Source organism: Streptomyces marinisediminis (assembly GCF_026262575.1).
In the GTDB taxonomy this organism is placed as follows: domain Bacteria; phylum Actinomycetota; class Actinomycetes; order Streptomycetales; family Streptomycetaceae; genus Streptomyces; species Streptomyces marinisediminis.
Genome location: NZ_JAPKFL010000001.1, coordinates 343,075 through 384,877, shown reverse-complemented (window position 1 = coordinate 384,877; position 41,803 = coordinate 343,075). Strand labels below are relative to the sequence as shown.

Below are 41,803 nucleotides of genomic sequence, written 5' to 3'. Positions count from 1 at the left end.
CTCTTTCCGGCCGGTTTCCCGTCCGGAATTCCTCTCGTGGGAGTCGGAATCCCTGTGCCTTTCGGCGCGACCCGACGGTATCAGAAGATCTCCGCCTGCGGTCCACCCACCGGGTGGGCCGCAGGCGCACTGTCCCGCTCGCGTTCCCATCGGGGTGGAGACGTAAACGTACTGGAGCGGGGCGCCCGGACGCAAATCCCGGTGCCCCGCTCCCGTACGGCGGCTGACGGCGGCTCAGACCTCCACGACCACCGGCAGGATCATCGGACGCCGGCGGTAGGTGTCGGACACCCACTTGCCCACCGTGCGCCGCACCAGTTGCTGGAGCTGGTGCACCTCGGCGACGCCGTCCTGGGCCGCCTTGCCCAGTGCCTCGTCGAGCCGCGGGGTGAGCGCGGTGAAGTTCGCGTCGTCGATGCCGGAGCCTCGGGCCTGGATGTGCGGCCCGCCCACGATCTTCCCGGTGGTGCTGTCCACCACGAGGAAGACCGAGATGATGCCCTCGTCACCGAGGATGCGCCGGTCCTTCAGCGCGGTCTCCGTCACGTCGCCGACGGAGAGGCCGTCCACGTAGACGTACCCGGCCTTCACCTTGCCGACGATGTTGGCCTTGCCCTTCACCAGATCGACCACCACGCCGTCCTCGGCGATCACGACCCGGTCCCGGGGTACGCCGGTCTGGGCGCCCAGCTCGGCGTTGGCCCGCAGGTGCCGCCACTCGCCGTGCACGGGCATCAGGTTGCGCGGCTGGCAGATGTTGTAGAAGTACAGCAGCTCCCCGGCCGAGGCGTGGCCGGAGACGTGCACCTTGGCGTTGCCCTTGTGCACGACGTTGGCGCCCCAGCGGGTGAGGCCGTTGATCACCCGGTAGACGGCGTTCTCGTTCCCCGGGATCAGCGAGGAGGCGAGGATCACCGTGTCGCCCTGGACGATGCGGATCTGGTGGTCGCGGTTGGCCATGCGGGACAGGGCCGCCATCGGCTCGCCCTGCGACCCGGTGCACACCAGCACCACCTTCTCGTCCGGCAGGTCGTCCAGCGCCTTGACGTCCACGACCAGCCCCGCCGGCACCTTCAGGTAGCCCAGGTCCCGGGCGATGCCCATGTTGCGGACCATGGAGCGGCCCACGAAGGCCACCCGGCGCCCGTGCTCGTGCGCGGTGTCGAGGATCTGCTGGATGCGGTGGACGTGGCTGGCGAAGCTCGCCACGATGATCCGCCGCCGGGCGCGCGCGAAGACCTGCTGCAGCACCTGCGTGATGTCCCGCTCCGGCGGGACGAAGCCGGGGACCTCGGCGTTGGTGGAGTCCGACAGCAGCAGGTCGATGCCCTCCTCGCCGAGCCGGGCGAAGGCCCGCAGGTCGGTGAGGCGCCCGTCGAGCGGGAGCTGGTCCATCTTGAAGTCGCCGGTGTGCACCGTCAGCCCCGCCGGGGTGCGGATGGCCACGGCCAGGGCGTCCGGGATGGAGTGGTTGACGGCGACGAACTCGCAGTCGAAGGGGCCGATGCGTTCGCGCTCGCCCTCGCGCACCTCCAGGGTGTAGGGGCGGATGCGGTGCTCCTGGAGCTTGGCCTCGATCAGCGCGAGGGTCAGCTTGGAGCCGATCAGCGGAATGTCGGGCTTCTCGCGCAGCAGGTAGGGGACGCCGCCGATGTGGTCCTCGTGCCCGTGGGTGAGCACGATGCCGTCGATGTCGTCGAGCCGGTCCCGCACGGAGGTGAAGTCCGGCAGGATCAGGTCGATGCCGGGCTGCTCCTCCTCGGGGAAGAGCACGCCGCAGTCGACGATCAGCAGGCGACCGCCGTACTCGAAGACGGTCATGTTGCGGCCGATCTCGCCCAGGCCGCCGAGCGGGGTGACGCGCAGGCCGCCCTTGGGAAGCTTCGGCGGGGGGCCGAGCTCGGGGTGTGGGTGGCTCAAGAAACTCTCCTCACCACGCGCGCCACGCACCCGGCGGGGCACGTGGCGCGCGCGTTGGTCGTGCAGGTTCAGTTGTGCCGGTATGCGGTTGTGCAGTCGGTGCCTAAAGCTGTACCCCGCCGGCGGCGAGATCGCGCCTGAGCTGTTCGATCTCCTCGTCCGTCAGCTCCACCAGCGGCAGCCGCAGCGGGCCGCCGGGCAGTCCCTGGCGGGCCAGGGCGGCCTTGGTGGTGATCACGCCCTGGGCGCGGAACATGCCGGTGAAGACGGGCAGCAGCTTCTGGTGGATCTCGGTCGCCTTGGCGACGTCGCCGCTGAGGTGGGCGTCGAGCATGGCGCGCAGCTCGGGGGTGACCACGTGCCCGACGACGGAGACGAAGCCCACGGCGCCGACGGACAGCAGCGGCAGGTTGAGCATGTCGTCGCCGGAGTACCAGGCCATGCCGGAGGCGGCGATGGCCCAGCTCGCGCGGCCGAGGTCGCCCTTGGCGTCCTTGTTGGCGACGATGCGCGGGTGCTCGGCCAGCCGGACGAGCGTCTCGGTGTTGATCGGGACGCCGGAGCGGCCGGGGATGTCGTAGAGCATGACCGGCAGCCCGGTGCTGTCCGCGATGGCGCTGAAGTGCCGGTACAGGCCCTCCTGCGGCGGCTTGTTGTAGTACGGGGTGACGGCCAGCAGCCCGTGGGCGCCCGCCCGCTCGGCGGCGCGGGCCAGCTCCAGGCTGTGCGCGGTGTTGTTGGTGCTGGCTCCGGCCACGACGTGCGCCCGGTCCCCGACGGCCTCCACAACCGCCTGCACGAGCTGGGCTTTCTCCGCGTCGGTGGTGGTCGGCGACTCGCCGGTGGTGCCGTTGACGACGATGCCGTCGTTGCCCGCGTCGACCAGGTGATCGGCCAGGCGCTGGGCGCCGTCCAGGTCAACGGTGCCGTCGGCGTGGAACGGCGTGACCATGGCGGTGAGGACCCGCCCGAAGGGCGTCTGCGGTGTGGAGGTCGGAGCCATGAGGTCCACGCTACTCGTAGCGCGGCGCCGCTCGCTCCCTCGGGGCGCCGGAATGTGGAGCCCGGCACTGCCTGCTCGGGGGTTCAGGCAGTGCCGGGTCCGTGATTTCAGAGTAGATGAACATCCCGAAATGCCGCAATTCGGACATCGTGCGGGGTTATGGCGCCACCCGCCCGTTGGCGTTGAAGGCGGCGTGTGTGAGGGGCATCAAACGCGCCCATTCGGCCTCCAGCAGTTCCCCGACCATCTCGATCTCCCGCTGGGGGAAGGAGGGCACCTTGGCCTCCTCGTGCCGGGTGCGCAGGCCGAGGAAGTGCATCAGCGAGCGCGCGTTGCAGGTGGCGTACATCGAGGAGTACAGGCCCACCGGCAGCGCCGCGCGCGCCACCTCCCGGGCCACCCCGGCCGCCAGCAGCGTCCGGTACGCCTCGAAGGCCTGTTCGTAGGAGCTCCGCAGGGTGGTTTCCACGAGCGCGTGCTGGTCGGGCGTGCCGGGGACGAACTCGTACTTGCCCGGCCTGCCCTGCTGCACGAGGTCGCGCGAGGTGTCCGGCACGTAGAAGACCGGCTCCAGCTCGCGGTACCGGCCGCTGGACTCGTTGTAGCTCCACCCCACCCGGTGCCGGTGGAACTCCCGGAAGACGAAGAGCGGGGCGCTGACCAGGAACGTCATGGAGTTGTGCTCGAAGGGGCTGCCGTGCCGGTCCCGCATGAGGTAGTTGATCAGGCCCTTCGAGCGCTCCGGGTCCCGGCTCAGCTCCTCCAGCGACTGCTCACCGACCGTGGAGACTCTCGCTGCCCACAGGACGTCGGTGTCGGCGGCGCTGTGCTTGACGAGCCGAACGGTCATGTCACTGCGGAAGCGGGGCTTCTCGGTCACCTGGGGGTCCCTCCGGGGTGCGGCACTGCGGGATTCCAGCCTACGAGGCGCGCGCGGCCCGCTGTGCGTCGGGCGAGCAACCACGGTGCGGTTCCCGTCGTCCACGTGGTGGGGGAAGGAAGCCGGGGAAAACGGGCACCAGGGGGGAGAGGCGGACGTTCCTTCCGGTAGCGGCCGACCACGCGCCCGTCCGGCACCGCCGACGCCCCGCCACCGCCGGCACCCCGGCACCCAGACCCCCGCCACACCGACACACCTGATACGCCTGACACACCTGACATATCCGACACACCGACATCACGGATGAGGAGCCTCACCACCATGTTCCGCCGCGGAGAGCCCGTGCCGTTCGCCTTCGTCGCCGAGGCCGAGCGGTTCCGCAGCAACGTCACCCCGCCGCCGCGCCGGCGGGCCAGCGCGTCGGAGCTGGCCGGGCGCGCGGTGCTCGCGCTCGTGGTGGTGGCCGGGTTCACCGGCTCGCTGCTGCTGGCGCTGCCCGCACTGGAGGTGCGGCTGGACGCCCCGCACGGCCAGCGGCAGGAGGCCGCGGAGGGGCGCTGACGAGCGCCGCACGGATGGCCGGTGTACGCCGGGCGCGCCGCAGCGGCGCCCCTGGTATGCCCCTTCGCGGGTTTGCCCGATAACCTCACCGGTCACAGGACGGCATCCCGTCCTGACCGCACTGCCTGGAACCGCGAGCGAGGACCCGTCGTGCCCCTGCCCTTCCTGACGGCCGACCACGAGCTGAGAGCCCCCGTGGAGGTCTCCGAGGAACCGCTGCCGTACGCGGACCGGGACCGCTGGCGGCGCCCGTACCGACCCGGCCCGTGGCGGGTGGGCGGTGCGGCCGTCCTGCTGCTCCTCGCCGCCTACCTGCTGATCTCCGCCGTCGTCATCGTCCTGGTGGGCTCGCTCGCGGGGGCCGCGGCGTGCCTGCTCACGGCGGCCGCGGTGCTGGCGCTGGCGCTGCGGGCCCTGCGCGTGGGGGTGTGGGTCAGCGCCCGCGGCGTGCGGCAGGTGCAACTCCTGCGCACGGTGACGCTGGCGTGGTCCGAGGTCGGCGCCGTGCGCACGGTGCAGCAGCCGGTCCGCTGGCTGGGGCTGCCGCGCACGGTGCAGGGGCAGGCGGTGCTCGTCGAGCGGCGTCAGGGCCCGGCCCTGCGCATGCTGGTCACCGACCGCAGCGCCGACTTCCTGGCCAAGCCGGGCGCCTTCGAGCGCGCGGCGGACGTGCTGGAGGGCTGGGCGCACGAGCACGGCGGCCCGCACCCGCACCGCGGGCCGCGCGGCTAGGAGGCGCCGGGGGCGTCGGGCGTGCGCGGTGCCTCCGCCGGCTCCGGCGCCCGCCGCTCCCGGCGGTGCAGGGCGATCGCGCGCTGCATGGCCTTGCGCGCCCGGGGCGTGTCGCGGGCGTCGTGGTAGGCGACGGCCAGCCGGAACCAGCTCCGCCAGTCCTCCGGCCGGGCCTCGGCCTCGGCCCGGCGGCGGGCGAAGGCGGCGTCGGCCGAGGCCCGGTCGATGCGGCCGCTGGCCGTGCGCGCGAGGTCGTCGGCCGGGAGCCCGCCCTCGGCGTCGAGCTGGCGGGCCAGCCGCCCGGCGAGCACGGCGAACCGCGTGCTGTGCCACAGGAACCAGGCGCCGATGAGCGGCAGGACGAGCACCGCGGCGCCGAAGGCGACGGTGACCGGGGTGCCCTGCTCGATGAGCAGCAGGCCCCGGCCGCCGACCAGCACGAAGTAGCCGACGAGCAGCGCCGCCAGCAGGCAGTAGGTGAGCTTCGCCCGCATCGCCGGGCCTCCTAGTCGTACCGGTGTCCGAGCGACCTGGCCGTCAGCCGTCCAGGTCGAGGAAGTGTTCCAGGCCGTAGGTCAGGCCCGGCGCGGTGGGCACGCGGCGCACGCCGAGCAGCACGCCGGGCATGAAGGACGAGCGGTGCAGCGAGTCGTGGCGGATGGTGAGCATCTCCCCCTCGCCGCCGAGCAGCACCTCCTGGTGGGCGACCAGGCCGCGCAGCCGCACCGCGTGGACGGGGACGCCGTCGACGTCCGCGCCGCGGGCGCCCTCCAGCGCGGTGCTGGTGGCGTCGGGCTGCGGCGCGCTCCCGGCCGCGCGGCGGGCGTCGGCGATGAGCTGCGCCGTCCGCACGGCCGTGCCGCTGGGCGCGTCGGCCTTGCCCGGATGGTGCAGCTCGACGACCTCGACGGACTCGAAGAAGCGCGCCGCCTGCCGGGCGAAGCGCATGGTGAGCACGGCGCCGATGCCGAAGTTGGGGGCGACGAGGACGCCGGTGCCCGGGGCGTCGGCGAGCCAGCCGCGCAGGGTGGCCAGCCGCTCCTCGGTCCAGCCGGTGGTGCCGACGACGGCGTGGATGCCGTGACGGACGCAGTGCTCGACGTTGCCCATGACCGCGTCGGGGTGGGTGAGGTCGACGGCGACCTGGGCGCGGGAGGCGGTGAGGGCGTCCAGGGCGTCGTCGCGGTCGAGGGCGGCGACCAGGTCGAGGTCCTCGGCGGCGTCGACGGCCTGCACGGCCTCGGCGCCCATGCGGCCCTTGGCGCCGAGCACGGCCACGCGGAGGTTGCTCATGGGGATGCGGTTCCTTCTCTCAGCGGGGGTCGGGGGCGGCGATCAGGCGACGGCGGCGTCCAGGCGGGCCGCCTGCCGGTCGGTGAACGGTCCGATCGCGGCCAGGGACGGGCGGTGGCCCAGGATGTCGGCGGCGACGGCGCGCACGTCGTCGGGGGTGACGGCGGCGAAGCGCGCGAGCATCTCGTCCACGGACATCTGCCGCCCCCAGCACAGCTCGCTCTTGCCGAGCCGGTGCATCAGCGCGCCGGTGTCCTCCAGGCCGAGCACGGTGGAGCCGGAGAGCTGGCCGACCGCCCGGCGCAGCTCGTCGTCGGGCAGGCCGTGCGCCGCGACGTCGGCTATCTGGTCCCGGGTGATGCGCAGCACGTCGTCGACCTGGCCGGGGCGGCAGCCGGCGTAGACGCCGAACAGGCCGCAGTCGGCGTAGCCGGAGGTGAGCGAGTACACCGAGTAGGCCAGGCCGCGCTTCTCGCGGATCTCCTGGAACAGCCGGCTGCTCATGCCGCCGCCGAGGGCCGCGTTGAGCACGCCCAGCGCCCAGCGGCGCTCGTCGGTGCGGGACACCCCCGGCACACCGAGGACGACGTGGGCCTGCTCGGTGCGGCGGTGCACCAGGTCCACCCTGCCCGCGGTGGTCACGCGGCGGGTGCCGGAGCGCGGGGGCAGCGGGCGCGCGTCCGGCGCCGTCAGCGCCCCGGCCCGCTCGAAGGCGGCGCGGACCTGCCGCACCACGGTGGCGTGGTCGAGGTTGCCCGCGGCGGCGACGACCAGCCGGGTGGGGTCGTAGTGCGTGCGGTAGAAGCGGGCGACGCGGTCCCGGGTGAGGCCCTCGACGGTCTCGACGGTGCCCAGCACGGGCCGGCCGAGCGGGGTGTCGCCGAACAGGGTGCGGGCGAAGACGTCGTGGACGCAGTCCCCGGGGTCGTCCTCGGTCATGGCGATCTCCTCGAGGATGACGCCGCGCTCGGCGTCCACGTCCTCGGGGCGGATGAGCGAGCCGGTCAGCATGTCGCACACGACGTCGATGGCCAGCGGCAGGTCGGCGTCGAGCACCCGCGCGTAGTAGCAGGTGTACTCCTTGGCGGTGAACGCGTTCATCTCGCCGCCGACCGCGTCGAGCGCGGCGGAGATCTCCAGCGCGTCGCGCCGCTCGGTGCCCTTGAACAGCAGGTGTTCCAGGTAGTGCGTGGCGCCGCCCAGCGTGGGCGTCTCGTCGCGGGAGCCGACGTGCGCCCAGATGCCGAAGGTGGCCGAGCGCACGGTGGGCAGCGTCTCGGTGACCACGCGCAGGCCGCCGGGCAGGACGGTGCGCCGCACCGTGCCGGCGCCGTCCGCGCCGCCGGGCGGCGGTGTGGTGGTACGGGCGACGGCCCGCCGCTCCGGGGAGGAGCGGCGGGCCGTCGCGCGGTTGCTACGCGTCACTTGGCGTCAGCGGTGTCGGTGTCCGCGGCGCCGCCGTCCCCGGCGCCGGAGGCGTCGTCCTCCATGACCGGGATGAGGGAGAGCTTGCCGCGCTGGTCGATCTCGGCGATCTCGACCTGGACCTTCTGGCCCACCCCGAGCACGTCCTCGACGTTCTCCACGCGCTTGCCGCCGGCCAGCTTGCGGATCTGCGAGATGTGCAGCAGGCCGTCCTTGCCGGGCAGCAGCGAGACGAACGCGCCGAAGGTCGTGGTCTTCACCACGGTGCCCAGGTAGCGCTCGCCGACCTCGGGCATCGTCGGGTTGGCGATGCCGTTGATCGTGGTGCGCGCGGCCTCGGCGGCCGGGCCGTCGGCGGCACCGATGTAGATGGTGCCGTCGTCCTCGATGGTGATGTCGGCGCCGGTGTCCTCCTGGATCTGGTTGATCATCTTGCCCTTCGGGCCGATGACCTCACCGATCTTGTCCACCGGGATCTTGACGGTGATGATCCGCGGGGCGTTGGGGGACATCTCGTCCGGCACGTCGATGGCCTCGCCCATGACGTCCAGGATGTGCAGGCGGGCGTCGCGGGCCTGCTTGAGCGCGGCGGCCAGCACCGAGGCGGGGATGCCGTCGAGCTTGGTGTCGAGCTGGAGCGCGGTGACGAACTCGCGGGTGCCGGCCACCTTGAAGTCCATGTCGCCGAACGCGTCCTCGGCGCCGAGGATGTCGGTGAGGGTGACGTAGTGCGTCTCGCCCTCGATCTCCTGGGAGATCAGGCCCATGGCGATGCCCGCGACCGGCGCCTTCAGCGGCACGCCGGCGTTCAGCAGCGACATGGTGGAGGCGCAGACGGAGCCCATGGAGGTCGAGCCGTTGGAGCCGAGCGCCTCGGAGACCTGCCGGATGGCGTAGGGGAACTCCTCGCGCGTGGGCAGCACGGGCACCAGGGCGCGCTCGGCCAGGGCGCCGTGGCCGATCTCGCGGCGCTTGGGCGAGCCGACGCGGCCCGTCTCACCGGTGGAGTAGGGCGGGAAGTTGTAGTTGTGCATGTAGCGCTTGCGCGTCACCGGCGAGAGGGTGTCGAGCTGCTGCTCCATGCGCAGCATGTTGAGCGTGGTGACGCCGAGGATCTGGGTCTCACCGCGCTCGAACAGGGCGGAGCCGTGCACCCGCGGGATGGCCTCGACCTCGGCGGCCAGGGTGCGGATCTCGGTGACCCCGCGGCCGTCGATGCGCTTCTTCTCCTTGATCACGCGCTCGCGGACGAGCTGCTTGGTCAGGGAGCGGTAGGCGGCGGAGATCTCCTTCTCGCGGCCCTCGAACTGCGGCAGCAGCTTCTCGGCGGCGGCGGCCTTGACGCGGTCCAGCTCGGCCTCGCGCTCCTGCTTGCCCGCGATCGTCAGCGCCTGCGCCAGCTCCTCGCGCACGGCGGCGGACAGGGCGTCGAAGACGTCGTCCTGGTAGTCCAGGAAGACGGGGAACTCGCCGACCGGCTTGGCGGCCTTGGCGGCCAGCTCGGACTGGGCCTTGCAGAGCGCCTTGATGAAGGGCTTCGCGGCCTCCAGACCGGCGGCGACGACCTCCTCGGTGGGGGCGCTGGCGCCACCGCGGACGAGCTCGACCGTCCGCTCGGTGGCCTCGGCCTCGACCATCATGATCGCCACGTCGCCGTCGGGCAGCACGCGGCCGGCCACGACCATGTCGAAGACGGCCTCGGCCAGCTCGGTGTGCGTCGGGAACGCGATCCACTGGCCGCCCACCAGGGCGACGCGGGTGCCGCCGATCGGGCCGGAGAACGGCAGGCCCGCGAGCTGCGTGGAGCAGGAGGCGGCGTTGATGGCGACCACGTCGTAGAGGTGGTCGGGGTTGAGGGCCATGATCGTCTCGACGATCTGGATCTCGTTGCGCAGGCCCTTCGCGAACGACGGGCGCAGCGGCCGGTCGATCAGGCGGCAGGTGAGGATCGCGTCCTCCGACGGCCGGCCCTCACGCCGGAAGAAGGAGCCGGGGATCTTGCCCGCGGCGTACATGCGCTCCTCGACGTCCACCGTCAGGGGGAAGAAGTCGAGCTGGTCCTTGGGCTGCTTGGAGGCGGTGGTGGCCGACAGCACCATGGTGTCGTCGTCCAGGTAGGCCACGGCCGAGCCGGCGGCCTGGCGGGCCAGCCGGCCCGTCTCGAAGCGGATCGTGCGGGTGCCGTGGGAGCCGTTGTCGATGACGGCCTCGGCGTAGTGGGTCTCGTTCTCCACCTAGAAAGTCTCCTCGTACGTGTCCGCCGCGCGGATCGCCGCGGACTGCTGCGGTGGAGCGCTCCCGGTGCGTGCCGGTCTTCGATCGAAGCTCCCGGGCTCGCGAGGTGCTGTCCGGGGGCCACTACCGAGGACCGGCGTCGGCGGGCGCGCCCCGCCTCGTGGTGGTGCTGTTGTCTCGTGTTACCTGTGTGGTGCCAGCCTACAAAGATCCGGCCGTCCGCGAGGTACGACGAAGGGAGCGGCCCCCGGTCAGGGAACCGCTCCCTTCCGCACGTCTCAGCGCGCGCCGCCCGCCGCGCCGCGGCGGATGCCGAGGCGGTCGACCAGGGCGCGGAAGCGCTGGATGTCCTTCTTGGCCAGGTACTGCAGCAGGCGGCGGCGCTGGCCGACCAGGAGCAGCAGGCCCCGGCGCGAGTGGTGGTCGTGCTTGTGGGTCTTCAGGTGCTCGGTGAGGTCCTTGATGCGCTGGGTGAGCAGCGCCACCTGGACCTCCGGGGAGCCGGTGTCGCCCTCCTTGGTGGCGTACTCGGAGATGATCTGCTTCTTCGTCGCGGCGTCGAGAGAGGACACGCGTTACTCCTCGTTCATGATGTCCTGCGGTCGCTTTCCGCAGGTGGCCGCCGAGTGCCCCTGGTCTGCTTCTCAGGGGAGCTTCCGTGACTCGGGAGGCGGGGCTCGCTGGGCGCCTTCCCTCCAGAGCGGCGCCCCGGGAGGTGCGTACACAAACGGCCGCCCGTAGCTTACACCAGACGGGCGGCGCCCCGGTGCGGCACCGCCCGCCCGCGCCGCCCGGCGCGCCGGGGTCAGCTCGTCATCGAGCGGGCGGCGTCGTAGACGTCCAGCGCCGCCAGGCACAGCGGCGTCAGCGAGAGCAGGACCAGGCCGTCGAAGAGGTCCAGCGCGCGGCCCCAGAAGGGGGTCAGGCCCGCGCGGGGCACGATCAGCCCGATCGCGGTGAGCAGCGCGGCGCCCAGGGCCAGGGCCGCGGCCAGCCACAGGGTGCGCAGCCCGCCGCCGTCCTCGGTGGCCGGGGTGTGCAGGGCCAAGGCGAGGGTGAGCAGCACGAGGGCGGCGACGCCGGCGGCCAGCGCGCAGGTGATCTGCGAGGTGTAGCGGAACAGCCGGGCGCGCAGCAGCAGGGCGAGGCCGGTGGCGAGCGCGAGGACCTGCGCCCACGCGTTGGCGGAGAAGCCCAGCACGGCCGCGGCGCCCACGACGACGACGGAGCAGCCGCCGACCAGGCCCAGCAGCATCGCGTGCCCGCGCCGGACCTGTCCGGCGATGCGCTCGGGGTCGACCGGGCCGGGGTCGGCGGGCGCGAAGGGATCGTCGGCGGCCACCCCGGCCACGTCCTGCCCGGGCCGGGGCGGCGCGTAGCCGATGGGCAGCCGGGCGAAGCGGGCGGACAGGCCGGGCAGGAAGGCGACGACGCCGATCGCGACCGGCGCGCACACCGCGGCGCCGGCCAGCGGCCCGGCGTCCAGCAGGATCATGCCGAAGACGGCCAGGGTGCCGATGCCGGCCGCGAAGGCGGCGGCGACGAAGGGCGCGTCCCCGCCGGGGATCACCGCGACCAGCACCGCGGCCGCCAGCAGCACCGCCACGCAGCCCAGCAGGAACTGCAGCCGCCCAACGCCGTGCCCGTCCTGGAGCGGCAGCACGCCGGACCCGGCGATCATGGCGTGCGGCAGGGCGGCCAGGCCCAGCGCCGTCCCGGTGCCCCGGTCGTCGTAGACCCGGGTGCGGACGGCGGCCAGGGCGAGCAGCAGCACGGCGGTCAACCCGGCGACGATCCCGGCGAGGCTGTGCATGTCGTGGCCGACCGGGTCGGCGAACCACAGGACGCCCGCCATGAGCGTCAGCAGCACCACGCCACCGGTGAGCCCGGCGGCCCGCATCAGCCGGTCGTTCCACAGGGTGCGGTCCCGGACGACGGCCGTCGCCACCGCGTCGGAGACGTCGTCGAAGACCGCGGGCGGCAGCGACTCGGCGAACGGACGCAGGCTCAGCACCTCGCCGTCCAGCACCCGTTGGGCGAGCAGGGACCGGGCGCCGTCCAGCACCGTCCCGTCGCGGCGTACGAGGTGGTAGCCCACGGGCGCGCCCTCGGCCGGCGTCTGCGCGGACAGGCGCAGGATCTCCGGGTAGAGGTCGGCCACGGCGAGGTCCTCGGGCAGCGCGACGTCGATCCGGCTGTCGGGGCCGACGATGGTCACCCGGCAGAAGCCGGTGGCGGTCGCGGTCGGCGCGAGGGCCGTCGCGCCTGCTGACGTACTCACCCGGAAGCCCCCTCACGTATCACTGTGCGCACGCGGCGGGACACACCCTATCCGGGCCCGCGGCACGGGCCTGCACGTAGGATCACCCTCGCGCGGAGGGGAGCCGGCGCCACGGGGAGCGACGGCCGCCTGAGTGGCCCTCCAACCCGTCGTGAGGATTGGTACGCCCGTGAGCCAGATCGTTCTCAAGCGCCCGCCGCGGGTCCTGCCGCCGGAAGTGCCCGGTGCGGAACTGCGTCTGGAGCCGCCGCCGGAACTGCCGCGCGGGCAGCAGGAGGGCGTGCTGATGCAGATCGTGCCCATGCTGGGCATGGGCGGCTCGGTGGTCTTCTTCTTCATGTCGCCCAACCCGTTCATGCGCGTCATGGGTGCGGTGATGGCCGTCTCGACGGTCGCCATGGTCGTCTTCACCATCGTGCGCTTCCGCCGGGGCACCCAGGGCCAGATGGCGCAGACGCGCCGCGACTACCTCAAGTACCTGGCGCAGACCCGGCGGACCGTGCGCAAGACGGCCGCCCGGCAGCGCGACGCCCAGTTCTACCTGCACCCGGCGCCCGAGCAACTGTGGTCGCTGGTCGCCGAGGGCAGCCGGGTGTGGGAGCGCCGCGCCGGGGACGAGGACTTCGGCCAGGTCCGCGTCGGCCTGGGCGAACAGCAGCTCGCCGCGCCCCTGGTGGCCCCCGACACCGCCCCGGTGGAGGAGCTGGAGCCGCTGACCGCCGGCGCCATGCAGCGCTTCATCGACACCCACGGCACGCTCGACGGGCTGCCGATGGCCGTCTCGCTGCGCGCCTTCTACCACCTGACGGTCTCCGGGCACGCCGAGTCGGCGTACGGGGCCGCCCGGGCCATGCTCGCCCAGCTCACCTGCCTGCACGCCCCCGACGACCTGGTGGTGGCGGTGGCCGCGGGCGACCCGGAGGCCGCCGCGCGCTGGGAGTGGGCCAAGTGGCTGCCGCACGCCCAGCACACCGAGGAGGACGGGGCGGGCAGCCGCCGCCTGATCGGCGCCGACCTGGGGGAGCTGGAGGAGCTGCTCCGGCCCCGGCTGGAGGGCCGCACCCGCTTCCACCCGCAGGCCCAGCCGCTGCTGGACCAGCCGCACGTGGTGCTGGTGCTGGACGGCTCCGTGGTGCCGCCGACGTCGGCGTTCGCCTCGGCCGAGGGCATGCAGGGCGTGACCGTCATCGAGGTGGTGGGCGGCGAGCTGCGCGAGCCGCGCGGCGGGCTGTCGGTGGTGGTCAGGCCCGGCGAGCTGCGGCTGGAGTCGGGGCGCGGCGCCGTCTACGAGGGCCGGCCCGACGCCCTCGCGCTGCCGGCCGCCGAGGCGCTGGCCCGGCAGCTCGCCCCGCTGCGCCTGACCGGCGGCGGCGAGGAGGACGAGCCGCTGCTGGCCAACCTGGAGTTCACCGACCTGCTCGCCCTCGGCGACGCCGCCTCCGTCGACGTGGGCAGGACCTGGCGCCCGCGCGCCCGGGGCGAACGCCTGCGCGTGCCCATCGGCGTCGGCGTGGACGGGCAGCCGGTCATGCTGGACCTCAAGGAGTCCGCGCAGGACGGCATGGGGCCGCACGGGCTGTGCGTGGGCGCCACCGGCTCCGGCAAGTCCGAGCTGCTGCGCACGCTGGTCCTCGGGCTCGCGGTGACGCACTCCTCACAGACGCTGAACTTCGTCCTCGCCGACTTCAAGGGCGGTGCGACGTTCGCCGGCATGTCGCAGATGCCGCACGTCGCCGCCGTCATCACCAACCTGGCCGACGACCTCACCCTCGTCGACCGCATGGGCGACTCCATCCGCGGCGAGCTCAACCGCCGCCAGGAGATGCTGCGCGACGCGGGCAACTACGCCAACATCCACGACTACGAGAAGGCCCGGGCCGCCGGCGCCCCGCTGGACCCGATCGCCTCGCTGGTCATCGTCATCGACGAGTTCAGCGAGCTGCTCACGGCCAAGCCCGACTTCATCGACATGTTCATCCAGATCGGCCGCATCGGCCGCTCGCTGGGCGTACACCTGCTGCTGGCCTCGCAGCGGCTGGAGGAGGGCCGGCTGCGCGGCCTGGAGACCTACCTGTCGTACCGCATCGGCCTGCGGACGTTCTCCGCCGCCGAGTCCCGGACGGCGATCGGCGTGCCCGACGCCTACCACCTGCCCTCCGTGCCCGGTTCCGGCTACCTGAAGTTCGGCACCGACGAGATGACCCGGTTCAAGGCCGCCTACGTCTCCGGCGTCTACCGCTCCGGGGGCCCGGCGCGGGCCACCCCCGCCGGGGCGCGGACCGTCGAGCGGCGTCCGGCCCTGTTCACCGCCGCCCGGGTGCCCGTCCACTACGCCACGCCCCGGCCGGCGGAGCCCACCGTCCCCGCCCAGGCCACCCCGGGAGAGGACGACGCGCTCGCCGACACGGTGCTGGACGTCATCGTGCGCCGCCTCGAAGGCCAGGGCCCGCCCGCCCACCAGGTGTGGCTGCCGCCCCTGGACGTGGCCTCGCCGCTGGACGAGCTGCTGCCCGGCCTGACCACGGTGGAGCACCGCGGGCTGACCGTCCCCGACACCGCGCGGACCGGACGCCTGGTGGTGCCGCTCGGCCTCGTCGACAAGCCGTTCGAGCAGCGCCGCGAGGTGCTCCACAGCGACTTCTCCGGCGCCGCCGGGCACATGCTGGTCGTCGGCGGGCCGCAGTCGGGCAAGTCCACGCTGCTGCGCACGCTGATCTCCGCCTTCGCCCTCACCCACACCCCGGCCGAGGTCCAGTTCTACGGGCTGGACTTCGGTGGCGGCGGGATGACGGCCGTCGCCGGACTGCCGCACGTGGGCGGCATCGCCTCCCGGCTGGACCCGGAGCGGGTGCGCCGCACGGTCGCGGAGGTCGCCGGCGTCCTCGTCCGCCGCGAGGAGTACTTCCGCACCCACTCCGTCGACTCCGTCGCCACCTACCGGCGGCGGCGCGCCCGGGGCGAGATCACCGACCAGCCGTTCGGTGACGTGTTCCTGGTGATCGACGGCTGGGGCGCGTTCAAGCAGGAGTACGACATGCTCACCGACGTCGTCACCGACATCGCGGGCCGGGGCCTGGCCTACGGCGTCCACGTCGTCGTCGCGGCCTCGCGCAGCATGGAGCTGCGACCGGCGCTCAAGGACCAGCTCATGAACCGGCTGGAGTTGCGGCTGGGCGACACCATGGACTCCGAGTTCGACCGCAAGGTCGCCGCCAACGTGCCCCCCGGCGTGCCGGGACGCGGGCAGACGCCGCAGAAGCTGCACTTCATGGCCGCGCTGCCGCGCATCGACGGCGACCACGACCCCGACCGGCTCCCGGAGGCCACCGAGGAGCTGGTGGCCCGCGTCGGCGCGGCCTGGCCGCACGCCACCGCTCCCGCCGTGCGGCTGCTCCCGCGCGAGTTCCCCGCCCACCAGCTCCCGAGGGGCGACGCGCACCCCGAGCGCGGCATCGCCTTCGGGCTGGACGAGACCAACCTGGAACCCGTCTACGTCGACTTCGAGACCGACCCGTTCTTCCTCGTCTTCGGCGAGAGCGAGTCCGGCAAGACGGCGCTCGTGCGGCTGCTCGCGCGGCAGATCACCGAGCGCTACACGCCCGACGAGGCGCGCATCGTCGTCGCCGACTACCGGCGCGCGCTGCTGGGCGACGTCCCGGACTCGCACCTCATCGTCTACGCCGCGATGTCCAACGCCATGGACACCCACATGGCCGCGCTCGCCGACCTGATGGAGAAGCGCACCCCGCCCGACGACGTCACGCCACAGCAACTGCGCGACCGCAGTTGGTGGTCGGGGCCGCGCATCTTCATCATCGTCGACGACTACGAGCTGGTCGCCACCTCCAGCGGCAACCCGCTGGCCGCCCTCACCGAGCACCTGCCGTTCGCGCGCGACATCGGCGTGCGCTTCATCATCGCCCGCAACGCCTCGGGGGCCTCGCGCTCCTTCTTCGAGCCGTTCATGCAGCGCGTCAAGGAGCTGGGCGCGCAGGGCGTCGTCCTCGCCGGGGACCCGATGGAGGGCGACCTCATCGGCAACGTGCGCGCCCGGCCGATGCCCCCCGGGCGCGGTACCTTCGCCTCCCGCAAGCGCGGCGCCCCGCTCGTCCAGATCGGCTGGCTGCCACCGCAGTGACCCGGGCACGGGGCGGCGCGGCGCCGGGGGGCCGACGGGGGCCGTGGGCGCAGCCGACGAGGTTGGGCCGGGCCGCCGACCCGGTGCGGTGTCCGGCCGCCGGCCCGGTGATCGGCCCGGTGCTCGGCGGTGCCCGGCCCGCCGGAGCCTGGCCACGGGCCCGGGGCGGGGTCGGCGCCGGAGGCAGGTCACCGACTCGGTGCGGTGTGCCGCCGGGTGCCGCCGGCCCGCCTCCCGTGCGGGGCCACAGGCATCGACCCGGGCCGGGACCGAGGGCGGAGTCCGGAACCCGCGCGTCGCCGGTCCCGGTAGCGCCGGCCCCACCGCCCGACGCGAGGCCGCGAGCGCGCCCCCGGGCCCGGGGCCCGACGCCCGGACGCGGACCCGACGCGGCGCGGTGCCGGGCCGGGGCCCCGGCCCAGCCGCCCGGTACGGGGACACGGGCGCCGGCCCGGCAAGCGGAAAGGGTGGGCGTCCCCTCCGTGTGGACGCCCACCCTCTGCGGTGGTGAGTGAGCCGGGGGCTCAGATCTGGAACTGCTGGGCCGCCTTGACGTCGGTGCCCTGGTAGCCCGCCGTGGCGCCGTCCAGCGCGTTGGCGATGTCGTTCAGCGTGGAGGTCAGCCCGGTGACCTCCGACTCCCAGCCGCGCTGCTTGATGTGGAAGGCCTCCTTGGCCTCACCCTCCCACTGGGCGACGACGTCCATCACCCGGCTGTGCAGCGAGTCGAGCTGGGTCTTGATGTCGTTGGCGGCGGTGCGGATGTCGCCGGCCGCCGTGGTGACGGTCTCGTAGGTAACGTCGATGTTGGTCATGTGATCCCCCTGCTACTTGACCGTCGGAGCGGCGTCGATGAAGTCGCTGATCGGGCTGGACCCGTGGATCTTCTTGAAGTTCTCCATCTGGTCCACCTCGTTGGCGGTGAAGCCGTCCTTGCTCATCTGCAGCGCCTCCTCCATAAAGCGGAGCTTGTCGTTGAGCTTGCGGGCGTACTCGTTGGCCGTCCGCTGCAGGTGGTTGTACGCACCGGCGGCCGAGCCCTTCCACCCGGTCTCGATGGCGTCCACCGCGCCGTTCATCTGCCCGATCCGGCGCTTCAGGGTGTCCTGCATGTCCGAGCAGTCGGTGATGAGTTGGGCGAGTTTGGCTTCTTCTGACTTAAAGCCCTGTCCAGCCATTGCGCTCCTCCTTCAGAGCTCACGGATGTTCCTGGGGGACGCTGTCAGGTCGCGTCCCGGTTCTCAACTGCGGCGTCGCACCGCGAAGGTGACGCCACCGGCGACGACGACGGCCAGGGCCACCCCCGCGCCGACGAGGAGCCCGACGGGCACCCCGCCCTCTCCCCCGGGGTCCGCCACGGTCACCGTGTCGGCCGCGTCACCGTCCTCATCCGACGGCCCCCCGGCCTCTCCCGTGCCGCCCGACTCGCCCGGCTCCCCCGGCGCCGCCGACTCCGCGGGCTTCAGGAGCGGGTGCTGGTCCGGGTCCCCCGGGTTGCCCTTGCCTTCGAGCAGCACCGCGCGCGGCCGGATCGCTCCGTGCCCGACCCGGGTGCTGACCTCACCGTCAACCGGCTTACCAGCGGTCTCCAGCATCACCCGCAACACCTGGTTGGCCGTCCACTCCGGATGCTCGGCCCAGATCAACGCCGCCGCAGCAGAAGCGATCGCGGAGGCGTCACTGGTGCCAGAAAGGGTGCAGTAATCTGTGAAGGTTTCATCACACCAGCCAGGGATATCCGTCCCCGGAGCCGCCATGTCGACTTTCCCCGACCCGGAGAAATTCGGGGCTTCGTTCTCTCGGTTCAACGCCGCCACTGAGACGACTTCCGGGAACGCGGCCGGAAATCCTACACCTTCGCGCTCTTCTCCATGGTTGCCGGAACCGGCGAACATCAACTTCCCTTTACCCGCAGCGTAGGTCACGGCTTCTGCTACCGATTCAGCCCCGGGGGCACCAAAGGACATATTGATGATATCTGCTTCGCTATCAGCAGCCGCCCTGATGGCATCTGCGGTCTCATTATAAATAATGTCGTTCCCCAGATCCATCCGAATGGGGAGAATCTTGACCGCAGGAGCGAGTCCCTTAATGGTGCCGTCCTTACCCGAACCGGCGATAAGTTCGGCCATTGAGGTGCCGTGGCCTCGGTAGTCGTCGTGCGGGCCACCGGGAAGGCCAGATGCGTCCGTTCCGGGGAGCACACGGCCTTCCAACGATGTCGTCGACGGGTTGACGCCCGTGTCGATGACAGCGACGGTAATACCCTCACCCGTGCTGACGTCCCACATCTCTTCGGCCATCATCGGCTCCAGATACCACTGGGGAGACGGCAGTTCAGCCGCAACGGCAGAGGGAGCGAGCCCGGTCAGGCATACACACCATGCCCCCAAAGCCGCGACCAGGGCATAGAACCGACTACGTGCACGACCAACGCCGCCTTCCGTCCCCGACGTGCACCATGTTGAAGTCATTGCCAACCCATCTCGGCTAATCAATTACCTGCGGAACAACGTCACGACGTGGCGTCCATGTGGCTTCGTCTTCGGAAAGATAATCAGGTCGCTGTGCAGCAGGCCGATCACGTTCACGACGCGGCTGCGTCGCGTTCGCAGCACCAAGCGGGGCCGTACCGCCTGCGGCCGTGGCCCCCCTTACCAGCCCTGTGCCCCCCGGCGTGAAGTCCGTAGTGCGGCGTGCGGGAACCTGCGTCCCTGGGCGCGGGTTCCCGAATACCCCGCCTCGCTCGGAGGCCAGCCTCCGGTCAGCAGCCGGGCCTCCAGCGGCGTTGCCGGGCGTTCCGGGGGCCGCCGGAGATCCGCCAAGCGGAGGCCGCCCGACGGGGGCGTGCTCGCCACCCACGACCAGGCCGTGGGGAGCACGCGGGGCACCGAGGCCAGTCGTCGGCCCTTGTCGCTGTGGCACTCCCCCGACGATGCCTTCCGGCCGACCGGCGCCCGGCGCGGTGGGAAGGAACGGTCGCCCCACGGGCCCCTGCCCCCTCCCGGCAGTCGGGGAAGGACTTCCGCCCGGTGCAGACGGCGTCGGCGGGTTCGTGGTGGAAGCCCGCCCGCCTGAGCGCTTAGGGCCCTGGCCGGGGGAACGGTTGGGCGTTGCCGTGCTCCGTGATTGCCGCGGCTCCCTGCTGGGGGTGAACGTTGACGGCGGAGGAGCCGAAGGAACGCTCGGGCCCGTCTGCGGAGTCTGCGGGTTGGGAGCCGGAGAGGGGGCACGCACCGCAGGGTCAGCCGCCGCAGGCGCAACGGAGACACCGTTGATGTCCGTGCCCACGGGGCCCGTCCCCTGGGGGACGGTTGGACTGACCGACATGACATACGGCTGGTCGACAGCGGACGGACCGGAGGCGGCAGTCGGGACGCCGCCCGCCACCTCGCTCGCGGCGAACGCCGTCCGAGGGTCGGAGCCCGTACGGCCGGTGGTCCCCGAGCCGTCACCCGCAGGCTCGGGAGGCAGCGGGGTGAACGGCACGCCGATGTTGGGCATGGGGCCGAAGGTGGGCTCGTCCTGGGAGGCCATCAGGTCGCGGGTCACTTTGTAGTACGAGCTGAGGCGGTTCATCTGGTTGATGGCCTCTTGGCGGTCCTTCTCCTTCTTCTGCGCCGCCGTCCACCGCTCGTTGCCCTCCACCCGGGCGGGGGCGGGGACTTCGTCGAGGGGCAGGCCGGGGCCCGCGTCCGGGTCGCGGGGAGGCATGCTGCTCTTGACGGAGGCCAGACCCTCGGCGGCGACCTGGAGCTGGGTGCCGGCGTAGTCGGTGTACGTGCCGAGCTTGGAGGTGTTCTTGCCGAGGTTCAGGGCCCAGTCCTTGAACGCCTCGGCCGCCCGGCCCTCCCACTCGACGTCGCGCGAGTACTTGGTGATCTCGTCGCCGATGTCGCTGATCGCGTCGGCCGCGTCCTTCAGCGCGTCGCCGACGGCCTGGAGGTCGCTGGGCCGGGCGCTGTCGATCATGTCGACCATGTCGTTGAGCCGGCGGTTCTCCCAGTCGGTCTGGCCGAGCGACGGCCCCCCGGGCACGAACGGAAGCGACTGGATGACCCTCCGCGCCTCGATGTAGTTGCTCAGGCCGGCGACGATCTCCTCGTCCGTGTACTCCTCGCTCATCGGGTCCCCTCCCCCTGCTTCGCTACAGGCCCTCGGTCTGGGCGGCGTCGGACGTGGCCTCCTCGCGGCGCCCTGCCCGCTGGGCCTCCTCGTGGTGCAGCGTGGTGCTGTTCTGGATCTGCCAGAAGCGGCGCTTGAGGTCGTCCTCGAGGTTGTCGAAGCCGATGTCCGCCCCCAGCACGGCGATGCCCATGGCCTCGATCTGCTCACCGAACGTCTTGGAGAGGTTGGTGAGGTGGTCGTGGACCCTCTCGTACTGCAGGGCCAGGTCGTCCGCCTCGGCGAAGCCCGTCCCGTAGGAGGACTTGGGCACGTTGCGCGTGCGGAGGCGGCTGTTGGCCGCCTCCGACGTGGACAGGCGCGCGAGGATGTCGTCGACGCGCTTCTTGAAGTCCGTCAGCGTCTCCGCCGCACGCTTGAAGTCGCTCTTGGTCCCCGTCGGCACGGGGCCCCCACCGCCGTGACCGGCGTCGAGCATTGCAGTTTCCCCCCTGCGATTCCCCGTTCACGTGATGTGGTCACTCTATCCAGCCGTACGGGCACCGCCAACCGGAGGGCGACCCGTCGACGAGGACGCCGTGGACGGTGGAGCGGTTCCGGCTCAGCGGTCGAGGTCGAACTCGCCGTCGCGGGCGCCGAGGACGAAGGCGTGCCACTCGGCGGCCGTGTAGCGCAGGACGGTGTCGGGGTCGGCGGAGTTGCGCATGGCGACGCCGCCGCCGGGCAGGTGGGCGATCTCCACCCGCTCCTCCTCGGGGCTGTCCGGCGCGCTGAGCCACTCGACATCGGAGATGTCGAGGGCGTAGAGCTCTTCCTTCTCGCGTTCGGTGGCCATGCGGGGTGTTCCCTTCGGGTTCTTCGGTGGTCTGCGGCCCGGTGTGCGGGCGGGCCGCCTCGGTGCGCGGGCCCGGTGCGGCGGGCCGCCTCGGACCGACGCGGCTTCTGCGCGCCTTCCGGTGCGTGCCGCCCGCGCACCGGCGCACCGTTCGCACTGCGCGCGCGGCCGCGCCGCACCCGCGCGCCACGCGCGGGTGCGCGTGCGCGGGCTCAGCCTACGGCGTGCCGGGGGACGCGGTGGCGGGTTGTTCCCGATCGGGTGAGGCCGTCGCGGGCGTCCGGCGGCGGCGGTCGCGCAGGACGACGCTCGTCCCGGCGACGATGCTGACCAGCACGGCGCCGGTGAGGAAGACGAACGTGCCCAGCCGCTCGTTGCGCTCGGCGTAGGACTCGCCCAGCCGCAGCGGCGCCGGTTCGGGCACGGGCGCCCGCGCCACGCCCTCCTGCGCGACCGGCTCGTCGATGGGCTGGTCGTCCTGGGTGAGCGCCCGCACCGGGTCGACGACGCCCCAGCCCACGTGGCGGTCCTTGCCGCTGACGGCGCGCTCGGCGGTCTGCTGGAGCTGGGCGACGATCTGGTGCGGCTCCCACTCGGGGTGTTCGGCGCGCAGCAGGGCCGCGACGCCGGCCACGAAGGGCGCGGCGAAGCTCGTGCCGTTGTCGGCGCAGTGGCCGCCGCCGGGGACGGTGGAGACGATGTCGACGCCCGGGGCGGCGATGCCGACGAACTCGCCCCGCTGGGAGAACAGGGCGCGCTCGTTGTTGCGGTCGGACGCGGCCACGGCCAGGACGCCCGGGAAGGAGGCCGGGTAGGTGTCCTTGAGCTTGCCGTCGGCGCCGTCGTTGCCCGCGGAGGCGATGACGACGACGCCCTGGGCGAGCGCCCGCTCGACGGCGTCCTGCAGCGGGTGGCCTTCCTCCAGCGGGGTGGTGGTGTCCTGGGAGATGTTGATGATGTCGGCCTTCTCGTCCAGCGCGTGGCGGATCGCCCGGGCCAAAGTGGTGGTGTTGCCCGACCCCTGGTCGTCGTTCTGCCGGATGGGGATGACGGTGGCCTCCGGCGCGATGCCGACGAACCCGGTGTCCGGCGCGGGGCGGGCGGCGATGATGCCGGCGACCTTGGTGCCGTGGCCCACCAGGTCGGCGGTGGGGCCGGTGGGGGCGCCCTCGCGCCGCTTGTCCTCGGGGATGAGGTCGGCTCCGCTGCCGACGTCGACGGCGTCCTTCAGCTGGGGGTGGTCGGCGTCGACGCCGGTGTCGATGACGGCGACGCGCACCCCCGCGCCCTTGGTCCGCTCCCACAACTGGTCCAGTTGCACGCGCTGGAGGGCCCACGGGCGTCCCTCGTAGGGGTCGGCGGGGTACTCGCACCGGACGCCGGCGCTCGGTGCGAGCACAGCGGCCGGCGCGGCGCCCGACGCCGCGGCGGGGGGCGCGAGCAGCGCCACGGCGGTCGCGGCGGCGGCCAGGAGCTGTGCCGGACGCCTCATCACGCCCCCTGCGGCTGCTTGGCGCCGGTGGTGTCCAGGCGCGGCCCGGTGGGCAGGAACTGCGCCCAGTCGGCCGGGACGGGCACGGGAGCGACGTCCTGGTAGCCCAGGCGGATCTGCGCCCGGTTCACCTCGTCGCCGCCCGGCTCCCGGCCGTCCCCTTCCGGCCGCTGTTCGGCGCTGCTGTCGGAGTTGGACTGCACCGCGTACCGCAGGCCGGTGTCGGTGACCAGGAACGTGCCGCCGGTCCCGGTGTCGCTGCCCTGGTACTGGCGGAACAGCAGCCCGGACCCGGGGGTGACGTAGGCGCTGGTGGAGCCGTCGGACACGGGCACCGGGTAGGCGTTCGAGGACCAGGTGGACAGGGTGACGGAGCCGTCGTCGTCCACGGCGCGCAGGACGCTGCACACGGTGTCGCCGCCGCCGGTGTTGACCTGCCGTGCGCGCGGCTCCGGCCAGTCGTGCCCGGCGGTGGGGCCCGCCGACTTCGGCGCGGCGGTGAAGGACTGGGCGGCGACGTCGAGGGCCTTGCCGTGCTGGCCGAGGTCGAGGGAGCCGGGACGGTCCAGCAGCAGGCGCGCGGTGAAGTCGGTGACGGGCACCACCTGGCCCGCCAGGACCACGTAGTGCTGCGGTCCGGAGCCGGTGGGGGCGCGCAGCACCATGCCGACCCGGTCGGCGTCGTCCGGCAGGCCGGAGACGCCGGCCGGGGCGCCGACGGTGCCGGGGAGGTCGGGGAAGGCGATGGGCGTGCCGTCGCGGAACGTGCCGAGCCACGCGTCGCTGACCCGCTGCGGGCGGCCGTCGCCGACCAGCGAGCGCAGCAGCAGTTCACGCTCGCGCGTGCGGATCTCGTACTTGGTGCCGCGGCCGTCGACGAGGTACAGCGTCTCGCTGGCGGTGCTCTGGACGTACATGACCTCACCGCCGGTGAGGCGGTCCTCGCCGTCGACCTGCCGGGCGTCGCGCTCGGCGAGGACGAAGGTGGCCTGCTGCACGGACCGGGCGGCGGCGCCGGGCCGCTCGCACACCGCCCAGCGCTTGGCCTGCCCGGCCTCCGGGGGCGAGGGCAGCCGGTCGGGCGCGTAGGGGATGCCGAGGGTGGGTCCGATGGGCACCTTGCCGCTGTCCAGGACCGCTTCGTCCACCTTGACGATCTCGGCGTTCTCGCCGTCCAGCAGCAGCTTGGCGGAGGCGAAGTTGAGCACGGGGTGGAGCTGCTTGCGGCCGTCCGTCTTCAGCACCACGTACCGGGTGGTGGACTCGCTGCCGATGATGACGTGCTTGCCGGGCTCGTCCCAGCCCTGGGGCACCTTGGGCTTGAACATGCCCCAGGCGCCGAATCCGGCGAGGATGACGGCGGCGGTGATCAGGCCGGGCAGGAAGGCGCGCAGCGGCCGGGGGGCGCCTTCCTCGGTGCCGGTCGGGGAGGGCTGGAGGAACGAGGCGACGGTGCGTCTCTTCGCGAATGTGTAGGCGTTGAGCTCGTCCCGCCTGGATGCCATGTGCGCGTGCTCCTCCCCGCCGGCCATCTCCCCGCGGTCGGCGCCCTCAGGCTATGCCCTTGCGGGGCGCCGTCTGGTCGGTCGGCCTCTACTATGCCTGCCGTGGGCGGGCCCTCGTGCTCCGGTAGGGTGAGGCCCCGACCAGACCGCCCCCACTGTGCGGGCGAAGACGGACACAAGGGGGCGTAGAGGGATGGGGCGGACCGCCACCCGGGCCCGGAAGAGCGTGGGGAGCGGTGCGCCGGACCGGCGGAGGGCCTCCGGTCCCGGCCGCGCGGGGGCGCCCCCGCGGGCGTCGCGCGGCCGGCGGGCTGCGGGCCCCGCGGTGCTGGCCAGGGAGCCCGGTGCCGGGCGGTACGGGCCGGTGCGCCTCCACCAACTGGTGCTGCTCCAGGTCGCCGCGGGGGTGGCGCTGGCCGCCTGGGCGGTCGACGGGACACTGCTCCTACCCGCGGCCGGACTGGCCGCCGTCCTGCTCGTACCGGCGGCGGTGCGCTGGCGGGGGAAGTCGCTGCCGGAGCGGGTGGCCGACGCGCTCGCGCTGCGCCGGCGCCGGGGGAACGCCGCGGTGGCGCCGGAGCGAGGGGTGCCGGCCGGGCTCGCCCCGGTGGTCGAGTGCGCGCCGGGGCTGCGGAGTTCGGCGTACGCGCACCGGGACGGCCGGGTCGTCGGCCTGGTGGGCGACGAGACGTTCCTGACCGCGGTGGTGCGCGTCGAGCAGCGGGACGCGGCGCTGCGCGGTCGGCGCGGTGACCGCCCGCTCCCGCTGGGCCCGGTGTACGACGCGCTGGAGGTGGACGGCGTCCGGCTGGAGTCCGCGCAGGTGGTGCAGCACACGCAGCCCGCACCGGCGCCGACGCTGCCGCCGCGGGCGGTGGCGGCCCTGAGCTACGCCCCGCTGCAGCGCGAGGCCGGCACCCCGGCGGCTCGGCTGACCTGGGTGGCGCTCAAGCTCGACCCGGAGCTGTGCCGGGAGGCGGTGGACGCGCGGGGCGGGGGGCTGGCGGGAGCGCAGCGCTCGCTGGTGCGCGCGGCCGACCACCTGGCGAGCCGGCTGACCGGCGCGGGCTTTCGCGCGTCGGTGCTGTCGGAGGACGAACTGGTCGCCGCGCTGGCGACGTCGGCGGTGGCGGACCCGCTGGTGACGGCGCAGGCGGGCCAGCCGGACGCGACCCCGGTGCGGCGCACGGCGGAGTCGGCGCGCGCGTGGCGGTGCGACGGCCGGTGGCACACGGTGTACGGGGTCGGACACTGGCCCCGGCTGGGCGCGGGCGGCAGCCCGTTGCCGGACGTGGCGGCGGCGCTGTCCGGGGTGCCCGCGCTGGCGAGCACGGTCAGCCTGACGCTGGCCCGCGGCCCGCGGGAGTCGGTGGCGGTGAGCGCCCAGGTGCGCATCACCGGCCGGAGCGCGGAGGAACTCGCGGAGCTGCGCGGGCGGTTGGAGGAGGCCGCGCGCGGCGCGGGCGTGGGCCTGACGCGGCTGGACCGCGAACAGGTGCCCGGTGTGCTGGCCTCGCTGCCGCTGGGAGGCGTGCGATGACGGCCAGGCTGCGCGGCCCCCGGACGCCGCGGCACCTCCTGCCGGTGGACCAACTCGACGCGCTGGCCCTTCCGCTGGGCGACGACGGCGTGGTCGCCGGGGTGGACGCGCAGGGCGGCACCGCGGTGCTCGGCTTCCACCACCCGCGTCCCTACGACGTCGTGCTGATCGGCGGCCTGTGGACGGCGCAGGTGCTGGCGCTGCGGCTGGCCGCGACGGGCGCGCGGATCGCGGTGGAGACGGGCCGGCCCCAGGTGTGGACCACGCTGCTGCACGCCGTGGGCGGCGAGGCGGGGGTGGGCGGCGCCATGTCCGTGCACGAGGTGGGCCGGGTGCCTCCGCAGGGCGCGACGGTGGGCAGCCCGGTCGTCGTCGTGCGCGACTGCGGCATGAAGCCGCCGCGCGGGCGGGTGAGTTCGGGCCCGTGGCAGTCGGTGCTGACGCTGCTGCCGTACCTGAGCCCGGTGGCGCCGCGGCTGCTGCGCGGCGCGGCGCTCGCGGGCGTCCAGCGGGTGTCGCCGCAGGAGGCGCGGCACCTGGGGCGCCTCCTGGCGCTGTCGCCCCAGGAGGTGGGCGCGCTGCCCGCGCTGGGCGACGGGGTGACGCTGTGGTGCGCGCCGAAGGACCGCCAGTTCGCGATGATCCAGCCGACGGACGCCGAGACGGGCCTGCTCGGGGTCGCCCGCCGGCTGGACTGAGCCGCGCCCGGGCGCCTACGGCCGCTGACCGGTCTCCTGCCGGAACTCCTCCAGCGGCATCGTCCGCGACTCCTCGGGCAGCGTGACGTCGGTGGGCTCGCCGAACTCCCCGAACGTCGTGGTCGACTCCTGGTCCCCGCGGGCCGCGTCCAGGCGCAGCAGGTACGGCGTGCCCGAGGCGGCGACGTAGTACGTGTCGGAGGACCCCTCGCCGGTGACCTCGATGGCGGTGGTCGGCGTGCCGTTCACCTCGGTGTCCTTCTCCGGCGCCAGCCGCCCGGTGTCGGCGATGGTGAACAGGGCGGAGCACTCCTGGCCGGTGTCGGCGTAGACGAAGACGTCGGCCAGTTCGTCGGGGACGTCGACGGCCTGCCCGGTCTGCTCCAGCGAGGCCGCCAGCAGCTCAGCGCTGAGGTAGTTGCGGCCGTCCTTGCAGTACATCTCCCCGGAGACCGCCCCCGAGGCGACGGTGCGCAGGCCCTTGTCGGGGTCGTAGGTGGTCTCCTGCGTGGCGTCGGCGAAGGCGGTGGTGGTCCCGGTCGAGTGAAAAGTCGTCTCCTCCATGGCCGCGTTGGCCTTCTCGATGAGCTCCCGCGTCTTCGGGTCGGCACCCTCGGAGCGCTCGGCGGTCCCCTCCGAGGTGCCACAGGCGCCGAGGGCGACGAGGAGGGCCACGGACAGGGCGGTGGCGGCCAGGGGGCGGACGGAAAGAGTCACGATGTGGTACTCCGGTGGGGTGCGGCGGTCGGGGTGCGTCCGGTCCAATATGCCCCGTCCAACGGGCCACGCGGCACCGGGGTAACGACGCGGCCCGGCCTGCCGCGGCACCGCGCGCGACGTTTAGGCTGGGGAGCCGCGCGGCCCGCGGGCCGCCGAGGCGCCCACGTCCGGGGGTACCGGGACGACCGGGGTGAGTGACCAGATCAGCAGGAGGCACTGTGAACAGCGACCGGGACGAGATCCACGGCGACGGGATCACCCCCGGCGAGGACCCTGAGTCGGAACTGGAGACGACGGGCGAGTTCACCATCGACTACACGCCTCCGGCGTGGTACACGCAGAACAGCGCAGCCGCGTCTCCCGCGTACGGGCAGGTGCCGCCGCCCCCGCCGGAGTACGGGACGCCCGCGCCCGGCACCCCCGGTTACGGCACCCCCGGTTACGGCACCCCCGGTTACGGCGCCCCCGGGCACGACACCCCCGGGCACGTCACGCCCGGGCACGCCGAGCCGGTGCCGCACACCCCGCCGCCTCCCCCGCACGCGCCCGCTCCGCCGCCGGTGCCGCCCACCGCGCCGGCGGCCCCGCCCGCGCCGCCCGCGGTTCCCGACGCGGCCGCGGGCGCCCAGGGCCGTCCCCCGCAGCCGCCCGAGGAGGAACTGAGCGGGCAGACGATGCGGATCTCCCCGGCGGCCCTGCGCCGGGAGTTCGCCGAGCGGGACGCGCAGAAGGCCCGCCGGGAGGCGGCCGACCGGGAGGCCGCACCGGCGTCCCCCGCTCCGGTCGCCCCCGCGTCCCCGGAGCCCGGGCCCGAGGACGGCACGCGGCGGGAGGGGACGTCCGAGGAGCCCGCCGAGGCCGGTCGGCCGGAGGAGTCCGCCGCCCCGGCCGAGGCCCCGACGACCGCACCCGCCACGCCGTCTGGGCCCGGGCCCGCCGCCGCAGCCGACGCGGGCCCGGCCCCCGAGACGGCCCCGGACGCCGGATCGGACGCCGGATCGGGCACCGACACGGACGCCGACACCGACGCGGCCGCGGACCCCGAGCCCGCTCCGGCCTCCACGGCCGGGACGCCCGTGGACACCGGACCTGCCGACGACGCACACGCGCCCGCGCCCACCGACGCCGCAGCCGCTGACGCCGCGCCCGCCAACGCCGCAGCCGCACCCGCGCCCACCGCCGACGCGCCCCCGGCCGCCGCGGAGTCAGCCCCCGGGGACGGGCCCGCGCCGGGCGCCGGCGGACCGCAGGACGCGCCGCCGTCCGGCATGGCGTGGGGCGGCCCTCCGGCCGCGGGGCCGAGCGGTGCCGCGCCACTGCCACCCCTGCCGCCGCAGTACCAGCGGGCCGCGCCCCCCGTGCCGCCGCCCGCTCCGGGGGCGCAGCCGCACCCAGCGCCCGGTGAGGGGTACGGCTACCCGCGTCCGGACGGCGGCATAGCACCGGAGCGGCGGGCACCGGCCGAGGGGTACGGCTTCCCGCACCCCGGCCCGCCCCCGCAGCCGCCCGCGGGCGGCCCCCAGGGGCAGCCGCCCGCCGGACACGGCTTCCCGCAGCCGCCCGCCACGCCCGGCCACGACGCGCAGGGGCCGCAGGGGCCGCAGCAGCCTCCCGGCTACGGCTTCCCGCAGCCCGGGCCGGGCGGACCGGCAGCGGCCCCGCAGGGGCAGCCGTGGGCCCCCGGCCCGCAACCGCAGCCCGGCGCCCAGCCGCCCGGCGAGCCGACGCACCACCCGGCGCCGCCCCCGCAGCACCAGGCCCCCCAGCCGTACCCGGCCCCGCACGCACCCCGGCCCGCGAGCCCGCACCAGGGCGCACAGCCGCCGCAGTCCCCGCACCCCGAGGCCCAGCCGGGTGCCGGGCAGCCGGACCCGCGGGCGGGCCACTCCTGGCCGGACCCGCGCCAGCCGCACGCCCAGCCGGGGTCGCTGGGGTACACCGCGTCGGTGGAGCTGAGCTCGGAGCGGCTGCTGAACCCCAAGCGCAAGCCGCGCCCGCAGAGCGGCAACCGGGCGTCCCGCTTCCGGCTCGGGGCGCGGAAGGAGGAGGCCGAGCGGCAGCGCAAGCTGGAGCTGATCCGCACCCCGGTGCTCTCCTGCTACCGGATCGCGGTGATCAGCCTCAAGGGCGGGGTCGGCAAGACGACGACCACCACGGCGCTGGGCGCGACGCTCGCCAGCGAGCGCCAGGACAAGGTGATCGCCATCGACGCCAACCCGGACGCGGGCACGCTCGGCCGCCGGGTGCGCCGCGAGACGGGCGCGACGATCCGCGACCTGGTCACCGCCATCCCGCACCTGCACAGCTACATGGACATCCGCCGGTTCACCTCGCAGGCACCCTCCGGTCTGGAGATCCTGGCGAACGACGTGGACCCGGCCGTCTCGACGACGTTCAACGACGAGGACTACCGGCGCGTCATCGACGTCCTGGGCAAGCAGTACCCGATCATCCTCACCGACTCCGGCACCGGCCTGCTGTACTCCGCGATGCGCGGCGTGCTGGACCTGGCCGACCAGCTCATCGTCATCTCCACGCCGTCGGTGGACGGGGCGAGCAGCGCGAGCACCACGCTGGACTGGCTGGCCGCGCACGGGTACGGGGAGCTGGTGCGGCGCAGCCTGACCGTCATCTCCGGGGTGCGGGAGACGGGCAAGATGATCCGGGTCGAGGACATCGTGTCGCACTTCAAGACGCGGTGCCGCGAGGTCGTCGTCGTGCCGTTCGACGAGCACCTGGCGGCCGGTGCGGAGCTGGACCTGGACCTGATGCGCCCGCGCACCCGCGAGGCGTACTTCAACCTCGCCGCGCTGATCGCCGAGGACATCACGCGCCACCAGCAGTCGCAGGGGCTGTGGACGCAGGACGGGACGGGGCAGCCGCCGCCGCAGGTCGCGCCCCCGATGCCGGGGCACGGTGGCCAGCCCGCGCAGCCCGGGGCCTGGGGCCCGCCCCCGCAGGGTCCCGGCCCGGCGGGCCCGCCCCCGCACCCGGGGCACGGCGGCCACCCCGCCCACGGCGCACAACCCGGGCCGTCCCACCCGGGGTACCCGGCGCCGGGCCAGGGCTGGCCGCAGCGGTAGCGCGCCGCACGGGCACACGCGTAGGGGGCACGACCGGTGTGGCCGTGCCCCCTACGCGTCCGCTCAGGCGCGCCTCACGCCTCCGGGGCGGTCAGCCGCCGCGACTGCTCGACGTCGCGGGCCATCTGGGCCAGGAAGGCGTCCAGACCGGGGAAGACCTCCTGGCCGCGCAGGTAGGCCAGGAAGTCGACGGCGACGTGGCGGCCGTACAGCTCCAGGTCCTCGCGGTCGAGGGCGTAGGCCTCCACGGTGCGGTCGACGCCGTGGAACTGCGGGTTGGTGCCCACCGAGATCGCCGCGGGCAGCGGCGCGCCGTCCACGACCAGCCAGCCCGCGTAGACGCCGTCGGCCGGGACGGCGGTGTAGGGCAGGGTCTCGACGTTGGCCGTGGGGTAGCCCAGCTCGCGGCCGCGCTGCGCTCCGCGGACGACGACGCCCTCCACGCGGTGCGGGCGCCCCAGCACCTCCGCGGCGCCCGCGACGTCCCCCTCGCCCACCAGGCGGCGGGCCAGGCTGGAGGAGAACGGCTCGCCGCCGCCCGCCTCCCCGCGCGCGGACAGGTCCACCACCCGCACGTCGTAGTCGTAGGTCTCCCCCAGCTCGGCCAGCAGCCGCACGTCCCCGGCCGCTCGGTGGCCGAAGCGGAAGTTGGGGCCCTCGACGACGGTGCGGGCGTGCAGCCGGTCGACGAGCACCTTGACGACGAACTCGGCCGGCGGGAGCTGGGAGAACTCGGTGGTGAACGGCAGCACGAGCACCGCGTCCACGCCGAGCGCGGCCATGAGCTCGGCCCTGCGGTGGTGCGGGGCGAGCATCGGCGGGTGGCTGCCGGGGCGGATCACCTCGCGCGGATGGGGGTCGAAGGTGACGACGACGGCCGGTACGCCCAGTTCCCGGGCGCGCTCCACGGTCTTGCCGATGATGAGCTGGTGTCCGCGGTGGACGCCGTCGTACGAGCCGATGGTGACGACGCTGCGCCCCCAGTCCTCGGGGATGTCCGCCAAGCCACGCCAGCGCTGCACTGTGCCCCGCTCCTCGCCGCATGCCGATGCTGCATGTGATGGGTCGATGTGGTTACCGTTCGGTCCAAGGGTGCCATGCGGCCGTACCGGCCCGCCGCCCGGGCACGGGCCGGGCGGCCCCGGCCGGCCGGGGCGCGGCGGTCGGCGAAGCCCCGGCGGCACGCGGTCAGGCGAAGACGGCCAGGCTCTTCGCCCGTCCCCCGCGCTCTTCGACGAGGGCCAGGAAGCGGTCGCCGGGGCCGAAGACGGCCACGGGGCCGGGCGGCAGCTCGGGCATGTCGAGCTGGACCCCGTTGCCGATGAGCCGGGCCTGCCGCTCGCCCACGTTCCAGCGCGGGAAGGCCCGGGTGACGGCCTCGCCGAGCGGGAGCACCTCCAGCGACTCCTGGAGCTGGTCCAGCGTGCGCGCGGCGCCGACGGCGTACGGCCCGACCCGGGTGCGGCGCAGCGCGGTCAGGTGGCCGCCGACGCCGAGGCCCGCGCCGATGTCGCGGGCGATGGCGCGTACGTAGGTGCCGGAGGAGCAGACCAGGGACACCAGCACGTCGAGCACCGGCGTGCCGTCGGCCGCCTGCTCGTGGCCGACGCTGTGGACGACGAAGGAGGAGATGGTCACCGAGCGGGCGGCCAGCTCCACCTCCTCGCCCTCGCGGACCCGGGCGTAGGAGCGCTTGCCGTCCACCTTCACGGCGCTGACCTTGGACGGCACCTGCTGGATGGTGCCGGTCTGCCCGGCCACGGCGGCGTCGATCGCCGCGCGGGTCAGGCCGTCGGCGGCGGTGGCTGCGGTGATCTCGCCCTCGGCGTCGTCGGTCACCGTGCTCTGGCCGAGCCGGATGGTGGCGACGTACTCCTTCTCGGTGAGCGCGAGGTGGCCGAGCAGGCGCGTGGCCTTGCCCAGACCGAGGACGAGGACGCCGGTGGCCATCGGGTCCAGCGTCCCGGCGTGGCCGACGCGGCGGGTGCGGGCGATGCCGCGCATCTTGGCGACGACGTCGTGGGAGGTGAAGCCGGCGGGCTTGTCGACGACGACGAGCCCGTCCGGTGGCGCGGGGCGCGCGCCACTGCTGGGCTGCTGCGGGGTGTCGGTCACGGTCAGGCGTCCTCGCCGTCGGTGGCCTCGTCGGCCTCGGCGGCCTCGGCGGGCTTGCGGTACGGGTCGGCGCCGGCCGCGTAGGAGGCCCCGGAGGCGTTGGCGCGCAGTTGGGCGTCGGACTCGCGGGCCCGGGCCAGGAGGTCGTCGATGGTGCGCGCGTTCTCCGGGAGCGCGTCGGGGACGAAGGTCAGGCTCGGGGTGAAGCGCACCCCGGTCTGCCGGCCGACCTCCGAGCGCAGGACGCCCTTGGCGGACTCCAGCGCCGCGGCGGAGGCGGTGCGGTCGTCGTCGTCCCCGTAGACGGTGTAGAAGACGGTGGCTTCCCGCAGGTCTCCGGTGACCCGGGTGTCGGTGATCGTGACATAGCCGAGCCGCGGGTCCTTGATCCGCCGCTGCAACGTCTCGGCGACGACGACCCGGATGCGGTCAGCCAGCTTGCGTGCCCGCGCGGTGTCGGTCATGTGATCACTCTTTCCGTTCCGGTCAGGGGTCGGGGTGGGGGCCGGTGGCGGGGGCCGCACCGCTGCGCGCGGGCCGCCGGAGCCGGGTCGGCTAGGCGTCGTCCTCGCCGTGGAACCGCCGCCGTACGGACAGCAGCTCCACCTCGGGGCGGGCGGCGACCAGCCGCTCGCAGCGGTCCAGGACGTCGCCGGCGTGGCCCGCGTCGCCGGAGACGACCGCGAGGCCGATGCGGGCCCGGCGCAGGAGGTCCTGTCCGCCGACCTCCGCGACGCTGACGGCGTGCTTGCGCTGCAGCTCGGCGACGATCGGGCGGACGACGGAGCGCTTCTGCTTCAGCGAGCGCACGTCGCCGAGCAGCAGGTCGAAGGACAGCGTCCCTACATACATGCGGTGCGGGTCAAGCCGACCCGTGAGGCCTCATCCGTTGGTCAACGGTCCGTGCTGAACACTGAAACCGTACACGCACCCGGGGTCCCGCTTCGACGCGTATAAGCGGACCTCGGCGGGCCCCGGGCGGGGTACGGAGGGCAGCGGTGGGCCCGGGACGGGCCGCGCCGAGCGTGTCGCTCGACGGGCCCGCCCCGGGCCGGGTCACCGCCGCGTCGGACGCGTGCGCACGGGGCGCGGTGCGTCAGGCGCGGGGCTTCTCGCGCATCTCGTAGGTGGCGATGACGTCGTCCACCTTGATGTCGTTGTAGCTGCCGAGGTTGATACCGCCCTCGAAGCCCTCGCGGATCTCGGTGACGTCGTCCTTGAACCGGCGCAGGCCCTCGATGGTGAGGTTCTCCGCGACCACCTTGCCGTCGCGCAGCAGGCGGGCCTTGGTGTTCCGCCTGACCTCGCCGGACCGGATGAGCACACCCGCGATGTTGCCGAGCTTGGAGCTGCGGAAGATCTCGCGGATCTCCGCCGTGCCGAGCTCGACCTCCTCGTACTCGGGCTTGAGCATGCCCTTCAGGGCCGCCTCGATCTCCTCGATCGCCTGGTAGATGACCGAGTAGTAGCGGACGTCGACGCCCTCGCGCTCGGCCATCTGCGTCGCGCGCCCCTCGGCGCGGACGTTGAAGCCGATGACGATGGCGTCCGACCCGGAGGCGAGGTTGATGTCGGACTCCGTGACCGCGCCGACGCCGCGGTGCAGGACCCGGATGTCGACCTCGTCGCCCACGTCGAGCTGCACCAGCGCCGACTCCAGGGCTTCCACCGAACCGGAGGCGTCGCCCTTGATGATGAGGTTGAGCTGCTGGACCTCGCCCGCCTTGAGCACCTTGTCCAGGTCCTCCAGGGAGACCCGGCGGGTGCGCTTGGCGAACGCGGCGTTGCGCTCGCGGGCGGCGCGCTTCTCGGCGATCTGGCGGGCCGTGCGGTCCTCTTCCACCACCAGGAAGTTGTCGCCCGCTCCGGGGACGTTGGTCAGGCCCAGGACGAGCGCGGGCATGGAGGGCCCGGCTTCCTGGATGTTGTTGCCCTTGTCGTCGAGCATGGCGCGCACGCGGCCGTAGGCGTCGCCGGCGACCATCGTGTCGCCCACCCGCAGGGTGCCGCGCTGGACGAGCACCGTGGCCACGGCACCGCGGCCGCGGTCGAGGTGGGCCTCGATGGCGATGCCCTGGGCGTCCTGCTCGGGGTTGGCGCGCAGGTCGAGGGCGGCGTCGGCGGTCAGCACGACGGCTTCCAGCAGGCCGTCGATGTTCTCGCCCTGCTTGGCGGAGATGTCGACGAACATCGTGTCGCCGCCGTACTCCTCGGCGACGAGCCCGTACTCGGTGAGCTGGCCGCGCACCTTCGTCGGGTCGGCGCCCTCGACGTCGATCTTGTTGACCGCGACGACGATCGGCACCTCGGCCGCCTTGGCGTGGTTGAGCGCCTCGATCGTCTGCGGCATCACGCCGTCGTTGGCGGCGACGACCAGGATCGCGATGTCCGTGGACTTCGCACCGCGGGCACGCATGGCGGTGAACGCCTCGTGACCGGGGGTGTCGATGAAGGTGATGCGGCGCTCCTCGCCGTTGACCTCCGTCGCCGCCTGGTAGGCACCGATGTGCTGGGTGATGCCTCCGGCCTCGCCCTCGATGACGTTCGTCTTGCGGATCGCGTCGAGCAGGCGGGTCTTGCCGTGGTCGACGTGACCCATGACGGTCACCACCGGCGGGCGGGAGGCGAGTGCCTCCTCGCCGCCCTCGTCCTCGCCGAACTCGATGTCGAAGGACTCGAGCAGCTCGCGGTCCTCCTCCTCCGGGCTGACGATCTGGACGACGTAGTTCATCTCCTCGCCGAGCAGGTGCAGCGTCTCGTCGGCGACCGACTGCGTGGCGGTGACCATCTCACCCAGGTTGAACATCACCTGGACGAGCGACGCCGGGTTGGCGTTGATCTTCTCCGCGAAGTCGGTGAGGGAGGCACCGCGCGACAGCCGGACGGTCTCGCCCTTGCCGCGCGGCAGCATCACGCCGCCGACCGACGGCGCCTGCATCTGCTCGTACTCCTGGCGCCGCTGCCGCTTCGACTTGCGGCCGCGCCGCGCCGGCCCGCCGGGACGGCCGAACGCGCCCTGGGTGCCACCGCGGCCACCGGGGCCGCCGGGACGCCCGCCGAAGCCGGGACGGCCACCGCCGCCCGGACGGCCGGCGAAGCCGCCGCCACCACCGGGACGGCCGGCGAAGCCGCCGCCGCCACCGGGACGACCGCCGCCGCCGGGACGCCCGCCCGGACCGCCGGGACGCCCGCCGGGACCGCCGCGGCCCGGACCGGGACGCGGGCCCGCGGCCGGACGCTGCGGCATCATGCCCGGGTTCGGACGGGGACCGCCGGGGCCGCCGCCGGGACGGGGACCGCCGCCAGCGCCCTGCGGACGCGGCATGTTGCCCGGAGTGGCGCGACCGCCGCCGGGTGCCTGCGGACGCGGGCCCGCCTGGCCACCGCCACCGGGGCCGGGAGCGGGACGGCCACCGGGCTTGGGCGCGCCGCCGGGCCGCGGGGCCTGCGGGCGGGCCATGCCGGTGTTGCTGCCGGAGGTGAAGGGGTTGTTACCCGGACGCGGGCCGGACGAGCGGCCACCGGGCTTGCCACCGGGCGCGGCGGGCCGGGGCGCGCCGGGCTTGGGCGCGCCGGGGCGGCCACCGCCGGGCTTGGGCCCGGACTGCTGGCCGGCGGGCGGCGCGCTGAACTCGGGGCGCGAGGGCGCGGGCTTGGGCGCGCCGGGGCGGGCCGTGCTCGCCGGGCCGGGCGCGGGCGCCTTGGGGGCCGCGGGCCCGGGCTTGGGAGCCTCGGGACCCGGCTTGGGGGCCTCCGGGCCCGGCTTGGGTGCCTCGCCGCCCGGGCGGGGGGCCTCGGGGCCCGGCTTGGGGGCACCGGACGGGCGCGGCGCGCCCGGCTTCGGGGCGGCCGGACGGGCGGTCGCCCCCGGCTTGGGCGCACCCGGCTTGGGTGCGGTGGACTTCTGGGGTGCCGCCGGCTTGGCGGCGGGCTTCGACTTCTTGGCGCCGCCACCGGACGCGTCGAACGCGTCGGTCAGCTTGCGCACGACCGGTGCCTCGATCGTCGAGGACGCCGAACGGACGAATTCACCGAGTTCCTGGAGTTTGGCCATGACGACCTTGCTCTCGACTCCAAGCTCCTTGGCGAGCTCGTATACCCGGACCTTAGCCACTTCGCTCCTTAGACGGTCCGGGGTGGGCGCCGCCGGACCTTCGCTACTTGTACATGGGCGTACTCATCGCGTACTCATCGAGTGCTCATCGCAATCTCGACCTACTTCCGACTCGCGAGGTACCTCGTCCCGCAGCCCTGGGCGGGCGTGCGGGTCTTCTTACGGTTGCGCCTGCTGCACGCGCCGACGCAGTCGGTCCGTACCGAGCGCCCCGGCGCGGCCTCCCTTCAGGCGGAAGGCCCGCACGAACGCCCGGCGGCGGACCGCCTGGTCGAAGCAGGCAAGGCTGGGGTGCACGTACGCACCCCGGCCGGGCAGCGTACCGCGAAGATCGGGGACGCACTCACCCTCGATCATCACCACACGCAGCAGATCGGCCTTGGCCGAGCGTTCCCTGCACCCCACGCAGGTGCGTTCGGGGCAGGCTCGGGCACGCGTCCGGCCAGACACTGGTTAAGTCTACCTCCCTGTGCGGTCATTCCCCTGGCGGGGGGTAACCGCGGCGTCGCCGTCCGGCTCGGGGCCGTCGGCCGCTGTGTCGCGCGGTGCTCCGGACGGTGTCCGGGGCCACACCGCGGTGGCCGCCGCACGCGGCGGCGGACCGCTTGCGTCCGGCACCGGGCGCCTCGCAACCGGGCCTCCGGTTCCGGGCCGCCCGGTTCCCCGGCTCGCCGCCCCTGCTTCCGCCCCGGCCCCCGGCTCCGGGCCGCCGATCGCTCAGGCCGTCCCGGCCTCGTCCTCGGCCGAGGTGTCGGGCCGGATGTCGATGCGCCAGCCGGTGAGCCGGGCGGCGAGCCGGGCGTTCTGGCCCTCCTTGCCGATGGCCAGGGAGAGCTGGTAGTCGGGCACGGTGACGCGGGCCGAGCGCGCGTCCTCGTCGACGACCTCCACCTTGCTCACCCGGGCCGGGGAGAGCGCGTTGGCCACCAGCTCCGCCGGGTCGTCCGACCAGTCGACGATGTCGATCTTCTCGCCGTTCAGCTCTGCCATGACGTTGCGCACCCGGCCCCCCATCGGACCGATGCACGCGCCCTTGGCGTTGAGCCCGGACCGGGTGGAGCGGACCGCGATCTTCGTGCGGTGGCCGGCCTCCCGGGCGACGGCGGCGATCTCGACCGAACCGTCCGCGATCTCCGGGACCTCCAGCGCGAACAGCTTGCGGACCAGGTTGGGATGGGTGCGCGAGAGGGTCACGGACGCGCCGCGCACCCCCTTGGCGACCCGCACCACGTAGGAGCGCAGCCGGGCGCCGTGGCGGTAGTCCTCCCCCGGCACCTGCTCCTGGGGCGGCAGGATGGCCTCCATCTTCCCGATGTCGACCAGGACGTTCCTCGGGTCCTTGCCCTGCTGGACGACGCCGGTGACGATGTCGCCCTCCCGGCCCGCGTACTCGCCGAACGTCAGCTCCTCCTCGGCGTCCCGCAGCCGCTGCAGGATGACCTGCTTGGCCGTCGTCGCGGCGATGCGGCCGAAGCCGCTGGGGGTGTCGTCGAACTCACGCGGTTCCTGGCCGTCGGCCAGGTCGGCCGGGTTCTCGGTGGCCCACACCGTGACGTGGCCGCTGGAGCGGTCCAGCTTCACGCGGGCGTGCCGGCGGCTGCCCTCGGTGCGGTGGTAGGCGATGAGGAGCGCGGCCTCGATCGCCTCGACCAGCAGGTCGAAGGAGATCTCCTTCTCTCGGACGAGTCCCCGCAGGGCGCTCATGTCGATGTCCACGGCTACGCCTCCTCCTCGTTCTCGTTGTCAGCGTCGGTCTTCTTGCCCGGGCGGTTGAACTCGATCTCGACCCTGGCGCGGGCGATCTCGCCGAACTCCACCCGCCGGCCGGTGGGCTTGCGGCCCTTGACGCCGGGCACCTCCAGGTCCAGCCCGGCGTCGTCCACGGCCAGCAGGCGGGCGGTGAGGTCACCGCCCTGGTGCAGCCGCAGGGCGAGCAGGCGGCCGACGGCGCGGCGGTAGTGCCGCGGCTCGGTCAGCGGCCGGTCGGCTCCCGGCGAGGTGACTTCCAGCACGTAGGGGGCGGCGCCCATCGCGTCGTGCTCGTCCAGCACCGCGGAGCAGGCCCGGCTCAGCTCGGCGCAGGCGTCCAGCTCCACGCCGTCGTCGGAGTCGACGACGACCTTGAGCACGCGGCGCTTCCCGGCGGGGGTGACGGTCAGCTCCTCCAGGTCCAGCCCGCGCTCGGTGACGAGCGGTTCCAGCAGCCCGCGCAGCCGGTCGTTCTGGGTGGTGCTCATCCGGGTGACTCCTCGGCCGCGTGTGCTGTTGTCGGGCGGTGGAGACGGCGGCGGTGCGCACGTCTCGGGCAGGACCGTGGACAGCCTAGCGCCTCGCGCCGACCGAGCCGACCCGCGCGGGCCGCCGCCGCCGCTCGGGTGCACCGGGCCGCCCGGTCGGGTGCCGCAAGCGGACGGCGGCGGACCGGCCGGAGGCCGGCCCCGGCCGCGCCGGGTACGCTCACCGGGCGGGTGATCACCTGTTCTGGTGCCGCTCCTTTAGCCGACCGTACTGCCTGTGGGGTGCGTGATGTCCCTTCCGTCCGGACGGCCGCGCAGACGCGCCGTGCTGGCGGCCGGGGCCGCGGGCGCGCTCGTCGGCGCGCTGGCGGGCTGCACCGGCGACGGGGCCGAGCGCCGCGCGCGGCGGGACGCCGTCGAACGCGGGGCGGAGCTGCGCCGGGAGGCCGCCGGGCAGAGCGCCGCGCTGCTGGAGCGCTACCGGGCGACCGCCGCGACGCATCCGGCGCTCGCCGACCGGCTCGGGCCGCTGCGCGAGCACGTGACCCGGCACCTGGACGCCTTCGGCGGCCACCGGGCGACCGGTACCGCGCGGGGCACCGGTACCGCGCGGGGCGCCGACCCGGCGCGCACGCCCACCGGGCCGGTGCCGGTGCCGGGCGAGGAGCGGGCCGCGCTGCGGGCGCTGGCGGACGCCGAGCGCGGCACGGCGCGGGCGCGCACCCGGGCGCTGCCCGGGGCCCCGCCGGAGCTGGCCCGGCTGCTGGCCTCGGTGGCGGCGGCGGGCGAGGTGCACGCGTACCTGCTGGGCGAGGCGTAGGACGGGGGCGCGCGGTGGTGGACGAGGAGCGGCGCGCGGCCGAGCTGGCCGCGACGCAGGCGGCGCTGGCCGCCGAGCACGCGGCCGTGTACGGCTACGGCGTGGTGGGCGCGCGCGTCGGGGAGGACCGGCGGCGCGCGGCCCGGGACGCGCACGCCGCGCACCGCTCCCGGCGGGACGCGCTGGCCCGCCGCGCGCGCGACCTGGGGGCGGCGCCGCGGCCGGCGCTGGCCGGCTACGCGCTGCCGTACCCGGTCCCGGACGCGGCGGCGGCCGTGCGTCTGGCGGCGGACCTGGAGGACCGGGTGGCGGGGGTCTACGCGGACCTGGTGCGGGCGGCGGACGGCCCGGCGCGGCGGGAGGCGGCCGCCGCGCTGCGCGAAGCGGCACTCCGGTCGGCACGCTGGCGCGGCGGCGGCGTAGCCTTCCCTGGGCTCGCCGAGCGCGACCCGGCCACGCGGGCGGTGGCCGACGCCCCGGACGCCGCGCGGACCACCGCCGGCGACCGGTAGCCCGGTGGCCGCCCGGCCGAGACCGACGCCGCGCCGACCCGGCCACGCACCGACTACCCGTCCGGCACGGCGACACCCGACGAAAGGCACCGCGCAGCACATGGCTTCCGTCCCGCATCCGGAACCGCCGCAGCGCCTGGTCCGCTCCCTGGGCGGACCCGGACACCCGTGGCTCGCCGGGCTCGACGCGCTGGCCGAGACGATGCTGGCGCGGTGGGAGCTCACCTCCGAACGCCTCGCGCTGCCGGGCGGGCGCAGCAGCGTCGTCCTGCTGGTCCGGCGGGCGGACGGCGGCCCGGCGGCGCTGAAGCTGTGCGGCCCCGGGGCGCGGACGGCCCCCGGTGACCCGCTCTCCCCACGCCCGGCCCCCGCGGCCCAGGCGGCGGCGGAGGCGGCGGCGCTGACCCGGTGGGACGGGCTCGGCGCGGTGCGGCTGCTGCGCGAGGACGTCGCGGCCGGGGCGCTGCTGCTGGAGCGGCTGCACGGCGAGGTGTCGCTGCGCTCGCTGCCGGAGGCCAAGGCCACGCTGGAGGCGGCGTCGGCGGTTCGGCGGCTGTGGGTGTCCCCGGACGAGGGCCACCGCTTCCCGACCGTCGCCGAGCACACCGCGGCCGAGGTGGCGGGCGTGCTGCGCCGGGCGCCGCGCGAGGCGCTGCCCCTGGTGGACGCCGCGCTGCTGGCCCGCGAGGAGCTGCTGGCCACCGCCGGGGAGGGAGTGCTGCTGCACGGCGACTTCCGGCAGGGCGCGGTGCTCGCCGCGGACGCCGAGCGCGCCCCGTGGCTCGCCGTGGGCCCGGAGCCGCTGGTGGGCGAACCGGCCTTCGACCTCGCCCGGTTGGCGCGCGACCGGCTGCACGACCTCCTCGCCTCCCCCGGCGCCCCGGCCGCCACCCGGCGGCGGGTGACCAAGCTGGCCGACTCGCTGGAGGTGGACGCCGAGCGGCTGCGCGGCTGGACGCTGTACCGCGCGGTCGAGTCCGGCGTGCGGCACCTGCTGCGTGGCGACCGGCAGGACGGCGAACTGCTGCTGGAGTTCGCCGGCTGGCTGTAGCCCCTGCCCGACCGTTCACGTCGGATCAGGCCGCGGCGGCGGGTGCCGTGCATCGCAAGGCGGAGGGCCGCCCTCGTGCTGGGCGTACACGGGCGTACGTGGGCGTACACAGACGAACACAGACGAACACGGACGTACATGGGCGCGCCCGGCAACGCGGCGACGTGCGGTGCGGTGCCAGGCGTCGCGGGCCCGGCCGGAACGGTCAGGCAGGGTCTAACCGCGCGCACCGGTCGCCCGCGCCGCCGCCAGGCGCCGCAGCGGCAGGGGCGCGCCCATCACCGCGTAGGGGCTGGGCGCGCTGGGGAAGACGACGCCGCGGGCGAGGTCCCGGTAGCCCAGCCGCCGGTACAGCGCGCGGGCGGGGCTGTCGGTGTCGATGGCGGACAGCAGCGAGCGCGGCTGGTCGGCGGTGTCGGTGATGCGGGTGATGAGCCGCGCGCCGATGCCCTGCCGCTGGTACCCGGGGTGCACGTGCAGCTCGGTGA

36 protein-coding genes (1 of these 36 cut by a window edge) are annotated in these 41,803 nt (G+C 74.4%); 9 read left to right on the top strand and 27 right to left on the bottom strand.

The window, feature by feature from the left end; translation table 11 throughout:
• Window positions 1-234 precede the first annotated feature (234 nt).
• From OSB71_RS01675 to thyX, 3 genes are all read right to left on the bottom strand, one after another.
• Window positions 235-1,920, bottom strand: a complete 1,686-nt coding sequence (locus tag OSB71_RS01675) for a ribonuclease J (protein WP_265943321.1) — start codon at window positions 1,918-1,920, stop codon at window positions 235-237.
• A 103-nt stretch (window positions 1,921-2,023) separates the two neighbouring features.
• The gene (gene dapA, locus OSB71_RS01670) at window positions 2,024-2,923 is read right to left on the bottom strand and encodes a 4-hydroxy-tetrahydrodipicolinate synthase (protein WP_265943319.1); all 900 of its coding nucleotides are present in this window, start codon (window positions 2,921-2,923) and stop codon (window positions 2,024-2,026) included.
• Window positions 2,924-3,080: 157 nt separating this feature from the next.
• On the bottom strand, window positions 3,081-3,773 hold the full coding sequence (thyX, locus tag OSB71_RS01665) for an FAD-dependent thymidylate synthase (RefSeq protein WP_265943364.1): 693 nt from the start codon (window positions 3,771-3,773) through the stop codon (window positions 3,081-3,083).
• Between the two features lie 351 nt (window positions 3,774-4,124).
• Here thyX and OSB71_RS01660 point away from each other — a divergent pair, with 351 nt between their 5' ends.
• Together OSB71_RS01660 and OSB71_RS01655 are read left to right on the top strand one after the other, a co-directional pair.
• The gene (locus OSB71_RS01660; RefSeq protein WP_265943317.1) at window positions 4,125-4,364 is read left to right on the top strand and encodes a hypothetical protein; all 240 of its coding nucleotides are present in this window, start codon (window positions 4,125-4,127) and stop codon (window positions 4,362-4,364) included.
• A 150-nt stretch (window positions 4,365-4,514) separates the two neighbouring features.
• Complete coding sequence (locus tag OSB71_RS01655; protein ID WP_265943315.1) at window positions 4,515-5,096, top strand: SCO5741 family PH domain-containing membrane protein; 582 nt, start codon at window positions 4,515-4,517, stop codon at window positions 5,094-5,096.
• Here the strand turns inward: OSB71_RS01655 and OSB71_RS01650 are convergent.
• The 6 genes from OSB71_RS01650 to eccD all read right to left on the bottom strand — a co-directional run bounded on the left by OSB71_RS01650 (window position 5,093) and on the right by eccD (window position 12,330).
• Window positions 5,093-5,590, bottom strand: a complete 498-nt coding sequence (locus OSB71_RS01650; RefSeq protein ID WP_265943313.1) for a hypothetical protein — start codon at window positions 5,588-5,590, stop codon at window positions 5,093-5,095. The two genes, OSB71_RS01655 and OSB71_RS01650, sit on opposite strands and share 4 nt — an antisense overlap.
• A 43-nt stretch (window positions 5,591-5,633) precedes the next feature.
• Window positions 5,634-6,389 carry a 4-hydroxy-tetrahydrodipicolinate reductase gene (gene dapB / locus OSB71_RS01645; RefSeq protein WP_265943311.1) on the bottom strand — a complete coding sequence of 252 codons (756 nt, stop codon included), beginning with the start codon at window positions 6,387-6,389 and terminating at the stop codon, window positions 5,634-5,636.
• 42 nt (window positions 6,390-6,431) lie between these two features.
• Complete coding sequence (locus tag OSB71_RS01640; RefSeq protein ID WP_265943309.1) at window positions 6,432-7,814, bottom strand: M16 family metallopeptidase; 1,383 nt, start codon at window positions 7,812-7,814, stop codon at window positions 6,432-6,434.
• Window positions 7,811-10,048, bottom strand: a complete 2,238-nt coding sequence (locus OSB71_RS01635; protein WP_265943307.1) for a polyribonucleotide nucleotidyltransferase — start codon at window positions 10,046-10,048, stop codon at window positions 7,811-7,813. The genes OSB71_RS01640 and OSB71_RS01635 overlap by 4 nt, the downstream gene beginning before the upstream one ends.
• 279 nt (window positions 10,049-10,327) lie before the next feature.
• Window positions 10,328-10,621, bottom strand: coding sequence for a 30S ribosomal protein S15 (rpsO, locus tag OSB71_RS01630; RefSeq protein ID WP_265943305.1), 294 nt, complete (start codon window positions 10,619-10,621; stop codon window positions 10,328-10,330).
• Window positions 10,622-10,854: 233 nt separating this feature from the next.
• Window positions 10,855-12,330: a type VII secretion integral membrane protein EccD gene (gene eccD, locus OSB71_RS01625; RefSeq protein ID WP_265943303.1), complete on the bottom strand. Its 1,476-nt coding sequence runs from the start codon at window positions 12,328-12,330 to the stop codon at window positions 10,855-10,857.
• A 169-nt stretch (window positions 12,331-12,499) separates the two neighbouring features.
• On the opposite strand from eccD, the gene eccCa reads away from it, so the two are divergent.
• The gene (gene eccCa, locus OSB71_RS01620; RefSeq protein WP_265943302.1) at window positions 12,500-16,468 is read left to right on the top strand and encodes a type VII secretion protein EccCa; all 3,969 of its coding nucleotides are present in this window, start codon (window positions 12,500-12,502) and stop codon (window positions 16,466-16,468) included.
• Between the two features lie 524 nt (window positions 16,469-16,992).
• Here eccCa and OSB71_RS01615 read toward each other — a convergent pair.
• The 8 genes from OSB71_RS01615 to eccB form a co-directional block, all read right to left on the bottom strand.
• Complete coding sequence (locus OSB71_RS01615) at window positions 16,993-17,283, bottom strand: WXG100 family type VII secretion target (RefSeq protein WP_265943300.1); 291 nt, start codon at window positions 17,281-17,283, stop codon at window positions 16,993-16,995.
• A 12-nt stretch (window positions 17,284-17,295) separates the two neighbouring features.
• Window positions 17,296-17,646, bottom strand: a complete 351-nt coding sequence (locus tag OSB71_RS01610; protein ID WP_265943298.1) for a WXG100 family type VII secretion target — start codon at window positions 17,644-17,646, stop codon at window positions 17,296-17,298.
• A gap of 63 nt (window positions 17,647-17,709) precedes the next feature.
• A complete protein-coding gene (locus tag OSB71_RS01605; RefSeq protein ID WP_265943296.1) occupies window positions 17,710-18,771 on the bottom strand; it encodes a S8 family serine peptidase in 1,062 nt (353 codons plus the stop codon).
• A 187-nt stretch (window positions 18,772-18,958) separates the two neighbouring features.
• Window positions 18,959-20,593, bottom strand: a complete 1,635-nt coding sequence (locus tag OSB71_RS01600; RefSeq protein ID WP_265943294.1) for a WXG100 family type VII secretion target — start codon at window positions 20,591-20,593, stop codon at window positions 18,959-18,961.
• A 22-nt stretch (window positions 20,594-20,615) separates the two neighbouring features.
• Window positions 20,616-21,071, bottom strand: coding sequence for a DUF2563 family protein (locus OSB71_RS01595; RefSeq protein ID WP_265943292.1), 456 nt, complete (start codon window positions 21,069-21,071; stop codon window positions 20,616-20,618).
• 123 nt (window positions 21,072-21,194) lie between these two features.
• Window positions 21,195-21,428 (bottom strand): DUF397 domain-containing protein, encoded by a 234-nt coding sequence (locus tag OSB71_RS01590; protein ID WP_265943289.1) that lies wholly within the window; start codon window positions 21,426-21,428, stop codon window positions 21,195-21,197.
• Window positions 21,429-21,645: 217 nt separating this feature from the next.
• Window positions 21,646-22,920 carry a type VII secretion-associated serine protease mycosin gene (mycP, locus tag OSB71_RS01585; protein WP_265943287.1) on the bottom strand — a complete coding sequence of 425 codons (1,275 nt, stop codon included), beginning with the start codon at window positions 22,918-22,920 and terminating at the stop codon, window positions 21,646-21,648.
• Complete coding sequence (gene eccB / locus OSB71_RS01580; RefSeq protein WP_265943285.1) at window positions 22,920-24,425, bottom strand: type VII secretion protein EccB; 1,506 nt, start codon at window positions 24,423-24,425, stop codon at window positions 22,920-22,922. Before eccB ends, mycP begins: the two co-directional genes overlap by 1 nt.
• A gap of 193 nt (window positions 24,426-24,618) precedes the next feature.
• Between eccB and eccE the strand changes: the two genes are divergently transcribed.
• Together eccE and OSB71_RS01570 are read left to right on the top strand one after the other, a co-directional pair.
• Complete coding sequence (gene eccE / locus OSB71_RS01575) at window positions 24,619-25,965, top strand: type VII secretion protein EccE (RefSeq protein ID WP_416237173.1); 1,347 nt, start codon at window positions 24,619-24,621, stop codon at window positions 25,963-25,965.
• Window positions 25,962-26,663, top strand: coding sequence for a hypothetical protein (locus OSB71_RS01570; RefSeq protein WP_265943281.1), 702 nt, complete (start codon window positions 25,962-25,964; stop codon window positions 26,661-26,663). The genes eccE and OSB71_RS01570 overlap by 4 nt, the downstream gene beginning before the upstream one ends.
• A 15-nt stretch (window positions 26,664-26,678) precedes the next feature.
• Here OSB71_RS01570 and OSB71_RS01565 read toward each other — a convergent pair whose 3' ends face one another.
• Window positions 26,679-27,380 (bottom strand): hypothetical protein, encoded by a 702-nt coding sequence (locus tag OSB71_RS01565; protein WP_265943279.1) that lies wholly within the window; start codon window positions 27,378-27,380, stop codon window positions 26,679-26,681.
• Between the two features lie 221 nt (window positions 27,381-27,601).
• On the opposite strand from OSB71_RS01565, the gene OSB71_RS01560 reads away from it, so the two are divergent.
• Window positions 27,602-30,466 (top strand): SCO5717 family growth-regulating ATPase, encoded by a 2,865-nt coding sequence (locus OSB71_RS01560; protein WP_265943277.1) that lies wholly within the window; start codon window positions 27,602-27,604, stop codon window positions 30,464-30,466.
• A gap of 74 nt (window positions 30,467-30,540) precedes the next feature.
• On the opposite strand, the gene OSB71_RS01555 is transcribed toward OSB71_RS01560, so the two are convergent.
• The 8 genes from OSB71_RS01555 to rimP form a co-directional block, all read right to left on the bottom strand.
• Window positions 30,541-31,488 carry a bifunctional riboflavin kinase/FAD synthetase gene (locus OSB71_RS01555; RefSeq protein WP_265943275.1) on the bottom strand — a complete coding sequence of 316 codons (948 nt, stop codon included), beginning with the start codon at window positions 31,486-31,488 and terminating at the stop codon, window positions 30,541-30,543.
• 166 nt (window positions 31,489-31,654) lie between these two features.
• Window positions 31,655-32,581, bottom strand: coding sequence for a tRNA pseudouridine(55) synthase TruB (truB, locus tag OSB71_RS01550; RefSeq protein ID WP_265943273.1), 927 nt, complete (start codon window positions 32,579-32,581; stop codon window positions 31,655-31,657).
• A gap of 2 nt (window positions 32,582-32,583) precedes the next feature.
• Window positions 32,584-33,045 carry a 30S ribosome-binding factor RbfA gene (gene rbfA / locus OSB71_RS01545; protein ID WP_265943271.1) on the bottom strand — a complete coding sequence of 154 codons (462 nt, stop codon included), beginning with the start codon at window positions 33,043-33,045 and terminating at the stop codon, window positions 32,584-32,586.
• Window positions 33,046-33,136: 91 nt separating this feature from the next.
• Entirely contained in the window at window positions 33,137-33,433 is a 297-nt protein-coding gene (locus OSB71_RS01540) for a DUF503 domain-containing protein (RefSeq protein WP_265943269.1), read from the bottom strand.
• 244 nt (window positions 33,434-33,677) lie between these two features.
• A complete protein-coding gene (infB, locus tag OSB71_RS01535; RefSeq protein WP_265943267.1) occupies window positions 33,678-36,695 on the bottom strand; it encodes a translation initiation factor IF-2 in 3,018 nt (1,005 codons plus the stop codon).
• Between the two features lie 159 nt (window positions 36,696-36,854).
• Window positions 36,855-37,145: a YlxR family protein gene (locus tag OSB71_RS01530; RefSeq protein ID WP_265943265.1), complete on the bottom strand. Its 291-nt coding sequence runs from the start codon at window positions 37,143-37,145 to the stop codon at window positions 36,855-36,857.
• 267 nt (window positions 37,146-37,412) lie between these two features.
• Window positions 37,413-38,411 (bottom strand): transcription termination factor NusA, encoded by a 999-nt coding sequence (gene nusA / locus OSB71_RS01525; protein WP_265943263.1) that lies wholly within the window; start codon window positions 38,409-38,411, stop codon window positions 37,413-37,415.
• Between the two features lie 2 nt (window positions 38,412-38,413).
• A complete protein-coding gene (gene rimP, locus OSB71_RS01520; protein WP_265943261.1) occupies window positions 38,414-38,932 on the bottom strand; it encodes a ribosome maturation factor RimP in 519 nt (172 codons plus the stop codon).
• A gap of 289 nt (window positions 38,933-39,221) precedes the next feature.
• Between rimP and OSB71_RS01515 the strand changes: the two genes are divergently transcribed.
• From OSB71_RS01515 to OSB71_RS01505, 3 genes are all read left to right on the top strand, one after another.
• The gene (locus tag OSB71_RS01515) at window positions 39,222-39,752 is read left to right on the top strand and encodes a hypothetical protein (RefSeq protein ID WP_265943260.1); all 531 of its coding nucleotides are present in this window, start codon (window positions 39,222-39,224) and stop codon (window positions 39,750-39,752) included.
• 14 nt (window positions 39,753-39,766) lie between these two features.
• Entirely contained in the window at window positions 39,767-40,264 is a 498-nt protein-coding gene (locus OSB71_RS01510; RefSeq protein ID WP_265943258.1) for a DUF4439 domain-containing protein, read from the top strand.
• Between the two features lie 100 nt (window positions 40,265-40,364).
• Window positions 40,365-41,315: an aminoglycoside phosphotransferase family protein gene (locus OSB71_RS01505; RefSeq protein WP_265943256.1), complete on the top strand. Its 951-nt coding sequence runs from the start codon at window positions 40,365-40,367 to the stop codon at window positions 41,313-41,315.
• Between the two features lie 216 nt (window positions 41,316-41,531).
• On the opposite strand, the gene OSB71_RS01500 is transcribed toward OSB71_RS01505, so the two are convergent.
• Window positions 41,532-41,803: the 3' end of a GNAT family N-acetyltransferase gene (locus OSB71_RS01500; RefSeq protein WP_265943253.1), read on the bottom strand. Its footprint extends 295 nt past the window's final position; only the last 272 of its 567 coding nucleotides appear in the window; its start codon lies beyond the right edge, outside the window; it ends in the stop codon at window positions 41,532-41,534.

Excerpts from the sequence above, each read along its gene's own strand:
- dapB (WP_265943311.1), bottom strand. The coding sequence starts at position 6,389 with ATGAGCAACCTCCGCGTGGCCGTGCTCGGCGCCAAGGGCCGCATGGGC.
- OSB71_RS01600 (WP_265943294.1), bottom strand. The coding sequence starts at position 20,593 with ATGAGCGAGGAGTACACGGACGAGGAGATCGTCGCCGGCCTGAGCAAC.
- OSB71_RS01595 (WP_265943292.1), bottom strand. The coding sequence starts at position 21,071 with ATGCTCGACGCCGGTCACGGCGGTGGGGGCCCCGTGCCGACGGGGACC.
- OSB71_RS01540 (WP_265943269.1), bottom strand. The coding sequence starts at position 33,433 with ATGTATGTAGGGACGCTGTCCTTCGACCTGCTGCTCGGCGACGTGCGC.
- OSB71_RS01660 (WP_265943317.1), top strand. The coding sequence starts at position 4,125 with ATGTTCCGCCGCGGAGAGCCCGTGCCGTTCGCCTTCGTCGCCGAGGCC.
- OSB71_RS01590 (WP_265943289.1), bottom strand. The coding sequence starts at position 21,428 with ATGGCCACCGAACGCGAGAAGGAAGAGCTCTACGCCCTCGACATCTCC.
- rimP (WP_265943261.1), bottom strand. The coding sequence starts at position 38,932 with ATGAGCACCACCCAGAACGACCGGCTGCGCGGGCTGCTGGAACCGCTC.
- rbfA (WP_265943271.1), bottom strand. The coding sequence starts at position 33,045 with ATGACCGACACCGCGCGGGCACGCAAGCTGGCTGACCGCATCCGGGTC.
- OSB71_RS01610 (WP_265943298.1), bottom strand. The coding sequence starts at position 17,646 with ATGGCTGGACAGGGCTTTAAGTCAGAAGAAGCCAAACTCGCCCAACTC.
- thyX (WP_265943364.1), bottom strand. The coding sequence starts at position 3,773 with ATGACCGTTCGGCTCGTCAAGCACAGCGCCGCCGACACCGACGTCCTG.
- OSB71_RS01505 (WP_265943256.1), top strand. The coding sequence starts at position 40,365 with ATGGCTTCCGTCCCGCATCCGGAACCGCCGCAGCGCCTGGTCCGCTCC.
- OSB71_RS01605 (WP_265943296.1), bottom strand. The coding sequence starts at position 18,771 with ATGGCCGAAGAGATGTGGGACGTCAGCACGGGTGAGGGTATTACCGTC.
- OSB71_RS01570 (WP_265943281.1), top strand. The coding sequence starts at position 25,962 with ATGACGGCCAGGCTGCGCGGCCCCCGGACGCCGCGGCACCTCCTGCCG.
- eccE (WP_416237173.1), top strand. The coding sequence starts at position 24,619 with ATGGGGCGGACCGCCACCCGGGCCCGGAAGAGCGTGGGGAGCGGTGCG.
- mycP (WP_265943287.1), bottom strand. The coding sequence starts at position 22,920 with ATGAGGCGTCCGGCACAGCTCCTGGCCGCCGCCGCGACCGCCGTGGCG.
- dapA (WP_265943319.1), bottom strand. The coding sequence starts at position 2,923 with ATGGCTCCGACCTCCACACCGCAGACGCCCTTCGGGCGGGTCCTCACC.
- OSB71_RS01615 (WP_265943300.1), bottom strand. The coding sequence starts at position 17,283 with ATGACCAACATCGACGTTACCTACGAGACCGTCACCACGGCGGCCGGC.
- OSB71_RS01515 (WP_265943260.1), top strand. The coding sequence starts at position 39,222 with ATGTCCCTTCCGTCCGGACGGCCGCGCAGACGCGCCGTGCTGGCGGCC.
- eccB (WP_265943285.1), bottom strand. The coding sequence starts at position 24,425 with ATGGCATCCAGGCGGGACGAGCTCAACGCCTACACATTCGCGAAGAGA.
- OSB71_RS01650 (WP_265943313.1), bottom strand. The coding sequence starts at position 5,590 with ATGCGGGCGAAGCTCACCTACTGCCTGCTGGCGGCGCTGCTCGTCGGC.